This is a genomic window from uncultured Algoriphagus sp. (assembly GCF_963974365.1).
Lineage (GTDB): Bacteria > Bacteroidota > Bacteroidia > Cytophagales > Cyclobacteriaceae > Algoriphagus.
In genome coordinates, this window is record NZ_CAXBBX010000022.1 from 1 (window position 1) to 57,671 (window position 57,671).

General features: G+C 41.3%; 55 protein-coding genes and 1 riboswitch (1 of these 56 running past the window's edge). Of the genes, 29 read left to right on the plus strand and 26 right to left on the minus strand.

Going from position 1 to position 57,671, the window contains the following annotated elements; all coding sequences use genetic code 11:
* Positions 1-176: 176 nt before the first annotated feature.
* Positions 177-375: riboswitch (cobalamin riboswitch) on the plus strand.
* Positions 376-564: 189 nt separating this feature from the next.
* The gene (gene metE, locus AACZ87_RS21480; RefSeq protein WP_339870134.1) at positions 565-2,892 is read left to right on the plus strand and encodes a 5-methyltetrahydropteroyltriglutamate--homocysteine S-methyltransferase; all 2,328 of its coding nucleotides are present in this window, start codon (positions 565-567) and stop codon (positions 2,890-2,892) included.
* A gap of 44 nt (positions 2,893-2,936) precedes the next feature.
* Here the strand turns inward: metE and AACZ87_RS21485 are convergent, their stop codons facing one another.
* From AACZ87_RS21485 to AACZ87_RS21500, 4 genes are all read right to left on the minus strand, one after another.
* Entirely contained in the window at positions 2,937-3,242 is a 306-nt protein-coding gene (locus tag AACZ87_RS21485; RefSeq protein WP_339870135.1) for a type II toxin-antitoxin system RelE/ParE family toxin, read from the minus strand.
* Positions 3,239-3,457: a hypothetical protein gene (locus AACZ87_RS21490; protein ID WP_339870136.1), complete on the minus strand. Its 219-nt coding sequence runs from the start codon at positions 3,455-3,457 to the stop codon at positions 3,239-3,241. Before AACZ87_RS21490 ends, AACZ87_RS21485 begins: the two co-directional genes overlap by 4 nt.
* Before the next feature lie 109 nt (positions 3,458-3,566).
* Positions 3,567-3,911 (minus strand): n-acetylglutamate synthase, encoded by a 345-nt coding sequence (locus AACZ87_RS21495; protein ID WP_339870137.1) that lies wholly within the window; start codon positions 3,909-3,911, stop codon positions 3,567-3,569.
* Entirely contained in the window at positions 3,911-4,294 is a 384-nt protein-coding gene (locus tag AACZ87_RS21500) for an STAS/SEC14 domain-containing protein (RefSeq protein WP_339870138.1), read from the minus strand. The genes AACZ87_RS21495 and AACZ87_RS21500 overlap by 1 nt, the downstream gene beginning before the upstream one ends.
* Positions 4,295-4,406: 112 nt before the next feature.
* Between AACZ87_RS21500 and AACZ87_RS21505 the strand changes: the two genes are divergently transcribed.
* Complete coding sequence (locus tag AACZ87_RS21505) at positions 4,407-6,059, plus strand: M1 family metallopeptidase (protein WP_339870139.1); 1,653 nt, start codon at positions 4,407-4,409, stop codon at positions 6,057-6,059.
* Here the strand turns inward: AACZ87_RS21505 and AACZ87_RS21510 are convergent.
* The 13 genes from AACZ87_RS21510 to hflX all read right to left on the minus strand — a co-directional run bounded on the left by AACZ87_RS21510 (position 6,056) and on the right by hflX (position 25,778).
* Positions 6,056-6,421, minus strand: a complete 366-nt coding sequence (locus AACZ87_RS21510) for a hypothetical protein (protein WP_339870140.1) — start codon at positions 6,419-6,421, stop codon at positions 6,056-6,058. The two genes, AACZ87_RS21505 and AACZ87_RS21510, sit on opposite strands and share 4 nt — an antisense overlap.
* A 248-nt stretch (positions 6,422-6,669) precedes the next feature.
* Entirely contained in the window at positions 6,670-7,422 is a 753-nt protein-coding gene (locus AACZ87_RS21515) for a 3-oxoacyl-ACP reductase family protein (RefSeq protein WP_283413495.1), read from the minus strand.
* A gap of 16 nt (positions 7,423-7,438) precedes the next feature.
* A complete protein-coding gene (locus AACZ87_RS21520) occupies positions 7,439-8,728 on the minus strand; it encodes an MFS transporter (protein WP_339870141.1) in 1,290 nt (429 codons plus the stop codon).
* The gene (locus tag AACZ87_RS21525; RefSeq protein ID WP_283413497.1) at positions 8,728-9,084 is read right to left on the minus strand and encodes a cupin domain-containing protein; all 357 of its coding nucleotides are present in this window, start codon (positions 9,082-9,084) and stop codon (positions 8,728-8,730) included. The genes AACZ87_RS21520 and AACZ87_RS21525 overlap by 1 nt, the downstream gene beginning before the upstream one ends.
* A gap of 32 nt (positions 9,085-9,116) precedes the next feature.
* Positions 9,117-11,222 (minus strand): alginate lyase family protein, encoded by a 2,106-nt coding sequence (locus AACZ87_RS21530; RefSeq protein WP_339870142.1) that lies wholly within the window; start codon positions 11,220-11,222, stop codon positions 9,117-9,119.
* A gap of 2 nt (positions 11,223-11,224) precedes the next feature.
* Positions 11,225-13,429, minus strand: coding sequence for a polysaccharide lyase 6 family protein (locus AACZ87_RS21535; RefSeq protein ID WP_339870143.1), 2,205 nt, complete (start codon positions 13,427-13,429; stop codon positions 11,225-11,227).
* On the minus strand, positions 13,426-15,699 hold the full coding sequence (locus AACZ87_RS21540; protein ID WP_339870144.1) for a heparinase II/III family protein: 2,274 nt from the start codon (positions 15,697-15,699) through the stop codon (positions 13,426-13,428). Before AACZ87_RS21540 ends, AACZ87_RS21535 begins: the two co-directional genes overlap by 4 nt.
* A 139-nt stretch (positions 15,700-15,838) precedes the next feature.
* Complete coding sequence (locus tag AACZ87_RS21545; RefSeq protein WP_339870145.1) at positions 15,839-17,299, minus strand: RagB/SusD family nutrient uptake outer membrane protein; 1,461 nt, start codon at positions 17,297-17,299, stop codon at positions 15,839-15,841.
* An 11-nt stretch (positions 17,300-17,310) separates the two neighbouring features.
* Positions 17,311-20,460 carry a TonB-dependent receptor gene (locus AACZ87_RS21550; protein WP_339870146.1) on the minus strand — a complete coding sequence of 1,050 codons (3,150 nt, stop codon included), beginning with the start codon at positions 20,458-20,460 and terminating at the stop codon, positions 17,311-17,313.
* 200 nt (positions 20,461-20,660) lie between these two features.
* Positions 20,661-21,356: a FadR/GntR family transcriptional regulator gene (locus tag AACZ87_RS21555; protein WP_283413503.1), complete on the minus strand. Its 696-nt coding sequence runs from the start codon at positions 21,354-21,356 to the stop codon at positions 20,661-20,663.
* 175 nt (positions 21,357-21,531) lie between these two features.
* Entirely contained in the window at positions 21,532-23,199 is a 1,668-nt protein-coding gene (locus AACZ87_RS21560) for a PQQ-dependent sugar dehydrogenase (RefSeq protein WP_339870147.1), read from the minus strand.
* Between the two features lie 121 nt (positions 23,200-23,320).
* Complete coding sequence (locus tag AACZ87_RS21565; RefSeq protein WP_339870148.1) at positions 23,321-24,388, minus strand: PAS domain-containing sensor histidine kinase; 1,068 nt, start codon at positions 24,386-24,388, stop codon at positions 23,321-23,323.
* A gap of 139 nt (positions 24,389-24,527) precedes the next feature.
* Entirely contained in the window at positions 24,528-25,778 is a 1,251-nt protein-coding gene (hflX, locus tag AACZ87_RS21570) for a GTPase HflX (protein ID WP_339870149.1), read from the minus strand.
* 198 nt (positions 25,779-25,976) lie between these two features.
* On the opposite strand from hflX, the gene rfbC reads away from it, so the two are divergent.
* The 10 genes from rfbC (at position 25,977) to purU (ending at position 33,979) form a co-directional block, all read left to right on the plus strand.
* Entirely contained in the window at positions 25,977-26,528 is a 552-nt protein-coding gene (rfbC, locus tag AACZ87_RS21575; RefSeq protein WP_339870150.1) for a dTDP-4-dehydrorhamnose 3,5-epimerase, read from the plus strand.
* Positions 26,528-27,274, plus strand: a complete 747-nt coding sequence (locus AACZ87_RS21580; protein ID WP_339870151.1) for a CpsB/CapC family capsule biosynthesis tyrosine phosphatase — start codon at positions 26,528-26,530, stop codon at positions 27,272-27,274. Before rfbC ends, AACZ87_RS21580 begins: the two co-directional genes overlap by 1 nt.
* 15 nt (positions 27,275-27,289) lie before the next feature.
* Positions 27,290-28,243, plus strand: a complete 954-nt coding sequence (locus AACZ87_RS21585; protein ID WP_339870152.1) for an NAD-dependent epimerase/dehydratase family protein — start codon at positions 27,290-27,292, stop codon at positions 28,241-28,243.
* A gap of 145 nt (positions 28,244-28,388) precedes the next feature.
* Complete coding sequence (locus AACZ87_RS21590; RefSeq protein ID WP_339870153.1) at positions 28,389-29,804, plus strand: tetratricopeptide repeat protein; 1,416 nt, start codon at positions 28,389-28,391, stop codon at positions 29,802-29,804.
* A gap of 16 nt (positions 29,805-29,820) precedes the next feature.
* Positions 29,821-30,591 carry a phosphosulfolactate synthase gene (locus tag AACZ87_RS21595; RefSeq protein ID WP_283413511.1) on the plus strand — a complete coding sequence of 257 codons (771 nt, stop codon included), beginning with the start codon at positions 29,821-29,823 and terminating at the stop codon, positions 30,589-30,591.
* A gap of 59 nt (positions 30,592-30,650) precedes the next feature.
* The gene (locus tag AACZ87_RS21600) at positions 30,651-31,586 is read left to right on the plus strand and encodes a DUF368 domain-containing protein (protein ID WP_339870154.1); all 936 of its coding nucleotides are present in this window, start codon (positions 30,651-30,653) and stop codon (positions 31,584-31,586) included.
* The gene (locus tag AACZ87_RS21605) at positions 31,583-32,320 is read left to right on the plus strand and encodes a shikimate dehydrogenase (protein WP_339870155.1); all 738 of its coding nucleotides are present in this window, start codon (positions 31,583-31,585) and stop codon (positions 32,318-32,320) included. The genes AACZ87_RS21600 and AACZ87_RS21605 overlap by 4 nt, the downstream gene beginning before the upstream one ends.
* Before the next feature lie 100 nt (positions 32,321-32,420).
* Positions 32,421-32,642, plus strand: coding sequence for a hypothetical protein (locus tag AACZ87_RS21610; protein WP_339870156.1), 222 nt, complete (start codon positions 32,421-32,423; stop codon positions 32,640-32,642).
* Positions 32,623-33,036: a putative toxin-antitoxin system toxin component, PIN family gene (locus tag AACZ87_RS21615; RefSeq protein WP_339870157.1), complete on the plus strand. Its 414-nt coding sequence runs from the start codon at positions 32,623-32,625 to the stop codon at positions 33,034-33,036. Before AACZ87_RS21610 ends, AACZ87_RS21615 begins: the two co-directional genes overlap by 20 nt.
* 88 nt (positions 33,037-33,124) lie before the next feature.
* The gene (purU, locus tag AACZ87_RS21620; RefSeq protein WP_339870159.1) at positions 33,125-33,979 is read left to right on the plus strand and encodes a formyltetrahydrofolate deformylase; all 855 of its coding nucleotides are present in this window, start codon (positions 33,125-33,127) and stop codon (positions 33,977-33,979) included.
* On the opposite strand, the gene alr is transcribed toward purU, so the two are convergent.
* Complete coding sequence (alr, locus tag AACZ87_RS21625) at positions 33,976-35,130, minus strand: alanine racemase (protein WP_339870160.1); 1,155 nt, start codon at positions 35,128-35,130, stop codon at positions 33,976-33,978. The two genes, purU and alr, sit on opposite strands and share 4 nt — an antisense overlap.
* 88 nt (positions 35,131-35,218) lie before the next feature.
* Here alr and AACZ87_RS21630 point away from each other — a divergent pair, with 88 nt between their 5' ends.
* Positions 35,219-35,806 carry a DNA-3-methyladenine glycosylase I gene (locus tag AACZ87_RS21630; RefSeq protein WP_339870161.1) on the plus strand — a complete coding sequence of 196 codons (588 nt, stop codon included), beginning with the start codon at positions 35,219-35,221 and terminating at the stop codon, positions 35,804-35,806.
* Position 35,807: 1 nt separating this feature from the next.
* Here the strand turns inward: AACZ87_RS21630 and AACZ87_RS21635 are convergent, their stop codons facing one another.
* The 3 genes from AACZ87_RS21635 to AACZ87_RS21645 all read right to left on the minus strand — a co-directional run bounded on the left by AACZ87_RS21635 (position 35,808) and on the right by AACZ87_RS21645 (position 39,881).
* A complete protein-coding gene (locus AACZ87_RS21635) occupies positions 35,808-37,328 on the minus strand; it encodes a sodium:proton antiporter (protein ID WP_339870162.1) in 1,521 nt (506 codons plus the stop codon).
* A 181-nt stretch (positions 37,329-37,509) separates the two neighbouring features.
* Positions 37,510-38,736 carry a Glu/Leu/Phe/Val dehydrogenase dimerization domain-containing protein gene (locus AACZ87_RS21640; RefSeq protein WP_339870164.1) on the minus strand — a complete coding sequence of 409 codons (1,227 nt, stop codon included), beginning with the start codon at positions 38,734-38,736 and terminating at the stop codon, positions 37,510-37,512.
* A gap of 71 nt (positions 38,737-38,807) precedes the next feature.
* A complete protein-coding gene (locus AACZ87_RS21645; RefSeq protein ID WP_339870165.1) occupies positions 38,808-39,881 on the minus strand; it encodes an anhydro-N-acetylmuramic acid kinase in 1,074 nt (357 codons plus the stop codon).
* 104 nt (positions 39,882-39,985) lie between these two features.
* Here AACZ87_RS21645 and AACZ87_RS21650 point away from each other — a divergent pair, with 104 nt between their 5' ends.
* From AACZ87_RS21650 to AACZ87_RS21700, 11 genes are all read left to right on the plus strand, one after another.
* Positions 39,986-40,702, plus strand: a complete 717-nt coding sequence (locus AACZ87_RS21650; protein ID WP_339870166.1) for a type III pantothenate kinase — start codon at positions 39,986-39,988, stop codon at positions 40,700-40,702.
* Positions 40,692-41,975, plus strand: coding sequence for a hypothetical protein (locus AACZ87_RS21655; RefSeq protein ID WP_339870167.1), 1,284 nt, complete (start codon positions 40,692-40,694; stop codon positions 41,973-41,975). Before AACZ87_RS21650 ends, AACZ87_RS21655 begins: the two co-directional genes overlap by 11 nt.
* A 97-nt stretch (positions 41,976-42,072) precedes the next feature.
* Positions 42,073-43,374 carry a hypothetical protein gene (locus AACZ87_RS21660; RefSeq protein WP_339870168.1) on the plus strand — a complete coding sequence of 434 codons (1,302 nt, stop codon included), beginning with the start codon at positions 42,073-42,075 and terminating at the stop codon, positions 43,372-43,374.
* Positions 43,375-43,456: 82 nt separating this feature from the next.
* Positions 43,457-44,002 carry an LPS export ABC transporter periplasmic protein LptC gene (lptC, locus tag AACZ87_RS21665; protein ID WP_339870169.1) on the plus strand — a complete coding sequence of 182 codons (546 nt, stop codon included), beginning with the start codon at positions 43,457-43,459 and terminating at the stop codon, positions 44,000-44,002.
* A gap of 75 nt (positions 44,003-44,077) precedes the next feature.
* Complete coding sequence (locus AACZ87_RS21670; RefSeq protein ID WP_339870170.1) at positions 44,078-44,287, plus strand: hypothetical protein; 210 nt, start codon at positions 44,078-44,080, stop codon at positions 44,285-44,287.
* 2 nt (positions 44,288-44,289) lie between these two features.
* The gene (locus tag AACZ87_RS21675; RefSeq protein WP_339870171.1) at positions 44,290-45,570 is read left to right on the plus strand and encodes a hemolysin family protein; all 1,281 of its coding nucleotides are present in this window, start codon (positions 44,290-44,292) and stop codon (positions 45,568-45,570) included.
* Positions 45,571-45,654: 84 nt separating this feature from the next.
* Positions 45,655-47,766, plus strand: a complete 2,112-nt coding sequence (locus tag AACZ87_RS21680) for a SurA N-terminal domain-containing protein (RefSeq protein ID WP_339870172.1) — start codon at positions 45,655-45,657, stop codon at positions 47,764-47,766.
* A gap of 86 nt (positions 47,767-47,852) precedes the next feature.
* A complete protein-coding gene (locus AACZ87_RS21685; protein WP_339870173.1) occupies positions 47,853-48,122 on the plus strand; it encodes a DUF493 family protein in 270 nt (89 codons plus the stop codon).
* 11 nt (positions 48,123-48,133) lie between these two features.
* Positions 48,134-48,367, plus strand: a complete 234-nt coding sequence (locus AACZ87_RS21690; protein ID WP_283413529.1) for a 4a-hydroxytetrahydrobiopterin dehydratase — start codon at positions 48,134-48,136, stop codon at positions 48,365-48,367.
* Positions 48,364-49,056, plus strand: a complete 693-nt coding sequence (gene rsmI, locus AACZ87_RS21695) for a 16S rRNA (cytidine(1402)-2'-O)-methyltransferase (protein WP_339870174.1) — start codon at positions 48,364-48,366, stop codon at positions 49,054-49,056. Before AACZ87_RS21690 ends, rsmI begins: the two co-directional genes overlap by 4 nt.
* Before the next feature lie 18 nt (positions 49,057-49,074).
* Positions 49,075-49,878, plus strand: a complete 804-nt coding sequence (locus tag AACZ87_RS21700) for an inositol monophosphatase family protein (RefSeq protein WP_339870175.1) — start codon at positions 49,075-49,077, stop codon at positions 49,876-49,878.
* Here the strand turns inward: AACZ87_RS21700 and AACZ87_RS21705 are convergent, their stop codons facing one another.
* Positions 49,879-50,787 (minus strand): AEC family transporter, encoded by a 909-nt coding sequence (locus tag AACZ87_RS21705; protein ID WP_339870176.1) that lies wholly within the window; start codon positions 50,785-50,787, stop codon positions 49,879-49,881.
* Between the two features lie 104 nt (positions 50,788-50,891).
* Here AACZ87_RS21705 and AACZ87_RS21710 point away from each other — a divergent pair, with 104 nt between their 5' ends.
* Positions 50,892-51,119, plus strand: coding sequence for a hypothetical protein (locus AACZ87_RS21710; protein WP_339870177.1), 228 nt, complete (start codon positions 50,892-50,894; stop codon positions 51,117-51,119).
* Here the strand turns inward: AACZ87_RS21710 and AACZ87_RS21715 are convergent.
* Complete coding sequence (locus AACZ87_RS21715) at positions 51,116-51,490, minus strand: UDP-glucuronosyltransferase (protein WP_339870178.1); 375 nt, start codon at positions 51,488-51,490, stop codon at positions 51,116-51,118. The two genes, AACZ87_RS21710 and AACZ87_RS21715, sit on opposite strands and share 4 nt — an antisense overlap.
* Before the next feature lie 148 nt (positions 51,491-51,638).
* On the opposite strand from AACZ87_RS21715, the gene glyA reads away from it, so the two are divergent.
* The 3 genes from glyA to rpiB all read left to right on the plus strand — a co-directional run bounded on the left by glyA (position 51,639) and on the right by rpiB (position 54,407).
* Positions 51,639-52,907 carry a serine hydroxymethyltransferase gene (gene glyA, locus AACZ87_RS21720; RefSeq protein ID WP_339870180.1) on the plus strand — a complete coding sequence of 423 codons (1,269 nt, stop codon included), beginning with the start codon at positions 51,639-51,641 and terminating at the stop codon, positions 52,905-52,907.
* 15 nt (positions 52,908-52,922) lie between these two features.
* Positions 52,923-53,777 (plus strand): twin-arginine translocase subunit TatC, encoded by an 855-nt coding sequence (gene tatC, locus AACZ87_RS21725; protein ID WP_339870181.1) that lies wholly within the window; start codon positions 52,923-52,925, stop codon positions 53,775-53,777.
* A 192-nt stretch (positions 53,778-53,969) separates the two neighbouring features.
* Positions 53,970-54,407: a ribose 5-phosphate isomerase B gene (gene rpiB, locus AACZ87_RS21730; RefSeq protein ID WP_339870183.1), complete on the plus strand. Its 438-nt coding sequence runs from the start codon at positions 53,970-53,972 to the stop codon at positions 54,405-54,407.
* A gap of 95 nt (positions 54,408-54,502) precedes the next feature.
* On the opposite strand, the gene AACZ87_RS21735 is transcribed toward rpiB, so the two are convergent.
* Together AACZ87_RS21735 and AACZ87_RS21740 are read right to left on the minus strand one after the other, a co-directional pair.
* Complete coding sequence (locus AACZ87_RS21735) at positions 54,503-56,137, minus strand: S8 family serine peptidase (protein ID WP_339870184.1); 1,635 nt, start codon at positions 56,135-56,137, stop codon at positions 54,503-54,505.
* A 72-nt stretch (positions 56,138-56,209) separates the two neighbouring features.
* On the minus strand, positions 56,210-56,620 hold the full coding sequence (locus tag AACZ87_RS21740; RefSeq protein ID WP_339870185.1) for a DoxX family protein: 411 nt from the start codon (positions 56,618-56,620) through the stop codon (positions 56,210-56,212).
* Between the two features lie 118 nt (positions 56,621-56,738).
* Here AACZ87_RS21740 and AACZ87_RS21745 point away from each other — a divergent pair, with 118 nt between their 5' ends.
* Positions 56,739-57,080, plus strand: a complete 342-nt coding sequence (locus AACZ87_RS21745; protein ID WP_339870186.1) for a helix-turn-helix domain-containing protein — start codon at positions 56,739-56,741, stop codon at positions 57,078-57,080.
* A gap of 65 nt (positions 57,081-57,145) precedes the next feature.
* Here AACZ87_RS21745 and AACZ87_RS21750 read toward each other — a convergent pair whose 3' ends face one another.
* Positions 57,146-57,671 carry the final stretch of a serine hydrolase gene (locus tag AACZ87_RS21750; protein WP_339870187.1) on the minus strand. 623 nt of this gene lie beyond the right edge of the window, so 526 of the gene's 1,149 nt are visible here — the last part of the coding sequence; its start codon lies beyond the right edge, outside the window; the stop codon is at positions 57,146-57,148.

A 57,671-nucleotide genomic window follows, 5' to 3' on the forward strand; every position in this document is an offset into this window, starting at 1 on the left:
TCACAACTAACCGTCCAGAAGACAAGAAAGTGACAACCAAAATCAGGTAAGGTCAAGGTGACTTCGGTCATCGGTCTTCCGTCCAGTATATCAAAGAGAATTTGGTTGCTGGCATCATTACGGGTAATTACATAATTTTCACTACTTTCACCGCTGAAATAGTTCTTAACTTTATTTCTTTATCAACCGGAAGAGGTTTTACTTAGCTGTAGATTAATAGGGAATCGTGTGAAAATCACGAACTGTCGCGCAACTGTAAGTAACACACCAAAGATGATCATCCTCGCATGTCCACTGTCGCCCACACCACGGAGACGGGAAGGACGATGAAAGTCGTTACAAGTCAGGAGACCTGCCTATTCCGAATTGACGATGCTTCCGCGAAATGAGGCCTTTTAGTCAAGTTTGATGCGTTTTCTTAGTATGCTTTCATCTGTGTCCCTCGGCTCAGACAATTCCTGCTATGCGCGTATTTTACTTTTCCATTTGCTCTCAATTCGCCTGCATGGTGAGATCGAGCCAAAGAGCTTTTAACAAATTATTCATCATTAAAAGTTAAAAGAGATGCAAACGCATAATCTTGGCTATCCGCGAATTGGTAGCCACCGAGAACTCAAAAAAGCCTGCGAACAGTATTGGTCAGGCAAAATCACAACTTCTGATCTGCTTACAGCAGGAGAAAAAATCCGAAAAGCGAACTGGCAGTTTCAAAAGGATGCTGGAATTGACCTCTTTCCGTCAAATGATTTTTCATTTTACGATCAAGTGTTAGACATGTCTCTGATGGTCGGTGCCATCCCGGAACGCTATCATGAGGTGATACTTCAAAAAGGAGGAAATGAGCTGGACTTGTATTTTGCGATGGCGCGTGGCTACCAGCAAAATGGACTGGACATCACTGCGATGGAGATGACCAAATGGTTTGATACGAATTATCATTACATCGTTCCTGAGTTTACCATAAATCAAAAATTCAAACTGTTTTCCACCAAGGTTATCCAGGAATTCACTGAAGCAAAGCAAGTGGGAATAACGACCAAGCCTGTTTTGATCGGTCCAGTTTCCTATTTGCTTTTGGGAAAGGAAAAGGAAGAAGGTTTTGAACGGATCGACCTGATCAAAAACCTCCTTCCAGTTTATCTGGAAATACTGAAAAAACTCGATTCTCTCCATGTGGAATATGTTCAGTTTGATGAGCCTTTCTTTGCGATGGATTTAACCGAGAAAGAGAAAAATGCTTTTACATACGTCTATGGAGAGATCAAAAAAGCTTTCCCTTCTCTTAAAATCATCCTTGCTAATTACTTCGATTGCTTCGGGGAGAACTTGGAAACAGCACTTACCCTTCCCATTCACACGCTTCACTTAGACTTAGTAAGATGTCCTTCACAGCTAGATGATATTCTTGATTCGGGGAAATTGAAAGCCAATGTAAAGCTGTCCTTGGGAGTAGTAGACGGCAGAAATATCTGGAAAAATGACTTTCAACATTCACTTTCTCTTATCAATAAAGCGGTAGATAAAATTGGTAAGGATCGTGTTTGGATAGCACCATCTTGCTCATTGATACATTCACCTTGTGATTTGGATTTGGAGGAAAATACAGAATCTCTTCCTGCTGAAGTAAAGCAATGGTTAGCTTTTGCGAAGCAGAAAATCAAAGAAGTGGTAGCTCTCAAAAAACTTGTAGAAGATGGTAGCTCCAAAGAGAATTTGGATGTTTTGGCACAAAATCTACAAGAAGTGGGAGACAGGAAAAATTCCACTCTTATCCACAATGATCAGGTGAAAAACAGAGTAAATGCTATCAAATCAACGGATGATAAGCGGCAAAATGAGTTTTCTACTCGCCAGTCCATCCAAAAAAAAGCATTAAACCTCCCACTTTTTCCCACTACGACTATTGGCTCTTTTCCGCAGACCACAGAGGTAAGATCCTGGAGGGCTCGATTCAAAAAAGGGGATTTGACTAAGCAGCTGTATGAAAAGCTCTTGGAAGATGAGACTAGAGAATCCATTCTTTGGCAGGAAGAAATCGGCATGGATGTGCTCGTGCATGGGGAATTTGAGCGGAATGATATGGTCGAGTATTTTGGTGAGCAGTTGGCAGGGTTTGCTTTTACGAAATTTGGCTGGGTGCAGAGCTATGGAAGCAGATGCGTGAAGCCGCCGATTATCTATGGCGATGTGTATAGACCGGAACCGATGACGGTTCGCTGGTCAGCTTTTGCGCAGTCGCTTACCGAAAAACCTGTGAAAGGAATGCTCACTGGCCCAGTTACGATTTTGCAATGGAGTTTTGTACGAAACGATCAGCCAAGATCTCAGACTTGCACACAAATCGCGTTGGCGATACGCGATGAAGTGATCGATCTTGAGAAAGCCAGAATAGGTGTTATTCAGATTGATGAGCCTGCTATCAGAGAAGGTTTACCTCTGCGCAAAGCTGACTGGCAAAATTACTTGGAATGGGGGGTTCGGGCCTTCCGACTTTCGGCAAGTGGAGTGAAAGATGAAACCCAGATTCACACGCACATGTGCTATTCGGAATTCAATGACATCATCCAGAATATTGCGGACATGGATGCCGATGTGATTACGATCGAGTGTTCGAGATCTCAAATGGAATTGTTGGATGCCTTCGCGGAGTTTAACTATCCAAATGAAATTGGACCAGGAGTATATGACATCCATTCGCCACGAGTGCCCTCGAGAACTGAGATGATCCAACTAATGGAAAAAGCTAAAGCTGTAATCCCAGCGGCAAATCTATGGGTGAATCCTGATTGTGGCCTGAAAACCCGTCACTGGGAAGAAACCAGAAAGGCTTTGATTGAAATGGTGGCTGCTGCGAAAGAACTTCGTGAAGCTGTTTCTGAGCCCGTGAGCTAAAAAATATGCCTGGCGGGTTTTGAATCCGCTGGGCATTTTACTTTTCAGGATTTCATCTTTGATGGGTTTTGTCTTGAATCAAAAAAATCGATTACATATATCACATCCTTTTCAATCCTATAGATTACTTTGATATTCATGTGAAAAATGCGCCGATGATTTTTACCCAAGTGAGATAAGAATGGTTCCTCCTGACCCAAAAAAGGGTTTTTTACCAGATTTTCTATTTTTTTAAATAGCTCGGCAACAATTTTATCTACAATAAATTCAGGTATTTCAAGTTCAAAAAGGTAGAAATTAATTGTATTATCCAATGATTTCCATGCTCCTTCGGAAAAGCGAAGTTTCATTTACCTAGTTTGTTGGATACGCGTCTTTTTATTTCATCCATATCCATCACTCTATCATATTTTATATCCTCCTCCGATGCCTGGGCAGCAGATAGTAACCTTTCTTGATAGTCAGCTTTATTGGCTAAAAAAGTTTTGATTTCCTCTAGCCATTCTTCACTTTCCACATCAGCGATCATGGAATATATATCTAATTTCAATTTTTCCTTTTTCATAATCGTTTGATTTAAAACACTCTAATATACGATAAAACCAATTTTAGTATTGCTTCGATCTAGCAATTTCGTAACATCAAACACCCAGCATCGAACATCCAACCTGCACTCAAATCTCCTCTACTACACTTTTCCCTTTAGACCGATCACCAGAAGTCCATTCCCAGGTTTCATGGAGACGGATTTTACCATTTTCTAGGATTTCTGGTTTGGAATGGCAGATACCAGTCATCAGTTCCCCAGCGGAATTCACCTGATGATAGCGCATCGTAATATTTCCGGCTTCATCTACCAGACCAATTAGATGTCCTTTGAGGATTTTTCCGCCAGAATATTCTGCAGTCAGAATAGTACCTTCTTGGTGATAGTGGAAAACTGTCTCGGCGGAGGTTTCGCCGTTTTCTGTGTTTTGCACTGCGCGGAAAGCACGGTTATTATAATTGATCGGATTCATTACAATTGATTAAGCCATTTTTTTGCTTCCTCATCATCTGTAAATGACTTCATCGGAATCGGCGGTTTCTGGAATTTGAATAAGATACGCATGATGAATTGGGAAAGTCCAGGCTTCGAAACCATTGCCATTGAGGTGTAGATTTCAGGAAGTTTAGCCGTGGAAAATTTCCTCGTAGCCTTATCAGGAACTGGTGAATCGCAAAGATAAATCAGCAAAGGAACTGGCTTATTTCCAGTAATGCTTTTTACCAAAGCCACATTGTCGGCTATCAGCTGGACCGTGCGCTTGATGGATTTGGAATAGGAATACAGAATTTTTCCATCGAAATAATAGTCCGCAATTTCGCCTTTGATTAGTGCCGATTCGGCTGGTTTCTTCATGCGTTGACAAGATTCATTTCACTAAAATTAAGTCCTTTCGTGGAAATGTATGGCTTTTCAATAAATCCTTCCAAGTATCTTGTGAGTTCAAATCCCAAATTTTGACTTCGCCATGAGATTTATACTTCTAAGTTTTTCCCTACTTCTTTGTCTTAGTGCTCAAGCACAGATGTTTCCTCATGGAGAGGAATTTACAAGACAGGATACCCTTCGAGGTACGATCACTCCTGAGCGAGCCTGGTGGGATTTGCAATATTATCATTTGGAAGTAGCAGTAGACCCCGAGACCAAGTCGCTTTCAGGCAAAAATACTGTGCGATACAAAGTGCTGGAAGATGCAAAGCGCATGCAGATTGACTTGCAAGCGCCTATGCAACTCACCAAAGCGGTGCAAGATGGAGTAGAATTGGAAATCAAGCATGATGGAAGTGCACATTTTATTATAATGAAATCTGGCCAGCCATTAGGAGAAGAAAAGGAAGTTGTCCTTACATTTTCAGGAACTCCCGTGGAGGCAGTTCGTCCTCCTTGGGATGGAGGATTGACATGGAGCAAAGACAGCAATGGTTTGCCTTTTATTGCAAATTCCAATCAGGGACTAGGCGCGAGTATCTGGTGGCCTAACAAAGATCACGGCTATGACGAGCCAGATCAGGGAGTGTTGATGTCTGTTACTGTGCCAGAAAACCTGATGGATGTGTCCAACGGCCGTTTAATCAAAACGGATCATGACAAGCCTGCAAAGACAAAAACGTACCACTGGGAAGTGAAAAACCCGATCAATAATTACGGGATCAATATCAACGTGGGTGATTACGTCTATTTCGGAGAGAAATATGCGGGTGAAAAGGGTGAACTGGACATGGATTATTATGTGCTGCGGGAGGATTTGAAAAAGGCCAAAAAGCAATTTGAAGATGCTCCACGAATGATGGAGGCGTTTGAGTATTGGTTTGGGCCATATCCTTTTTATAAAGACAGCTATAAATTAGTTCAAGCGCCTTATTTGGGCATGGAGCACCAGAGTTCTGTGACTTATGGTAACGAGTTTGAGAATGGTTATTTGGGTCGTGATCTCAGCGGAACAGGCTGGGGATTGAAGTTTGATTTTATCATCATCCATGAGTCAGGGCACGAATGGTTTGCCAATAATATCACCTATCGGGATGTCGCGGACATGTGGATTCACGAGAGTTTTACGGCTTATTCTGAGAATCTTTTCTTGGATTATTTCTACGGAAAAGAAGCTTCCAGCGAATATGTTCTCGGAACCAGGATGGCCATCAGCAATGATATACCAATCATCGGAACTTATAATGTGAATTCCGAAGGATCTGGTGATATGTATTACAAAGGGTCCAATATGCTACATACCATCCGGCAGATTGTGAACGACGATGAGAAATGGAGATCAATTTTGAGAGGGGTGAATTCTGAGTTTTATCATAAAACTGTCTCCACTCGCCAGATCGAAAATTATATTTCCCAAAAGACTGGGATCAACCTTAAGCCAGTTTTTGATCAATATTTAAGAGATATTCGCATTCCGATTTTTAGCTATAACCTGAAAGATGGTGAGTTGCTTTACCGCTGGGAAAATGTAATCGATGGATTCGATATGCCGGTGAAAATCTATGTCGATGGAAAGGAAATGGTTTTGAAACCTACTCAGCAATGGAAATCGGAAGATGTTTCGAAGAAGAGTGCCAAAATCGTTGTGGATAAAGATTACTACGTAGGGACGATGAATATTTCGGGAAATTAATTTAAAAACGGGATCAGGACTTCCTTGGCTTTTGCTTCTGTGAAAAGCACGAGTCCAGTCATTCCTTCAGGATATTTGAAAACGATCATTTCATTGCCCAAGGCTTTCACTTCAAACCGCAGAGGAGGATCGATGTCGTCTATAAATTCCAAAATCCCTTCTGGACTTAATTTCCAATCCAGTTCATACTCATCTCCGTTTTCAGCTTTGACGGAAGTGCCATCTTTAAAGAAGGTGTAATAGCAGTTAATCTTTCGGGTTTCGTCTAGACAATACCAAGGGTTTGCAATTAACAGTTCGCGGGTAATTACCTTACCAAAAAAAATGATATCAACTGATAGCTGATTGATGAAGTCGAACATAGCAGTTGAAAATACGGAATTTTTGAATTCCTATTTCAATGGGCAACTAGAAAAAGTTATACCAGCTATAGTGCGGGTTCTGAGGGTAGATTTGGTTTGTAAATCCCCCTTGCCATCTTTAGAAAAGGAGAATTTCCAAAAATGAACCTCAATTATTAATGCTTTGGAGATATATTTTAACAAGAACATCATAAAAAAAAAGACTGGCATTGCTACCAGTCTTTTTTGGATAATGGTATTACTCATACTTAAGAGAATAGTAATCCTCCGTTTATATCGATGTTAGTTCCTGTGACGAATGAAGATTCATCAGAAGCAAGGTAGGCAACCAAGTCAGCTACTTCTTTTGCTTTTCCTTCTCTTCTTAAAGGAGTTCCACCTGCAACTTTCTCACGTACTTCGTCCTTAGTAAAGGTATCGTGGAAAGTTGTGGCAATCATTCCTGGGCAAAGAGAGTTTACTCGGATGTTTTTTGGTCCAAGTTCTTTTGCCATAGATCTAGTAAAGGTGATCACGCCACCTTTTGCAGTCGAATATGCAGATGCTCCCGGTCCGCCACCGTCACGACCTGCCTGAGAAGCGAAGTTCACGATAGAAGCACCGCTTTTCATATGAGGAACGACAGCCTTGGTCACTAGGAAATTAGAAGTAAGGTTCAATTTCAATAGGAAGCTGAAGAAATCAAGATCCATTTCTTCCAACGTCTTTCTAGCAACTAATCCACCAGCCACATTCACTAAAATATGTACTTCATCTCCATAAGCTTTTGTTGTTTCTGAAACTAGGTTAGCAACCTCAGCCTCGCTTGTCATATCACCTTGCACCAAAATCGCGTCGCCGCCGTCCGCTTTTATTTCCGCCAAAGTTTCCTCAGCCTGCTCTTTATTGTCAAAATAATTGACCACTACTTTAGCGCCTAGTGCTGCTAATTTTTTGGATACTTCCTTACCGATGTCTCTTCCACCGCCTGTTACGATTGCTACTTTTCCTGATAGGTTCATACTGTTCGAATTAAATTTATTTTGAAATGAGATTAGTTACTGGTTTGATTTTGCCTCCTAGCAGTGCAAATGATACTAAAGCTAGGGGTACTAGGGATGCTCCCAACACGAAGAAAGGAACGTAAGATGTTGCTGTGATTACTGGAACTAGCCAGATCGTAATCAATACTCCAATCACTGCAGCAGATCCGCTAACTCCAGCTAAGGAGCCTACAGATTTGCCTGAGAAATAATCACTTGGAAGTGTCTGGATATTGCCGATTGCGATTTGGAAACCGAAAAGAATCACTGCGATTAATAATACTGCGATCAATGGAGTCGCTGCATAAGCCGTCAAGATCAACGGTGGGATCATGATCAGGCATCCGAGATAAATAATCGTTTTCCTGGCTTTATTGACTGACCAGCCTTTGCGGAGCCAGACACCTACGAGCCATCCTCCGAATAAACTTCCAACTGCCGCTCCTACGTAAGGAACCCAAGCGAATAGCCCGATTTGCTTCACGTCGAAGCCAAATTGATCTGCGAGATAAATAGGAAGCCAAGACACGAATAACCACCAAACGGGATCGATAAAGAAGCGCATCAAGATGATAGCCCAGCTTTGTTTTAGTTTTAATAGTTCCCGTAGCGTAGGTACATATTCCTCCTCCTGAGCTATATCGTCAGGCTCAGGTTCTGGCTTTTGGCCTTTGATGATGTAATTCCGCTCTTCTTCTGTGATCCAAGGATGCTTGTCAGGTGAGGATTTGTACACGATTACCCAAGGAATAATCCATAGTAATCCCAACGCCGCTATGCAAACGAAGGTCATCTGCCAACCAATTGTCACGTACATCCAAGCAATAATTGGGGCTGAGATGACTGCGCCCAAAGATGCTCCTGAGTTGAAAATTCCTTGTGCTAGAGCCCTTTCTTTGACAGGAAACCATTCTGCGTTTGCCTTAGTAGCTCCTGGCCAGTTGCCTGCTTCCCCAAATCCAAGTGTGAATCTGAAGATTCCAAAGGACAAAACAGATTTGGCCACTGCATGTAATGCGATGGAAATTGACCATATAGAAATGGAGAGCAAAAAGCCAAAGCGTGTACCGATTTGATCAAAGATTTTCCCAAAGGCTGTCTGCCCTAAGGCGTAGGCGATCATGAAGAAGGAGAGAATCAATGCATAATCTTCCTTTCCCATGTTCAAATCCTCCGCCACTCCCGGCCACATGACCGCGAGCGCGTTTCTATCGATGTAATTGATGACGGTAGCTAGGCCGACAAGACACACTACCAACCATCGTAGTCCTTTTACCTTTTTCATTATTTATACTTTTCTCCTGTGAAGAAATCCTCTCTGATTGGGCTGAAGACATCTATCAAGACTCCAGCAGCTAAACACACCGCACCGTGTGGCTCGTGAGGAGGAATGTAAAAGCCATCTCCAGCCTTAAGTACTTTTTTGGCTCCACCTATATTGACTTCAAATTCCCCAGATTCTACGTAGGTAGCCTGACTATGAAAATGATCGTGAATCGGTCCTATGCTTCCTTTCTCGAAAAAAACTTTTACGATCAAAATTTTATCATCGTGTCCCATGATCTGACGCTTCACGCCTTCACCTACCACTTCCCACTTGATATCTTCCCCTTTTTGAAATATGTCACTTTGAAATTTCATGCGTTCTTTATTTAGATGTACTAGTTTGATTACTAATTGATTTCGTAGTTTTTGATCCCTGAATCTTTGGTTGTTACCACTATTGATTTTTTTCCGTCTTTTACTGTAAGTTCCAGTGCTTGGATTTGATTGGAGGCATTCATAGTCACTTCATTTTTGGAGTCAAAATCGCCATGGGTTTCCAAAGCAGAGAGGAAATAGTGATTGCCGTGACCTGTACTTCTAAGGATAATGGAGCGCTCATTTCTAAGATTGAAATCCGGATCATTTGCCCCTAATTCAGTCACGATCAATTCATCCTCTGCGCTGGTTTTGGTGCTCCAGGTGTAGAATCTGTTATCCAGCAGCCAAGTAAATTGACTGAGCTTGTCGTGAGCTTTTCCTTGAGCCATATTCCAGAGATGCTGGTAGCCATTAGCTTTTCCTAGCGGGCTCATTTGTGTACTGTTCGCCTGCAGTGGCACATTTAAGTGAATAAATTGCCCATTGAAATGAATTGGTAGATCATATTGATGTGCCTCATTAGATTCTATTTCGAAAAGATCGAGGACCACCGGATATTCAAAGGCTTCATCTTTCAGATAGATCATTGTACGAGTGAACTTTACACCTTCGTAAACTCCTTCTATTTCGGCGCTTGCGATTTGGTAATCTGGATCACTTACATCGAAAATTAATTCAGTTGGAAAAGCTTTCTCAGCTGTGGATAACTTTCCGCCGAAGTGACTTTTTTCATCAACTACCACCGTATTGTGTGCGATGGATTGCTTAGCCCATGTATTGTTTTCAGCCAAATAATGTCCACCATATTTGGCTTCAATGTTCAAAAATCTGGCTGCACCATAGTCACGAATGATTTCAGAATTATTGTCGTAATACAACCAGGTCAGTTTGTCGAAATGACCATGACCCATTCCCTGTGCTGTGTACTTGTAGATTAATGCAGAGGAATTGGTATAGGACTCTGCTCTGAAAATGGCCAAACCTCCTTCTGTTCCGTCATTCCCATCTCTCACCCGTATAGATTTGAAATCATAAGGCTTAGTCAATCCAGCTGCTACTGCTGCTGCAACGCCAAACCCACCATCGATGGGAGCAAAATTTTGCTGGTATTCTGCAATAGACAGTAGGGAGGCATCCTTGGTAATGCTGTAGGCGATATCCACTCCAAAAACCATCTCGGAGGTTTTCAGATTTTTCTCTTTTAACGCATCATTGATCGGGAAGAAATGACCCGCATAGGTCAGGTCTATGGCTGTATAAATGGCCTTAGTCAGAATAGCATTCCGGTGTTCAAAAATTTTCAGTTCTGGATTATTAGTTGCGATGGCCTGACCAAAAACCACAAAGGGTAGCAATGCATATCTTTGGTAATAAGGGCCTTCGGCGTAATAGCCGTCTGGAGAAAAGAGCTGATCCAACTGGGCAATAAAGCCACCTGATCCATCTGCAGCGGTACCTTTCAATGCCATCTGCACCCACTCATCTACTTCCAAACTATAACCAGTCATCCCTACCGCCGCTAGAGCCCAAGTACCATGATTATGGATTTTATTGAAGGTTTCCGCGCCGTCTACACTTAGAAATTCCACATAATGCTCAAATAACTCTGTTTTGAGGTAATCCCGCTCTTCAGGTGTCAAATAGGATTTGATTGCATCGAAGCCCTGAACGGTATAGACTAGCCACACGGCATCATTCAAACTTTGCCAAAACAGCTTTCCTGGAGTCTGCTCCTTTTTCTCAGGATGCAGCGGAAGCATCTTGTACATTTTAGCATAGGCGTTCAACAGGGCTTTCGAATGCTGCGCATACTTTTTCTCTCCAGTTAACTTATAAAGTACACCTGCTTGGAAAATGGAGAGTTGATTTGCTTTGTGCTGCTCGTGGGTGAAGCCGCCACCCGCATCTTTTGGGATCGGTACATTGATAGGCTCAGCCATTTCTGCTTCGACTTTGGCTTTCATTTCCTCTATCTGTTGCACAGCTTTTGGATATTTTTCTGCCAAAAATCTGTAGTCCTTCACACCTTTGGATGTAAGAAGAAGTTTGCTTTCAGCTGAAGGGATTTTTTGTTGCGCAAAGCAAAAGCTTGAGCAGAAACTTAAAGCCAGTAATAATAGTTGGGTTCGGGTCATTGTTATTTGATTGCGTGGGTGAATAAAGAAGGCATATCAAAATCGTTATCCGAAAATTTCAGCATGGGTGTCCCTACTGTTTCCACCAATTTTATTGGAGATGAGGAGGTAAAGGAATTGCCTGTGACCAGCACCCATTGTGCTCCATGTATTACTAGGGAAGCTCCGTCTTGATTTCTACTGTTTTTTCCGACCGTTGTAAGTTGGTTATTGCTTGCGATGAGGTAAGGTCCAAACGTACTTTCGTCTGTCCCACCTCTATACATATCCACTACTTTTCCTCCGATATTTGAAAAGGAATTTCCCTCCAAAATCACATATTCAGCGTTGTATTTGCCCAGATCATCTGTTTCCTTATTAAGGGTGAGTATAGATCCAGTGAAGTTTTCAAACTTGGAATCTCTGATCAGCACGGTATCAGCAAAACTGCCTTTTGAAGCTTCTAAGAAATTGAATGAATGGTTGACCGTCATGTCTACAAACTCACTCTGGCTAACTTCCAACTTGTAATTTTTCAGTGTACCAGATCTATTTAGCCTTACTACCGCGTTTCCGGCAGCATCAGCAGAATTTATTCCATTGACTTTGATGCCTTCCAATCTCAAAGCACCACCATCGTATATCTCAAATAGATGAGTTCCCTCAAAGCTGATTTCAGAGTCCGACCCACCTTTTACAGTCAATGGGAAGCTGACTTCCAGCACTTTGCTCTGTTGATAAGATCCAGCTGCTAAATCCAGTATATCGCCAGTTTCAGCATTTTCCAATGCATCGGCGATCGTATTCAATCCCGGAGATACTGGAATAGTTTTTCCAGTAGAAAAGACGATTTCTTTAGAAACCTTTGGGTACCAAGAAGTGCCAGTTTCAGACTTTTGTACCACTACCAAATCTGCTGGAGCTCCGATAGAATTGCTCGCATCAGATGTATACATCAGACCATTTTCGGCTTTTTGAAATTTTAATGACTGATTGCTCAGGCCATTTGGAATAAGCGTGGAAGAAAAATTAGAGACGTTTCCCGTAAAGGAAATTCCTGAAATGTCGTCGTAGGCTTTAAAATTATCAGTTTGATTTTCGTTGAAAATCAAGTTGTTGGTAAAATGGCTTTTCATCGGAATCGCTGACCTCTCTTCGTCACTACCTACAGCCAATTCAATGTGCGCTACATTCACAAATGTGTTATTATTGATTTGCACATTTTTCACCTGGTGATACCGATTGATACTGGAATTGGGCACCCCGTTCATCACTGTGATGCCTGCACGGAATTTATCCCCGGTGAGATCCTGCATGTAGTTGTTTTCAATCTTATGATCTGCATTGATCACGCGGATGCCACCTGTCTCTGGTTGACCGTTTCCTAGAAAGATATTTCTTTCCACGATGTTGCCATTTCCATGTCTCAGGGTCAGTGATCCTTTTGATTCGAAGAAAACATTTCCGCGGATAATGTTTCCTCCAGATTTGATGGAAATGATCTCAGTTTCCCCATTACACTTATCGAAATAGTTATTCTCAATTAGTGTGTTTGAGTTGCTCAGGGAATATTGACTTGTGCCCACACGAAGCGTCTCGCCGCCATTTGAGCCTAAGATTGGGCGTGGGCCAAAGTAATTATGGTCGATGCTGTGGTGATTTTCTTGACTGTCTTCAGAATTCAGTCGCACAGCCATCGTCACTCCTTGATTTCGCTTTCCTTCGATATGATTGTGATCAAATCTGTTGTTTTGTCCATACATCATAACCCAGGAATCTTGAGCGTTTCTGTCCGGATTGTTGTAATTATCAATCACACATTCCGTGATTCTAGAGTTGAATGCAAGATTCTTACTGTCTTTTCTGAATGAAATCACTTCTCCGGATGGAGTGTAGCCATTTCTGAAAACTAACCCTTTCACGACTAAATATTCGCCGGCTATACTCAGATTGGATTTGCCTTCCATAAATACTTCTCCGGGAGTTTCTGCTAGGAGTACGATCAGGGAATCAGCTGTTCCTTTTCCTTCAAATACTAACTCCACATCCTTCCAAACACCATTTGCGAGAAATAAGGTATCTCCGGGCTTAAGAGATTTTACAGCAGAATCATACTCGGTTTTATTTTTCACTACTGAGTGGCTCTGCTTGCTTTGACATCCCATTGGAAGCAGGCAAAGCAGGGCCCAGCTGAGGTAATAATTCAAATTATTTATTGACTTAGTCATTGAGTTGGGTTTAGTGTCAAGGTTTCTAGCGCAGAGATTGTGAAATCCTGGCCGTTACTTCTTAAGGTTATTTCCTTTTCTCCGAAGGATTTGATTTCCAACTTCCCATCCATCGTGCTGATCAAAACGTCAGCTGGGATTGCGGATAAAAAGGTTTGGCTTCCTAGCGTCATCTCGGTCATGCCAACCAAGAAGGTCATTTCATCTTTTTTGAAAATGTATTCTGCTACGTAAGAATCTGCCATTACCTGGCTGCTGCCTTTATTGATTTGCCATTCACCCACGGTCATGGTTCCATCAGATTTAGGTAAAGAAGTGCGGTCTTCGTATTTTCCATAAGGCTTTATGATGGTGGTGAAGCGATGTTTGTTAGCACTTATTGATTGGAAAGTGATTCGGTTCTTGCCTTTATTACCACTTATTTTTGCATTTGAAATTTGGTCCCCAAGCTGGATGATGTCCAGTCCTGAAGCGTTAGCTAGATTAGCTCTTGCTATCATCGGAGTCTCTTCCAAGGAGTAGTTTCCTTGAAAATTCTGATAGAATTCATGCGCTCTTTCTCCTTCAAACTCATCAAGGATCAGAAAGAAATCTCCAGAGAAATAATAGATCGTACGTCCATAATTCACCCCTATGGTTTGGTATCCATCGTGTGATCCGCGGAAAGCCTGAATCTCACCTTTTGGCTCCCATTGGCTGACCAAAGCTTTCGGTAAAGTCTGAAACTTACCAAAACCACTTCCTCCTTGATTTCCAGTCCAGTCTTGGCCTTGTGGGATTGAGTCCACCAATGCGACATTTTTCACCCAGGAATTTTTGAAAAACTGGAATTCGGGCAATGGATAGCGAACTTGGTAATTTGGCATCAGCATCTCGCCATTGGCAAAAAGTTGAAAACCTAAAACGTCGCCGTGCTGGTGATCTGGCTTTTCCTTTGAAACTCCTGTACTGATGAGCATGTAGAGGTCATTTTCTTTCCAGCCCTCTCGGAATACATAATATCCAGTAGATTCCAGTGCAGTGGATTTGACGGTGGGTTTCTTAGATTTTTTTCCTTGAAGATTCTCCAAGTCGGCTTTTCCCAGCAACCAATAGTATTCCTCGGACGGGTGATTTGCGGCTAAGTATCCGTATTCTGGCTCAGGAAAAAGCGCGTAGCCCAGTGCCATGATTTCACCCAGATTATTCTGAGTAGCCATCGGTTGATCAGTGTCGTCCTGTATGACTGGGGCATTTTTATTGGGTAGAGCTATAGCTAGCGTCGCCGAAAACATTGCTTTCAGTTTGCCTGACCAAGCTTCAGGAATAGGACTTCCTGTAATTTGAGCCAGTTTATATACGCGGAAATAATTGTCTATATCTCCCACGTGATAGTGGAAGGAGCGCTCAAATTGAAACCCGTCAGCATTGACTTCCTTTTCTAGGTGCTCGCCTAGGATAGCTATCGCAAAGTCATAGTATTTTTTATTCGTATCAAATTCCGGATACATCATTGAGATTACTGCCAATGCTACCATTCCTTTGGTCTGGTGATTCCCGTAATTGAAGGATTGGTTGGTGTGGTAAAGGACCTCTGCATGATGTAAGAACATACGCATGGCTAGTACCTGGTCTTCGGCCGAGTATTTCTCCGAAGCCAGAAATAAATGATGTGCCAGCACCCAGTTTTCTATTCTATTTCCCCCACGGAAAGCCTCGTAGGCTCCATTTCCATCTTCGATCAATTCTATAGTTCCAGCTTGATAGGCAGAACCTAGGCTTTTCACATGCTCAGTGAAATATGGTAAGTATTCTGCTTTGTCTGAAAGAAAAAAGCTAAATGCTAAATCGCCTGCTTTGTGCTGACGAAATAAATGTCTGATGGCATAGGCATCCATTTGTTTGCCTGCCTTGTTTACAAAAGGTAATCTCCACGAAGTAGAAGCCGAAAAATCACTTGTATGATCTTGCGCGTATTTAAGGTGACTTTTGGCTGCAGAAGGATATATTTCATTGTACTCAGTCATGCGCTGAGGTACATTTTGCCAGTTAAAAAAGAATCTTTCTGCTGCTTTGACTTTGAAATAGGAAGCCAGTTGTTTTATAGCTTCAGTACGACTTCCATCGGTGTAAAGGCTCTTTATTTCTGCAAATCCCGAAATAGAGTCGGGTAATGTTTCAAAAAATGACTCCTCAGAAGGCATAGGATATTCCTTAGTTTCATTCTGAGACATGGCTTTTACAGCTATGAATAAGAAGAGAAAGAAGAGGTAATTCCTAAGATGGTTCATTTGATTTTGGACGGATTGTCCTTGGTTTTCTTTAATGAAAAGACAAAGCGGTGGCTAGTCTTAAGCATATGCTTAAGAAGGATGGCCGATCTGGAAACCCCCATGGTAAACCAGACCGACCGGATCTATCTACATAGGTTTAGTTGCCCTGATTAAATATGTCTACTTCACGCTGAGGTAGTGGAAGCAGTAATTTGTCAGATTGTACTGGACTGATTCCGAAGGTATATTCAGAGTAGAATACTTCGGTTTCATATTGTGTATTTAGCGTTTCCTCGACCATATTATATAATACTAGATCAAACCATCGCTGATTTTCAAAGGCAAATTCCAAGCGACGCTCCAAAAGCAATTTTTCCGTAAAGGCTTGTTTGGAATCTACTTCGGAAATGTCATAACCGTCCAATCCAGCTCTCATACGAACTGTGTTAAGGTAGTCTAGGCCCAAAGATGTATTGCCTGTTTCGTTCAAAGCTTCTGCATACATCAAGAGAATATCTGCAAATCGAATGATTGGAATGTCATTTTCGGCATCGTCGCTGATGCTCACATCATAGAAGAATTTGGATACATATGGATCTGGGACGAAAGCACCACCAGCTCCATTATAGCCTGGTAGGAAAGTGGTATTCAATCTTAGGTCATTTTCGGAGAATTGACTGATCAAGTCATCAGAAGGTCTATTGAAATGATCACCGTCACCGTTGATGACGTAGGACCCACTGTTTTGCGGAGCAAAGTAATTTGCAAATGGCCCACCAATTCCTAGTCCACCAGACTTGAATCTCACTGCGAAAATAATCTCAGCATTCAATTCATTGCTTGTAGAAAATACGCTCGCATACCCATTTTCTCCTACTAATAGACGGGCAGGACTGTTGTCAATGATGTCTTTCAAGATAGGTGCTGCCTCAGCGAATTTCTTTTGAGTACGATATACTTTTGCCAAAAGTGCCTTTGCTGCCCATGAAGTAGCTCGTCCAGCATATTCTGGACCATAAGATGGAGGAAGCATGCTAGCAGCAGCATTCAAGTCACTGATGATGAACTCATACAATTCGTCAGAACTGGAGACGGTCATTTCTTTCGCATCTTGAGCAGATATCCTTGTGTCCACCAGAAATGCTTCTCCAAAGAGTCTTACTAGGTTGAAGTAATGATATGCTCTGATGAATTTGCTTTCTGCCAGTAATTGTTCCTGCAATTCAGGGCTTTCTACATTATCCAGTTTGTCCAAAATAGTGTTCACTCTGGAAATATTCTGATAGGTATCAGCCCAGTAATTGTAGATGTACAAGTGCTCTGAGGTGAACGTCATCAAATCCAATTCACGAAGTGGAATGTAGATGTTTGATGATGTTTGAGAATTGTGAACTCTGGAATTATCAGACCTCAATTCGGTCAATGCCCATTCATTCGTCAAAGGAGCCTGCATACCGTTATAGGCTGCAACCATCGCAGTAGTGAAATCAGAATCTGTCTGATAGAATGAACCCTCTCCGATCTCGGAGATCGGCTGTAGATCTAGCGATAGATCACAACCAGTAAGCATTCCTACTGAAAGGAGAAATGCACATATATTTTTAGAAATATCTTTCATGTTTTTTGGGTTTAAAAGCTAAGATCTACACCTAAAACAAATGCTCTTGGTACTGGGAAAGCACCTCTCTGGTAGCCAGTCACAAGTGGAGATTCGTATGCTCCACTGGTAGATCTCGCTTCTGGATTGATACCTCTGTAGTCTTTAGAGAAGAAATAGAGTGCATTTTGAGCAGATCCATAGATCCTTACATTATTCAATTTGATCTTTTCCGTAAGCGACTGAGGCAAGGTGTATCCTAATACGATGTCACGAACTGAGACATAAGATCCGTCTTCGATCATAAAATCTGTGAACTGCCATCCCATACCATTGGTGCTGTATGGAGTCATGCCATCTCCAGGATGCTCAGGTGAAATCCATCTGTTTTCCACATAATCTCTATTTCCTCTTTTGACCTCATTGTAATGACCATCGCCGTTGAATACGTCGATTCCTTGTACACCTTGAATCAAAATGCTCAAGTCAAAGTTGCCGATATTAAAAGAGTTGGTGATACCCCAAGTGAAGTCTGGGAATGGATTGCCAAGAACTACCCGGTCCTCATCGTCGATCACACCATCTTCATTTGCGTCAAGCAATCTCAAACCTCCTGGTCTGTCCAGACTGTTGCTTGCATTAGAATCAATTTCTTCCTGCGTATTCCAAACACCGATTTGCTTGTACCCAAAGAACTGGATGTACGGCTGACCCACTTGCGCCAAGTAAACCTCGTTTCTCTCACCATAGCTAAGAAGTCTATCTTCACCACTGAATTCGATCAACTTGTTTTTAACTCGGGAGAAGTTGATGGATGTTTGCCATTGGAATTTTGTTTTGTTGATATTGTTAAGGTTAAGTTCCAATTCGAAACCGTTGTTTTCAATTTTTCCAATGTTATTCCAAAACTCAGTATAGCCTGTGAAAGCCAATGTTGGTTGCTTTAACAATAGCTGATCAGTTATAGAATTATAGAATTCTGCTGATAGATTAAATCTGTTTCCAAGGAAGCCCAGATCGACACCAAAATTGTAAGAGAATGTTCTCTCCCAGGTAATAGCTTTGTTTGCCAACGTAGAGCCTGACTGTGCAAGACCGGCATTCAATATTCCCGTGCCAGATCCGAAACTGTAATTTTCAGGATAAAGTCTATTGACTGAAGCATAGTTTTCAATATCATTATTACCAGTGACGCCATAGCTACCTCTGATTTTCAACATGTCAAGAAAAGTGTTTGATTTCAAGAAATTCTCTTCAGTCACTACCCATCCTGCAGACACTGAAGGGAAATATCCCCATCTATTTTCAGGTCCAAAAACTGAGCTACCATCAGCTCTCGCACTGGCAGAGAATAGGTATTTGTTTTTGTAAGCATAAGTTACTCTTGCCAAGTAGGACAATAAGATACTTTCGTCTTTCAAAGTGTATGTGTTGCCCAAATCCAAAACCGTAGCGCCATTTAGCGTAGGCACATAATCTGTTGGAAAATTCGTTCCTACTATGCTTGAATAGGTGTTGGAAACTTTTTGAATGGTGAAACCACCCAATGCTGAGAAGTCATGATCACCCCATGTTTTTGAATAGTTTAGTGTGTTTTCTGAAAGAAGATCTATCCTTAATCTGTTCTCGTACACACCCTGATTAGGATCACCAGCTCTGTTCGTTCCTTCATTTTTATATTCTTCTTGCTCAGTGTAGGTTACATAAGCGCCTTGAGATGCTTTGAAGTAAAAGTTTTCATTGAAATCAACTTGGACATAAGTAGAACCTAAAATTCTGTACGAGTCCTTAGTTCTGGTATCGTTATCACTAATGAACTTTGGGTTATTATTGGAAGTATTCCAAGGTCTAGCTACCACTGATTCCTCTGTGCCATCTGGCAAGGTGTACGTGTAAGTTAGGTTGTTGAAATGTCTTCCATGTGCCCATTCTCCCTCTGGAATACCAGTAAGCGCAGAAGTCTCAGCAGTATGTTTCACAGGCATGAAAGAGGGTGTTCTGAAGTAATCGGTGAAGTTAGATGCAGGAAGAATATTCTTGGTGTATGAAGGATTAATGTTTACACCGACTTTCACCACTTTATTCAATTTCGCATCCATTTTCATTCGGAGGTTGAAACGTTGAAAATCGTTGTTAATTAACATCCCTTTTTCGTCATTGTATCCGCCAGAGATCAGGTAAGTCAACTCTTTTTTACCGCCTGATACTCCAAGCTGATAGCTACTAACTCTACCTTCACGAAGTCCTTCTTCCTGCCAGTCAGCATTGTTTCCAAGTGACCAAGCCGCTTTTTCGTGAATTGTCGGGCCTACGCCGCCTAAGGCTTCCTCAGCCCAAAGCATCTCTACATATTCTGTAGAGGTAAGCATGTCGTGTACTTTGTATGGATTTTTGATACCAGAGAAGACTTTAAAGTTGAAAGAAGGCTTATCTACCACGCCACTTTTAGTGGTGACGATGATCACACCATTTGCTCCTCTTGATCCATAGATCGCTGCGGATGCTGCATCTTTCAATACCTCAATAGATTCGATGTCATTAGGATTGATGAATGAAAGACCATCAGTAGTAGGGTAGCCATCGACTACTACAAGTGGTTCATTACTTGCTCCGATAGAAGCATTGCCACGAATTCTGATCGAAGGAGATACACCAGCTTCAGAGGTTACATTCTGAATTTGTACACCTGCTATTTTTCCTTGGAGAGCCTGATCTGCTTGCTGGATAGGAAGATCTCCTAGCGTTTTATTCTGTAATTTGGATACTGCACCAGTTAGGTGAGACTTCTTTTGCGTGCCATAACCTACTACAACAATTTCTTCTAGTTGTTTCAAGTCTTCTGAAAGCGTAATCGCAAGTTGACTTTGATTTCCGACTAGGACTTCCGAAGTAGTATATCCTATGAATGAAAAGATTAATGTGTCGGTTGGTTTTGCAGTAATTCGGAAATTTCCGTCAGAATCTGATACTGTTGCAGTGGTTGTTCCTTTTACCAGGATATTCACTCCTGGAATATAAAGACCTTGGTCATCGATGATTTGACCGGTAACTGTGGAGGCCGATTCACTTTGGAAGGCCAAGACATGGGCAGTATTGCTCAGAAGTAGGCAAATACATATTGATACTATTCTTAGATAAATCACCTGCCCATTCCAAATTTTATTAGGTAATGGTTGTCTCATTTTTGGGTTTTGTTTAGAAAATTTCTTTGTAGGAGACCAGGGATAGTAAGTGATTTAATAGATAGCTATTTTTGTGTAAATTTGGCTATCCATTAGGGAGACTACGGTTAGGACCTCGACAATCTTTATACAGTAGTACTTAATATTCCTGATGTGAAATTTGGTGGATTCTGTCCACCATTTTTTTTACCATAGGCTACTCATTTTTTATTTATGATTTCAGATAGGTGGTTTTTCATGGCGAATTCTGCCATTGTTGTGTCTTGATTAATGATATGGGTAAGGATTTCTTTATGCTCCTGCAAAGCCCCAAATGGCTTGCCTCCACCACAGACATTATGCTTAGTGAAATGTGTCAGAATATCAGGAGTGACGATAAGCATCAGCGATTTGAGCACATTGTTTTTACTGGCTTCAGCGATTTTGATGTGAAAAAGTAAATCCTCATCTATAGCCTGTGCTCCTGATTTTACTTTGGCTTCGTAGAGATCTAATGCTTCCTGTAGCGCTTCAATATCTTCCTCAGTCCGTCGCTCTGCTGCGAGCCTCACTGTTTGAGATTCAAGAATCAATCGGGTCTCTATCAAGGAATGAAAATCACTTCCTTCCATTTTCAGGACATCAGAGATCAATCCTTCTAAGGCTGTGATTCCCAGACCTGCGATGATAGTTCCGCTTTGCGGGTGGGTTTTGACTATGCCGTAAAACTCAAGTTTCTTAATAGCCTCTCTGACGTAAGTTCTGCTGATGCCAAGTTTTTCGGAAAGTTTGCGCTCAGGAGGAAGCTTGTCACCCGCGTTAAGCTCGCCTGAAATAATCAAATCTCTTATTTGACTGATAATAATATCTACAGGATGATCAAGCTTGATTGTTTTAAAATTACTTAAGGTTTCCATGGGCTTAAATTGGTTGACCAATAATTGGTTGACCAATTTTAAACAAAAAAATCTGTGTTCCAAAAAAATGTTAAACTTTTTTTACAAACTCATTCTGAGCGAGATAGAGATTTCTCTAAATTAAAAAATTTGGCTTTGCTGTTTGTTGAGTATCAATCTGTACTTACAATTCCTGTTAAGGCAGGATTTTATAAATTTTGCCTTCTGTTTTACTCATAATATAAATGTTGTTATCAGCATCCTGCCCGAATTTTAGATCTACTCTGTCATTTTGGACTAATTCTAAAAGGGTCATTTCTTTTCCTTCGAAAACCACTCCCCAGCTTTGTACGTTCATTTTGCCCAGATCCTTGAGGTCTGTGAAAAAGAGTCTTCCTGAAAGGATATCACCGAAAATAAACTTCCCTTTCAGTTCTCCATAGGGCATTTCATATCCTGCGAATATAGCCGCCAGTTCGTCATGATCGAGCTGGACTTCCGGATAAGTCACTCCAAAATTCCCGTCATCTTCATTCAACGCAAAAATCTCATTAAACTTACCATAAGGATTAATGATAAATCGACCTTCCCGAATCGGCCAACCATAAAATTTGCCTGGTTCTATTCTATTTAACTCTTCCACTGAATGTTGACCTATATCTGTGGCAAACATATTTCCATCAGCATCCCAGAACACACGATTGGGATTTCGGAATCCATAAGCATACACTTCTCCAGCTTTTCCCTCTTCTTCTGCAAAAGGATTGCCTGGCGGAATTCCATATTTACCATTTGGGCTGTTATTACCTTGTGGATCAATTCTTAGAATACTACTATAAACTAGAGCGCCCCTGCTATCGGAGAAATAGGCTGCCCGCTGTTCAGTCAGTCCTCCATCCCCAAAGCCAATATATAGCAATCCATAATCCTCATCGCCTTTTTTTGCGTGGGGATTGAATGTCAGTTCCTGCATCCCATGAGCCTGTGTAGGGATATCAATCCGAAGCAATTCCCTGTCAGTTCCTTTAAATACGGCAGCTGTCGGATCCTCAGCTTTCCACTCCGTTACTACCCACTGCATGAAAACTCGAATGGTGTCAGAATAACCATAATCGGCAATTTGTGATCCACCCGCATCTGTATGTGCAGTATAGAAAATCCCATTTTGATCAAATTCCGGGTGGAAAGTAAAACTTGCCAAGCCAGTAGCCCATCCAGGTTTGCTCACGAGGTCAGATTTATACTCAGTGATTGGAAGGTAGAGGTTTGGCTTTCCATCGATCAACTCATATAATCCGACCCGTTGATCGTTGATAAATAAGCGTCCAGAATTTCGCTCAGGCTCCATTTTGGTCATTTTGGCCAAAGGTGCTTTTGAATCTGAAGCAGGAAGCTGCGCAAAATATTCTATCTCTAGTCGAACACCTGAATCAGGAATGCTATCAGAAATAGGATCTTTCAAGCCAACCATCGGAACGGTGTCAGGAAGTGCTGCAAATGTGTGGAGGTAACTTAAAACTGCGTCAAGCTCCTTCTCGGTGAAACTTTCAAAAGGAGGCATAATTGCCTTATACTGCTCTAGCATGGTCACCCCACGCGGATCGCCAGAACGGATTACTTCCGAAGGATTTTTAATGAAATTTCTTATCCACTCGGTTTCTATGGTATGTGTTAAACCACTTAAATTCGGTCCTATACCATTTTGGTCAAAACTATGACAAGTGCTGCAATTTGCTTCAAAGAGTGATTTGCCAACTTTCACCTGTTCGGAATCTGTGCTGATGGAGCTACCAAACTCGCTTTTCTGAGAACAAGAGAAAAATGCCAGACTGAATAAAAGAAGGAGGAATATCGGTTTTTTCATTAGTGCTAAGTTGTGGGTTTTGCATAACTGCACCAAATAAAAAAGTATAATTGGTCAATCTATCCTGTAATGTCTTTGGTATGGAGATATTTTGCAGAATAAGTACTAGATGAGGTTTATTTTAAGCATTTAGTGAAATCCGAAAGGTAGTGCCTTCTGCAGGCGCGCTTTCTACTTCTATTGTACCTCCCAAACCAGTAACATGATTGTACACTAAGTAGAGGCCTATTCCTGTACTATCTTTTTTTGAATGAAAAGACTGCTGAAAGCCAAATAGTTTATTTCCTACTTTTTCCAAATCAAAACCCAGCCCATTGTCAGTAAAGGACAGTTCAATTTTATCTTCTACCTGTTTAGCGGAAATCGAAATTATTGGTGCTAGTCCCGGTTTTTTATATTTGATGGAATTGGTAATTAGATTTAAAAATACACTTTCCAGGTAGTTTGGGTTTGACTTAATTATTGGGACTTCTTTGAAATCTGTTTTTATCGTAGCAGCGGAATTTTTCAGAAGCGTACCAATTGATTTGGTTACGTTTTTCACGATTTTTTTGAGGTCTACCTCATGCATCGGAATAAAAAGCGATTGTTTGTCTCTAAGTTCCTTGGAATAGAAATTAAGCTTTTCTCTTAGATCTTCACAACACATTTTGAATGCATCCATCAGCTCTAACGTATCCGAATCTGTGATTTTTGAAAAATCTATCAATTCATAAATTGAAAGAAGATTATTCACTGGTGACCGAAGATCATGAGAGGTCATGTGGCCGATATGACGAAGGTCTTTGTTAATTTCCGTAAGGTTGGTGAGTAGCGTATTTCTATCTGCTTCCAACTCTTTTTTTTGCGTAATCACTTTTGCGATGGCAAAGACCAATTGGGAATCTTCTACTGGGTGCGAAGTCCAGGAAAGCCAAACTGTTTCGCCTGATTTGGAAACGTACCTGTTTTCAAAATTGGATAGAGGAGTTGATTTTAATAATTCTCTTCTTACTCCTGCGGTTAATTCTTTGTCATCATGAAAAATGAAATGTGAAATTGGAGTGGTATACAATTCCTCATAGGAATAACCTAAAACCTCTTGGACTGCTGGGTTTACTTTTTTAAAGTATCCATCAAAGCCTGCAATGCAAACTAAGTCTGATGTTAAATTAAAAAAAATATCATACTGTGAACTAGCTGAATCCATGAAAATGAGCGTGGGTGACCTCAGAATTGCGCTGAATCGTTAGGCGAGGATAATCAAAAAACCATTAAAATGAAAAAAAACTCAGCTTATAACCTAAAAAAAGTTGGCTATCAATAATTTGATAGCCACTGAACTTCCTTTAACCTTCCAATGTGAAAGTCTCATCTTCTAAGTAATTAGGATATATTTTTCTATGTTGCTTTTTCACCTCTGTGATTAGTGCTTGACGAAATTCATTTACATTTTCTCCGCTGGCAGCGCACATAAACACAGGTGGAATTCCAGTTTTCTTTCCATAAGCTTCAGCCAAAGCATCAAAATCTACAAAACTTGCTTCTTCCAGCTCCAGTTCAGTCATTTTCATGCTTTCTTCCTCACTAGGCATGGTTTCTACCAAATCGATTTTATTGAAAACCAGTAATATTGGCTTGTCTCCTGCTTTGATCTCGCTCAATGTCTGAGTAACTACGGCTATGTGATCTTCGAAATGAGGGTGGGAAATATCCACCACATGTACGAGTAAATCTGCCTCTCTAATCTCATCCAAGGTTGACTTAAACGCTGCGATCAGGTGAGTTGGTAGTTTCCGAATGAATCCCACCGTATCAGAAAGCAAAAAAGGCACGTTCTCCAGAACTACTTTTCTTACCGTGGAGTCTACAGTTGCGAAAAGCTTATTCTCAGCCAGGATATTTGTCTTGGTGATCAGGTTCATCAAGGTGCTCTTACCCACATTCGTATAGCCTACCACTGCCACCCGGACGATTCCTTTTCTTCCTTTTCGCTGGGTTTCTCCCTGTTTTTCTATCTCGCGAAGTTTTTCTTTGAGGAGTGTTATTCTTCCCCGGATATCACGCTTATCTGTTTCGATTTCCTTTTCACCTGCTCCACCTCGCGTGGTTGTCCCACCTCGCTGTCGCTCCAAGTGAGTCCACATGTTAGTCAATCGAGGAAGTAAATATTGGAAGCGTGCTAGTTCTACTTGGGTTTTGGCCTGGGCAGTTTGGGCTCTTTGGAGGAAAATATCCAGAATAAGTAGTGATCTATCGTAGATGGTTACCTTCAATTCATTCTCCAAATTTCGCATTTGTGAAGGGGAAAGATCATCATCGAAAATGACCATATCCACTTCGAAATGCTTGATATAAGCTTGAATCTCCTCGAGTTTACCTGAGCCTACGAATGTCTTGATATCCGGCTTTTCCATTTTTTGGGTAAAGCGATATACCGTCCTTGGCCCCAGTGTTTCAGTCAGAAATGCTAATTCATCCAAGTATTCCTCAGTTTGTATTTCAGTTTGGTACTGGCGAACAACACTGACCAAAATAGCAGTTTCCTCTTTTGGTGCTGTTTCGTGAAGTTTTTGAAGTTTGCGGGAATGTTTACTCATAAGTTGAATTCTATCTCAAAACAATGCAAAAGGCTAAAATTTAGTTTCCTAATTTCTTAGAAATGGCTTTTTCGAGGAATGTTTTGTCGAATTGTTGAACATGATGGCGCAAAGTTCGACATATTTCCTTAGAATTGATTAGGATAGTGTTCAGTCTGTTGGTTATTTTGCCATTTAATGCCGTAATCAAATCTACTAATGGCCCAAATTATAAAAGCGCCCATTTCTGGTGTTTTAGAGATATTTCCGAAAATTTTTGAAGATCAAAGAGGTTATTTCTTTGAGTCCTATCGAGCTGATTGGTTGACCTCCGCAGGTGTGGATCATGGCTGGGTGCAGGACAATCAAAGTTTCTCCCAAAAAGGGACCGTTCGTGGACTTCATTTTCAGCGAGGTGAATTTGCTCAGGCGAAGTTGGTACGTGTAATCCAAGGGAAAGTCTTGGATGTGGTGGTAGATTTGAGAAAAGGTTCACCCTCCTTTGGAGAACTTTATTCCACTATTCTGGATTCGGGTAGAAATAACTTAATGTATGTTCCTCCAGGTTTTGCGCATGGGTTTTCCGTGTTAGAGGATTCTATTTTCGCCTACAAATGTTCCAATTATTACAATAAACAGAGTGAAGGTGGGATTCTATGGAATGATCCTGCTTTGGAGATTGACTGGAAAGTAGAAGCGCCAATTACCTCTGAGAAAGATGCCGATTGGCCTACTTTGGAAAAATTTAGGACTAGTGAAGGAGGTTTATAATGGGGATTTTAGATCTTTTTAAAAGAAAGCCAGAAGTACAGGAAGACTTTGATTTGAGTTGGTTGGAAGTGGATATGCACTCCCACTTGATTCCTGGAATCGACGATGGATCAAAGACCATGGAGGAATCACTTCATTTGATCAAGAGACTTTCAGATTACGGTTTGCGTAAAATTATCACCACGCCACACATCATGTCGGAGTATTACCGCAATACTCCTGAGATCATTAATATGGGCCTGGAGGATCTGCGAAAGGCTGTGAAAAGAGAAGGGATTTCCATAGAAATAGAGGCCGCGGCCGAATACTATATGGATGAGATTTTCTTGGAAAAAATCAAAGACGGGGAGGAAGTATTAACATTTGGAGATAATTATATCTTGGTAGAGACAGGGTTTATCAACAAGCCCCAAATGCTACTTGACATTATCTTTCAATTGGAAATGGCAGGGTATCGTCCGATTCTTGCTCACCCGGAACGCTATCAATACTTAATAGGTGACAAGGGGCTACTCCAGGATTTGACCGATCGACGGATACTTTTCCAAGTCAACTTATTGTCTTTAACTGGCTTTTATTCTAAACCAGTGAAAGATTTTGGGGAGATGTTGGTAGAAGCCGGTCTGGTACGATTTTTTGGAACTGATTGCCACAACCCGCGCTATTTGGATATGATGGAGAGTTTGCCAAAGTCAAAATTGTACCCCAAAATCAAACAACTTGAGCTGCTTAACACTTCTCTTTGATTGGGAGCGAACTCGATGAAAATTCTTATTACAGGTATTACAGGTCTATTTGGGAGCTATTTGGCTAGGGAGTTTTCTGCGCTGGGGGAGATTCATGGATTTCGCAGAGCGAACTCATCTCTTCGACTGCTAGAGGGAATTACATTTCCGATTACTTGGCATGAAGGCGAGCTTTTTGACATGGATTCATTGGAATCTGCTATGGAAGGAATAGATCTAATCATCCATGCTGCAGGAAAAGTGTCTTTTGATGCGAATGATGGGGATAGTTTGGATCACATCAATGTAGGAGGCACTACCAATCTTGTAAATGCGATGCTTAACGTAGGTGCAAAAAAGCTTGTTCACATAAGCTCTGTTGCGGCGATCGGCAGAAGTCCTGAATTAGCTATTTTGGATGAAAAATATAAATGGGTGGAGTCTCCTTTGAATACGGATTATGGAATTTCTAAATACCTAGCGGAGTTGGAAGCGTGGAGAGGAGAGCAAGAAGGGATTGACCTGATCGTGGTAAATCCTTCTATCTTATTAGGGAAAGTTACTGATGAGCGAAGCTCATCTGATATTTATCAGTACGTAATGGAAGGTAATTCCTATTACCCGAAAGGAGATTTGAATTACATTGATGTGCGGGATGCTGCAAGCCAAGTCCGACAATTGGTAGAAAAAGATGCCTGGGGAGAACGTTTTATTTTAAATAAGGAGCGAATTTCTTACAAAGAATTTTTCGAGAGAATGGCAGCAGCATTTGGAAAAAAAGCTCCAAACAAATCCGTGAGCCCTTTGATGCTTCACGTTGCAGTGTTTTTCAATACAATTTTCAGGAGGATAGGAATGAGCAAAAGCCCTTTGAATAAGAAAACAGCAATGATTTCTCAACAAAAAGTTTTTTTCGATAACTCGAAAGTGAACAAGCTGCTTAAACCGAACTATTTTACCTTGGATGAAACCTTAGATTGGTCAAAGTAAACTTATTTTTGATTGCTTTCGTTTCTTCTCCAAGCCTCCTGAAGAGACACAATTAGATCTCTGATTGAGGAAAATAAAAATTAACAAATCGAGTCTTTGAGAGACCAATTTTATTGGTAACTTAAATAAACCATAACGCATCCTAATGACCGGAGACCACGATCACGATTGGGAAAATGACAAGAAGCTGGTAGAGCGATTTGAAAATTCCCTACAATCCAATCTGGACCTTTATTTTGAAGAGGAAGAATTGGAGGATATCATCCGATTTTATTTCGATCAGCAGAAATTTCTGAAGGCATTGCGCGCTTCTGAATTTTCTTTGGAACGATTTCCTTTTTCTGTAGAAATAAAACTTCTAAAAGCTCAGTGCTTGATTTTCAATGATGAATTGGAAGAAGGTCTGGACATCTTGGAAAACATCAATAACATTTCTCCGAACAACGAAGAGATTATTCTGGCTTTGGCAAATGCCCATATTCTTGCTGGAACGCCTAAGGAAGGAATCGAAATATTGGAAAATTTCTTGCCTTTGGCAGAGGATAAGGCTGAGGTATTTTATTCCTTAGGCAATCTGTATCGCGTCCAGAATAACAACGAGAAGGCTAGCTATTACTTCAAAGAAGCTGTAAAAAACCGTATCAATCACGAAGATGCGCTTTTTCAGTTGGCAATGATCACTGAAGAAGAGGGATCCTTTGATGAGATTTTGGATTTCTATCAGGAATTCATTGATCAGGATCCATACTCTGCTGGAGCTTGGTACAACTTAGGCGTGGTTTACAACCGTCTTGGCCGATTTGAAGAAGCGATCAAAGCCTATGATTATGCCATTTTGATCGATGATGCGTTTGCATCGGCTTACTTTAATCTTGGCAATGCGCTGATGAATACGCAGCAGTATGAGCTAGCCTTGGAAGCTTATCAAAATACGATTAATTGTGAAGGGGCCAATGCTGAAAACTGCTGCTACATGGGTGCTGCCTATGAAAAGCTCGAAAAAATAGACGAGGCGTTTAAGTACTTTAAGAAGTCCGCGAAATTCGACGAAGAGTATGACGATGCTTGGTTCGGACTAGGAATGTGCATGCTGAAGAAGGAAAAATTCTTTGAAGCGATACATTATTTCAAAAAAGCATTAAATCTTACAAAAGAAAATTCTAATTATTGGGTAGGTCTTGCCGATGCTGAATTTAATTTGGGGAACATGCAGGCAAGCTCTGAAGCATACGAAGAAGCGATCAATTTGGAACCTGGGATTCTGGAAACCTATGTGAATCTGGCACTTATCTATTTTGAGCAAAACCGTTTTGAGGAAGCTATTGACGTGACGCGCGAGGGGATTGAAGAAATGCCAGAAGAGGCTGAGCTTTATTACCGCCTAGTCGTGTACCTAATCAAAATGGGCAATTACAAAGAGGCGTTTTCATTTTTGGAAAATGGGTTAACTTTGAACTTCGAAAAGCATACGATCATGTATGATTTGATGCCGGAGCTGAAACAGCAGAAGGCCTTATACAAGATTATTGCCCAATATCGAGAAGAAAATCTCGAGTCTTAACATTAAAACCTCGCTAATGAATTATGAGCTGAATAATATCCCCGTTCGGACTGAAAAGCCACGAACCAAAGGATTTACCATGGCCATGGACAAAGGCCTAAGCCTACGCGCCACAGAAGATTTTGTTGAAAGTTGTTCCGATTTCGTTGATATCGTGAAGCTGGGTTGGGCGACATCTTATGTGACCAAAAACCTCAATGAAAAACTTGCCATCTATAAAGAAGCAGGAATTCCTGTTTATTTAGGAGGAACACTTTTCGAAGCTTTTATTGTAAGAGGACAATTTGATGATTACAGAAAAGTTTTGGATAAATATGATCTCTCGTTCGCTGAGGTATCAGATGGATCAATTTCTTTAAATCATGATAAGAAGTGTGAATACATAGCTACACTAGCCAAGCAAGTTACGGTACTATCCGAAGTTGGATCCAAAGATGCCGCCAAGATTATTCCTCCATATAAGTGGATTGAGCAGATGCAAACAGAATTGGATGCCGGTGCTTGGAAAGTAATCGGTGAAGCTAGAGAAGGCGGAAACGTAGGTCTTTTCAGAGATTCTGGAGAAGTAAGACAAGGATTAGTGGAAGAAATTCTAACTCAAATCCCTGAAGAAAGAATCATCTGGGAAGCTCCTATCAAATCTCAGCAGGTTTGGTTTATCAAGCTGATCGGTGCCAATGTAAACCTTGGAAATATCAGCCCTTCGGAAGTGATTCCGTTGGAGACTATCCGATTGGGATTGAGAGGTGATACTTTCGATCACTTTCTCGGAGAAATCAAATTGTAATACTACTCAACTCATTACAGGCTGATTGGAATATTCCGATCAGCCTTTATTTTTGACCAATGGATTCTATTAGAAAATACATACTCACTTACCTGAAAGGAATGGGTATGGGAGCTGCAGACATAGTACCGGGTGTTTCCGGTGGATCAATTGCATTGATCACAGGCATCTATGAAGAGTTACTGGACAGTATCAATTCCTTCAATGGCGATAGCCTGAAGTTGCTGCTCAAGTTCGAGTTCAAAGCATTCTTTCAAGCAGTGAATGGAGCCTTTTTACTTAGTCTTTTCCTTGGGATCATGACGAGTATTTTTTCCCTTTCGAAATTAATTACCTATTTAATGGCTGAGCATCCTATTCCTCTCTGGTCATTTTTCTGTGGGTTGATATTAGTGAGTGCGTTTTTGATTTTGAAGGACATCAAGAAATGGAGCTTGGGTGTAGTGATCGCCTTGGTGATTGGTACAGTAGCAGCCTATTTCATTACAGAATTACCTCCTACTAGTAGCCCAGACGCGCTTTGGTTTACATTTGTAGCTGGGGCCATTGCAATTTGCGCGATGATTCTTCCTGGAATTAGTGGAAGTTTTATTTTATTAATTCTGGGAAAATATGAGTCAGTTCTTCATGCAGTTTCAGAGCGAGATTTTGTTACTCTAGCTGTTTTTGCTTTGGGATGTATTGTTGGTTTATTGTCTTTCAGTCGTGTTATTTCTTGGTTGCTCAAGCATTATTATTCCATTACCATAGGATTGCTTTCAGGCTTCATGCTAGGGTCTATCAACAAACTTTGGCCTTGGAAAATTGTCACAGCTTACCGCACATCTTCCAGTGGAGAGGAAAAACCTTTTCTGACGAAAAACCTGTTTCCTAGTGAGTATCTAGACCAAACAGGTTTTGAGCCAAAGTTGATGATCGCATTAGCGGCCTTTGCTTTCGGAATCATTTTAGTACTGGGAATTGAGCGCCTAGCGGCATATTTGAAGAAATCATGAGGAAATTCGGTTTGATAGGTCATCCACTTACACACTCTTTTTCAAAGAAATATTTTACTGAGAAATTTGAGAAGGAAGGAATTACAGACTGTTCCTATGAATTATACGACATACCGAATGCGCGTGACCTCGAGGATATTCTAAGTGAAAATCCAGATATCGAAGGCATCAATGTCACTATTCCGCACAAGGAGGATGTGATTGCCTTGATGGATGATCTGGAAGAAGCCTGTGAGGAGATCGGCGCGGTAAATTGCATTCATATTCAGGATGGAATTCGCACAGGTTATAATACAGATTATATTGGATTCAAAAATTCGCTTTCACCTTGGCTTGGTGGAGTTAAACTCAAGGCCTTGATTTTGGGAACAGGCGGAGCATCAAAAGCAATCAAGCAGGCGTTGATAGATTTGGATATTGATTTTCTGAATGTATCCCGCTCAGAAGATGAAGATCAAATTACTTACGGTGACCTAGCTTCCAACCCTGAGATCATGAAGACTCATCACCTAATCGTAAATACTACCCCTCTCGGTACTTTTCCTAATGAGGAAGGGATGCCTGCTATTCCGTTGGATCAGTTTTCTCCTTCACATTTTGTGTATGATTTGGTCTATAATCCTCCGGTGACTACGTTGATGAAAGCTTGTTTGGATGCTGGAGGCAAAGCTAAGAATGGCCACGAAATGCTAATTTTGCAGGCTGAAGCCTCTTGGGAGATCTGGAGTTCGTAAAAGCTGGAAGACCGATGAGTGGAGACCGATGTAGCGTCAATTGAAGTCGTGAATATTCCTGAATTAAGAATTGGTCACAATTTTGTAAATTTGATACACTATGACTTATCAAGTAGAAATTTTGAATCCAAAGGGCGAAAAACTGTTAAGAGATCTTGCTGAAAAGAATCTTATTTCCATTGCTGACTCTTCAAATGACCCCTTTATGGCTTCCGTGGATAGACTTAGAAAAAAAGCCGCATCTAATCCGCCGACTTTAGATGAGATAACTAGGGAAGTTGAGGCTGTGAGAACTAAACGCTATGCCAAAGGGAAAGCATAGAGTTATTTTTGATACCAATATTTGGGTGAGTTTTCTTTTAACCAAGGATTTTTCCGAAGTTGATCAACTGATTAAAGATGACAAACTCACTTTGCTTTTTAACCAAGAACTTTTGGATGAATTCTTAGAAGTAGCCCAAAGACCTAAATTCAAAAAATACTTTTCAAAAACAGATCTTCAGAGTCTTATTTCAAAAATCAGTACAAAAGCTGAATTTGTTTTGGTTACAACCTCTATTGAATTGTGTCGCGACCCTAAAGATAATTTTCTTTTATCCTTGGCAAAGGACGGGAGAGCATCACACTTAATAACAGGGGATAAGGATTTATTGGTTTTAGAAAAACTGAATCAAACAGAAATCTTAACTAGTAGCGAGTATTTTGCTCAAAAATGATCATATAAGTTTCATTCAATGATTAATTATGGCGTTTGCCACAATTAAAGACTCTTTGATTTTTTGCAGACAAACAAACTATTCAACCATGAAAAAAGCCATCCTAATCATCCAGTGTTCCGATCAAAAAGGAATCGTAGCCGAAGTTTCCAAGTTTTTGTACACCTACAATGGAAATATACTTGAGGTAGATCAGCACGTGGATGAGAATCTGGGTATGTTTTTCATGCGTGCTGCTTGGGAATTAGATTCTTTCTCGTTGGGTAAAGATGAGATTTCTGAATGTTTTAAAGCTGAAGTTGGAGAGCGATTTCAGATGGAATTCAAGCTTCATTTCAATTTCCCTAAGCCAAGAATGGCGATTTTCGTTAGCAAGCTTTCTCATTGCTTGTTTGATATTTTGGGAAGACACTATGCAGGACAGCTTGAGGTTGATATTCCTTTGGTCGTTTCCAATCATCCTAATTTGAAGCAAGTTGTGGAGGCCTTCGGGATTCCATTTCACCACATTCCTATTACTTCCGAGACCAAAGCTGCCGCTGAGGCCAATCAGTTGGAATTGATGAAGGCAAATCAAATTGACTTCGTGGTGTTAGCAAGGTACATGCAGATTTTATCTCCTGAGTTTATCAAGCACTTTCCCAATCGCATTATTAATATTCATCATTCATTTTTGCCAGCATTCGTCGGAGCAAAACCTTACCATGCTGCCTATGAGCGGGGGGTGAAAATCATTGGAGCTACAGCACATTACGTGACTGAAGAATTAGATGCTGGCCCTATCATAGAGCAGGAAGTTGCACGTGTGAGGCATCACAATACCGTGGCGGAACTCGTGCAGATCGGTCAGGACGTGGAGAAAGTGGTACTTTCCAAGGCGATCAAATATCACGTAGACCGTAAGGTGATGCCGATCAATAACAAGACCGTTATATTTTATTAAGGAATTATTTTTCTTGGAATTTCTTTCGGCAATCTGGTAAGCATTTCATAATTCACTTGTTGCGTAGATTCTGAAAAAGAGGCAACTGTTATTTCCTTTCCGCCTTGCTTTCCTATCAAGATCACCTCATCTCCGACTTTTAGATCTTTAAGTTTGCTTACATTCACGGCGATAGCATTCATGGTGACGGTGCCCACCACCTGGCAATATTGTCCTTTGATCAGCACCATCCCTTGATTGCTCAGCAGACGGCTATATCCGTGTCCATAGCCCACGGGCACGATTGCCATCCGTATATTTTCTAGCGCCATGTAGCTGTTTCCATAGCCTACAAACTCGCCGGTTTTCACTGACTTCAGGCTCATGATAGTACTTTTCCAAGTGATCAGCCTTCTCAAAGGATTCTTATTTCCTTTAGGAAGTGAGTTTAGCTTCGCAAAAAAAGTCTCTTTGGTAGGCCAAAATCCATATCCAGCTATTCCTATTCTTACCATGTCCATGATAGTTTCAGGGAAAATCAGTGTAGCTGCAGAACAGGCTGTGTGGTAGGTTTTGAATGTGATTCCTTGTTCATTGAAAAAGTCCTTGAATTCATGATATCGGGTAATTTGATTTTTTACCCTGACGAAATTGCTCACTGACTCAGCACCCGCATAATGTGTACAAAGACCTTCCATTGAAATCAGTTCATAATTTTCTTGAAGAATGCCTGCGAGCTTCTCACGATGAACCCAATCAAAACCTGTTCTATGAAATCCAGTCTCTATTTCAATATGTACTTTCGCAGCGATGCCAGTTTGCTTCGAAATAGCGATAGCTTTCTGGAGTCTTTCAAAATCAAAAACGTAAAAGCTGATTCCTTTTCGGATCAATTCTTCCAACTCCTCTAAGTGGAGCATCCCTAAAATCATTATTTCCGACCCTTTTTTTGATTTTTCCCATACTTCCCAAGCTTCATCCGAACTGAACGTACTGAAATGGCGGATTCCGGCTTTTTCTGCGATTTCTACCATTTGGGAAATCCCGTGCCCGTAGGCATTTCCTTTAACTACGGCAGATATGATAGGCTCAGGGCCGATTTCTGAGCGAATGTATCTGATGTTTTGTCTGTAAGCTTTTGCACTGATTTCAAGGGTGGATGTTGCAATCATTTTATTCTGTCAATTGAAGTCAGAAATTAAGTCACTCTGCCTCCTAATCCCAACTCTTGATTAATTTTATTCACCTAAATTGACACAAATGAAAAAGACCTTTCAAGTTTCCGATCAAAAATCCCGCTGTCCTTGGTGTCTGGGTTTCGAAGAATATGTAGCCTATCACGATACCGAATGGGGTGTTCCGGTTTGGGATGATCAGATTCACTTCGAGTTTTTAATTCTTGAATCAGCCCAGGCAGGATTGAGTTGGGCCACGATTTTGAAAAAGAGAGAGGGGTATCGCAAAGCTTTTGCAGACTTTGATTACAAAGTCGTGGCGGAATTTCCAGAGAGTTATGTGCAGGAATTGCTACAAGATCCTGGCATAATCAGAAATGTGCTGAAAATCCGTGCTGCGATCAACAACGCTAAACGCTTCATGGAAGTGCAGCAGGAATTTGGTTCTTTTTCCAAGTACATTTGGGGGTTTGTCGGAGGAAAGCCGATTAAAAATCGCTTATCCTCTATGTCTGAAGCACAAGCCACCACCAAAGAATCTGATTTGCTAGCCAAAGATCTGAAGAAGCGTGGGTTTAAATTCCTGGGAAGCACTACTGTCTACGCACACATGCAGGCCACGGGTCTATTCAATGATCACTTGGAGTCTTGCTTCCGATTTGAAGAGGTTTGAATTATACAAAAGCAAAGAATACCAACCACACTAGGAATAGTAATGGCAGTAAGATCGGCAGAGAGAATCGTATGATGTAGCCGAAGAATGATGGCATTTTAACACCATTTTGCTCTGCAATGGACTTCACCATAAAGTTAGGTCCATTTCCAATATAGGTCATAGCTCCGAAGAATACTGAAGCAATTGCGATTGCCATTAATTCAAAGGCAGAATCATGATAACCATCCGCCGCAAACTGGCGCACTTCTTCGATATTGCTAATCGATGCGCCTTTGGAAGCCATCGCTGCTGCAAGGAAGTTGAGGTAGGTAGGGGCATTGTCTAGGAAACCGGAAAGTATACCCGTTCCCCAATACAATGTATTATGTGTGATCATTGCTGCACCCTCTGGAGATTTTGCAAAGGCGCCTACGAGCTCTAAGGCTGGCATCATAGTACCAAATATTCCTACGAAGATAAATGCTACTTCTCTAATAGGCTCGAAGTTAAATTCATTGCCTTTGATGGCTCTCTGGTCAGCAAATCGGTAAGACAAGAAAGCTACCGAAAGCATAATGATCTCACGGATATAGGAGAATTTCTGTCCATCATAAACGATAGCTGGAACTCCTTCGATAACGTTTGGATCGAGGAATACTGAGCAAATTATGATGAATAACCAGCCAAAATTCTTCATTCCAATTAAGGAAAGTTTATTGGTATAAGTGGTTTCTTCTAGCTCAGAATCATCGTTTGCTCTACCGAGTTTTTTATCTATAAAGTAGAATGCTGCTGCTAGTGCTGCTAACGCAAATATCCACGCTGGCCAGTTATGCTCTAAAGTCCAGAAGAATGGAATACCTTTCAAGAAACCCAAGAACAATGGAGGATCGCCGATCGGTGTCAATGACCCACCGATATTACTTACCATAAAAATGAAGAATATGATATGGTAGGCCTGAATATTTCCCTTATTAAGTCTGATAAATGGTCTGATCAAAAGCATGGAAGCCCCTGTTGTTCCGATCAGATTGGAGATCAGCGCTCCGATTACCAGTAAAGTTACGTTTGCAAAAGGGGTAGCCTTTTTATCTATCTCAATCAATATCCCTCCTGAAGCGATATACAAAGAGGCTAAAAGGGCTATAAATTGAATGTATTCTGCCATCGCGTGAACGGGGGCATGTACATTGCCTAGAATAAATAAATAGTAGAAGACGACTAGCAATGCTAGCCCGATGGCAATTTTAGGATAATTTTTGTGCCAAAAATGCTCATAAAACAGAGGGCCTGTGGCAATCATCAATAGCAAAGCCACAAATGGGATGACTAACCATAGCGGTGCAGTGTGATGATCTTCGGCCTCTGCTTCTATCGCATTTTCTCCATGCGTGGTGGCCTGGTCAGCATTACCATGGTCTGCTTGAGCTAAGTATACTTGCTCAGTATCATTATTTTGTGCGACTGCATATTGGGCATTTAGTCCGCCAAAAAATAATATTCCGAAAAGTAAGGAGAAACTTAAGATAAAACTCTTCATTAGGCTTATAGGGTATACTGGGTGTTCTTTTCGGTTAATTTAAGCAAATTATTGGTTGCTGGTAATCAGATTGGGCTTCTGCTAAACTACAGATTTTGCCCGATACAGCACAATCAATATTTGCCATACTGATGGAATTAATCAAAAATTAACTCCATCAGCGCAAAGGCAATGTATACTTTTACACGAGTTGTGCTAAAGCTATACTAAAGGAGGTTTCAGCTAGTTTAACTTTTTGGCTATTGGCGGCATGTACATTTTTCAATGCATTTTCGATAGTCTCACTGACGTCTGAAAATATTGCCATATCGGTAACTTCAGCATTGTCACTCATTAGGTAGGCGAAAACTCGCGCCATACCGCAATTGGCAATGAAATCAGGAATCACCGATATCTGCTGATCAGTCCAGACTCCAATTGGTCCAAAGAAAATCTCCGGATCAGCAAAAGGTACATTGGCTCCACATGAAATCACCTCCAGACCGGCTTTGACCATCCGCTCTGCCTGATCCTTTTGGATCAATCTGGATGAAGCCGCAGGGATGAATATTTCACTTTCCAAATCCCATATTTTTTCATTGATTTCTTGGAAAGAAAGTTGATTTTCTGCTACGAGTTTGTTTCCATTTCTATTCAGAAAAAGCTCACGTACTTCATCGAGAGAATATCCTTCCTTATTGATTACACCTCCATCTCTGTCAATAATACCAACAATTTTCACCCCTTCTACAGCGAGAAAGCAGGCCGCGGCTGCTCCCACATTTCCCCATCCTTGGATCACTGCTCGTTTACCTTTGATATTTCCACCCCAGATCTTATAATAGTGCCTTACAGCTTCCGCTACGCCAAATCCAGTAATCATATCAGCTACGGTGTATTTTTTCGGGCCGTTTGGGGTGTAAAGAGGATCTTCCAGTACTTTGGAAACACCTTGTCTGAGTTGTCCTATTTTGCGGATTTTCTCCGGCTCAGTGGCATGAAAGTGACCATTTACCACTCCTTCTTGTGGGTGCCAAAGGCCATAGGATTCGGTGATTGGGATTACTTCATGGATTTCATCCACGTTCAGATCTCCTCCAGTTCCGTAGTAGCTTTTTAATAAAGGCATCACCGCTTTGTACCATCGGCGGAGCACCTCGTCCTTACGTGGATCATTTGGATCGAAGTTGATTCCGGACTTTGCACCGCCTATCGCCGGACCAGATACCGTGAATTTCACTTCCATGGTTTTGGCCAAAGACTCTACCTCTCGCTTGTCCAGTCCTTTTCTCATGCGAGTGCCCCCGCCTGCAGCTCCTCCTCTTAGGGAATTTATTACTACCCAGCCTTCAGCTTCTGATTCGCTATCACTCCATTCAAAAGTGATTTCCGGCTGCTTGTTTTCAAATTTTTTAAGTAATTCCTGCATCTAATTTGGGTTTATAACTGGGCAAAAATAGAAAAATAAACCAGTCTTGTCATAGGAAGTCTGACGGATGGTTAGCCATAAATTACTCCGCCACTTGAGTCTAAATCTGCCCCTGTGACTGAAGCGAGGCAATTGTTTTCCTTGCGAAGACGCAATACACCTAGAAAACCAAAGACCAAGGCTTCCTTAAACTCAATCAGCTCAGGGGTAGCTTCAGTATGAAACCAGCTGTTATTCAGCTGACTATCCAATCGCTCGATGAAATAGGAATTGTAAGCTCCGCCACCAGTGATTAGCACAGATGGCTGAGCTGTAGGTTGATGGCGTTTGATAACTTTGGCAATTTGAAAAGCATAATGCTCTACTAGAGTAGCAAGAAGGTCCTTTTCAGAAAGGCCACTTTCAGACAATAATGGGATGAAATCATCTTCCAAATCCTCTCTGCCAAGTGATTTTGCATTATTTCTTGAGTAGTATGTTAAGGCATTGAGTGCATTGAAGAGCTTTTCATTTAGCATACCTTCTTTTGCCCAATCGCCATCTTTATCATATTCTGCCCCCAGTTCATTTGCCTGGGCATTCATAAGTAGATTAAACGGACAGGTGTCAAAGGCGATTCTCTTTCCTGCGGACTCCATGCTGATATTAGCTATACCTCCAAGGTTGATACAGAAATCGATGTTGGGGAAAAGCAATCTGTCTCCAATCGGGACCAATGGTGCTCCCTGTCCGCCAAGTTGGATATCTTTCATCCGGAAATCATTGATCACGCGCTGTCCCGAAGCATGATGTAGCGCCCAACCATTTCCAATCTGAAGGCTCAGCCCCTTAGCGGGTTGATGAAAAACGGTATGGCCATGAGAGCATATTGCCAAGGGTTTGATTTGCTTTTCGGTGCAATACTCCTTCACTTTCTCACCCATCCACTTCCCAAAACTCACATCAAGAAGCGCCAAGTCCATCGCTGATAGCTTGTGGCAATTCATCAGCTTAGATCCTAGGTCGATAGGAAAAGGAATCGTAATTGCGTCTAAAATCTCGTAAGACCACTGATCTTGAAGTTCATAACTGCAATAGGCTATGTCTAGCCCATCACCTGAAGTGCCAGACATCAGACCGATCATGGTGTAGTTGGTAGGGCTCATGGGTTAAAGTATGTTAAGTGAGGACTGCGTCAAAGATAATTTAACAAGGATAAAATGCCCTGCTTTTTTTGAATGGCTATTTTGCAATCAATTAATTAAACTGGATGAGGAATCTGATCATAGATATTGGCAATACAAGAATCAAGACCGCTCTATTTGAAGGAGAAAAGCTACTTGAGGAGAATGTGTATGAAACGCTTGAAGTTGCTTTAGTATACTGGAAGTCAATTTCTTTTGAGCGATGCCTAGTCAGTTCAGTGAGATGGAGTCATACCGAGCTAAGTTCGATTTTGCCTTTCAATTTTATATTTCTCAATTCGGAGACTAAAGTACCTGTCAAAAATGCTTACGGAACTCCAGCTACCTTGGGTTTGGATCGCATAGCTGGGGCCATAGGTGCGTGGGCTATGAGCGGAAAGGGACCAATTCTCGCAATAGACTTGGGAACTTGTATTACTTTTGACCTGATCGACGGGAATAACTCGTATCTAGGTGGGGCTATCAGTCCCGGTCTTATGATGCGGGCAAAAGCCATGCATGAGCACACAGCGAGATTGCCTCTTGTCGATCCCAAAGTGAAGCCAAACCAACTGATTGGTGATAATACGATCACCTGTATGCAAATCGGAATTTGGTATGGAATACAGTTCGAATTGCTCGGACAAATTGAAGCTTACACCAAAAAATATCCAGAAATCGAGGTCTTTGTTAGCGGTGGTGACGCACAATCTTTTGATTCATTGGCAAAAGACCTCATATTTGTAGTCCCAAATTTGGTCCTGTTCGGATTAAATTCTATTCTAAACCACAATGTTGAGTAAAATCAAATTGCAATTGCTGGGTGTACTTTGCACCCTTTTCTTATTTACCGAAGCTCAGGCCCAGTCCAGTGCTTCTACCTATAGTGCACTCGGCATAGGCGAATTTAATTATTCAGGCCTGACCAATAATCAAGCAATGGGAGGACTTGGCATCAGCTTCGGTTCTGCCTGGAATCCAAATGTGGTCAATCCAGCACTTAGTACTAAAAACACGATTTTTAATTTCGAAGCAGCTCTGAATTATAAAAAGATCGCAGCTGACAATGGTTCAGAGTCATCAGATGTAGATGGTGGAGGCTTGTCTTATATTGCATTTTCTCTTCCTGTGAAAGTAAACAAAGCTACTGTCGGACTAGGCTTGAATCAAATTACCAGTGTGAACTATCGCTTGCGAATAGATAGTCCAGTAAGTAATGCTGACATCACAGCATTAAATGCTATCCGAGGTGACGGTGGGATATCTGAAGCATACTTGAGTTATGGGATGGTTGTTGCCAAAAATCTTAGCCTAGGTATCCAAGGTTCTTACCTATTTGGGTCAACAATTCGCACGAATCAGCTGGCACTTTTTGATGAAGATGGTGGCCAAGTCGGGATCACTACAGAATATTATGAAAGATTAACAGTTAGTGATGTTGGCTTCAAAGCAGGTGCTTATTACTTCCTTCCGCTGTCGGAGAAAAGCAAGTTACACTTTGGTGCCATTTATCAGCATTTAGGTAATGTTAATGGAAAAGCTTTTGCCAAGCTGGGATCAATTGGCCAAGCTAGCAATCCTGATTCAGACGGAGACCTTATCTCAAATGATGAACCAGGAAGCATTTATATCCCTAATCGCTACGGATTCGGGGTTTCTTACGAGAAAAACAACAAATTTGTGATCGGTCTGGAAGGCCAATACCAAGACTTCAAAAAGTTCAGATCTCTGCTTGATGATCCGCTACGATTGAAGGAAACTATCAAAGTTGGTTTGGGTTTCCAGATTATACCAGATTATCTTGCTATCGACAACGGGTTGAAGAGAGGTTCTTATCGAGTTGGTTTGGAATTCCAACAGACTCCATATTACCTGAACGAGACAAATATTAATGACCTTGGCATTAACTTTGGAGCTTCACTACCTGTAAACCAACTTTCGTTAGTGAATTTCGCAGTGAAAGTCGGACAGAGAGGAACCACTGACAATGGCCTCATCCGAGAGAGTTATGTTAACTTCACCTTAGGGTTGTCACTGAATGATAATAGTTGGTTCTACAAACGAGTTTTTGAATAATAATTAACCAAACCTTACGATCAAAATGGTTAAATCTTAAAATCACTCTAGGATTTAGACATGAGATTAAATTGTGCCGAATTAAACCATTATGAAAATGAAAATTAAATCTACACTACTAGGGCTAGCAGCCCTGCTTCTCGCCGGAATGGTCCAAGCTCAGGATGGATGGAACTTTCCATCTGACCCAGCTCAAGAAGCAAAAGCAAGAGAATTAAATGCAGCTTATACTGACTTGATGAATTCCGATCAGAATGTTGAAGCCACGCGCCCATTACACTGGTTGCTAGTGAACGTACCTGATCTTAATCCTTCTATTTACCAGAATGGTGTAAAAGTATATGATGGAGCATCCAAAGCAACTACTGACGAAGCTCAGAAAAGAGTTTATCAGGATTCTGTTATTGCTATCTATAACAAGAGAGGTGAAATCTATGGTGACGAGAAAGATTGGATAGAAAATAAAGCATACTACGGTTATCAGTATTACAAAGGCGATAAAGACATGTTAGCTGGACCTATTGCTGATTTTGAAAAGGCAATGGAACTTAACGGTACGATCAACTACCAGCTAACTGCAGCATATTTCGATCTTGTATATAGAAACTATGCATATCACCAAGCATATACTGGCGAAGAGATATTAGAAATTCATGATAAGCTAAACAAAATGCTTGATGAAGCGGCAGCTGAAGGTAAAGATGTAACTAGCCAGAAAGGTACACTTGAGCAGTTGTTAGTAGCTATGGAGTTGATCGATTGTGATTTCATTGAAAATACAATGGGACCAAAATTGGCAGCTGATCCAACTAATGAAGTTTTAGCAAATCAGATCTTTAACTACTCTGTTCAATACAAGTGTTTCTCTTCAAATGCATTCTTACAAGCATTAGAGATCAAGCATGCGAAAGAGCCTTCTTTCTCTACTTCTCAGGTGATTGCTATGAGATACATGCAGGAAGATGATGCAGCTAAGGCAGAGGAAATGTGGAATCAAGCATTGACTCTTGCTGAGAATGATGCACAGAAATCTGATGCACAGATGGAACTTGCGAAGATTTATGCGAAGCAAGGTAAAAAATCTGCAGCTAGAAGCGCAGCTAAAGAAGCAGCTAACTTAGATTCTTCCAAGACTTCGGACGTCTATTCCATGATCGCAGGTATGTACATGAACTCCTTCAACGATTGTAAAGGTGGTACTAGTCGTGTGAAAGATTATGCTATCTACATCGCTGCTTACAATGCTTACCAGAAAGCTGGTGATTCTTCTGGAATGAGTCAGGCAAGAGCTAGATTCCCTTCCAAAGAGGAATTGTTTACTGAAGGTATGCAAGCAGGACAAACAGTTTCTGTAGGATGCTGGGTTGGTGAAACTGTAACTTTGGCTACAAGAGATTAATCATACTACTGATAGTAAAAGGCAGTCTTCGGGCTGCCTTTTTTCATTTATAGCCGTAAACAATTTTAAAGTATCTTTGAGCGTGAATAATAGGTTACTGACATTTGTATTTTTAGGTGTGTTAGGATTGATCAGCTCCTGCAGAGAGGATGTGGATTCATCTGCCCTGGAGGTTTACGATGGGCCAATGAATATGGCTATCAATATACATTTAGTAAAAAGTGACTCGGCTATTATCAGGTCGGACATCAAAGCTCCGAAGCAACTGGAATTTGCAAATGGTAACCTTGAGTTTCCAGAAGGAATTGAAATTGAGATTTACGAAAAAGATGGCAGCTTAAGTACTACAATCAGGGCTGATAGAGGCTATTATTTAAAGCAACAAAACACCTTCAAGGGTGAAGGCGACGTACAGGTAAACAACCTGATCAAAGATCAACAGCTCCAGTCAGAAGAACTTTTTTGGGATCAGATCAAAAAAATAATTTATACTAAAAAGTTTGTAAGAATACAGAATGGAGGCGACTTTTCTTATGGGTCAGAGTTTGAAGCAAATGAAACGTTCACTACCTACAAACTGAAAAACATGAGGGACTCCGAAATAGAGTTGAAAGATGATGGAATTTAAAAGAGGTAGCTTGGTTAAATCTTGGGGAAAAAGGAAAGAAGCTTTGATACTTTTGATCGCTAGTTAAAATTTGGAATGAAATTACTTGACGCACTTTTACTTTCACTTTCTCTTGCATTGATGATTGTAGGCATTCATCAGACTGTCACTCAGGGAGTACAGGCTTCCTATGCTATTTTCATGTTTGCTGTAGCCTTGTTATTTTGGTTTCAATATCGCAAAATGCAAAAGCCCGAAGAACCACCCACTCCTAAGAAAAAGACCAAACACCGCAAAAAGCGCTAAGCATGGAAATTAGTTATTATTTGATTTATGTGATTATCACGCTTGCGATGTCTGCCTTTTTTTCAGGAATGGAAATCGCATTTATTTCAGCGAATAAGCTTCAGATAGAACTTCAAAATAAGCAAGGAGATCTCACGGGTAAGATCTTGAGCGTATTTGTACAGCGTCCTGGGCAGTTCATCGGAACTACCCTGATGGGCAACACCATCATGTTGGTGCTCTATGGTATTTTCATGGCTTACTTGATGGAAGATCCGCTGAAAAATTTGTTAGATGGCTATGCTAATGATGCCATTATACTTATGCTACAGACAGTGATCTCTACCATAGTTGTCCTGATCACTGCTGAGTTTTTGCCAAAAAGTCTCTTCATGCTGAATCCAAACAGCATGTTGAATTTCTTTGCTCTGCCTTTTTGGATTATTTATACGCTTTTTTATCCAGTAGTATGGGCTGTGGTAGGCCTTTCGAGGTTTTTTATTACCAAAATTCTCCGCCTGGAATACAGTGAGGATAAGCCAGTATTTACGGTGACGGATCTCAATAGCTTTGTCCAAAATCACATTCATAAAGGAAAGGAAGAAGGGCATGTGGAGATCGATACTAAGATTTTTGATAATGCGGTGGAATTTAAAACCGTTCGCGTGCGAGAATGTATGGTGCCACGTACAGATATAGTCTCTGTGGAAGTGGATGATACAATCGAGGAATTGAAGCAGGTATTTGAGGAAAGTGGACATTCTAAGGTGATCGTCTATCGGGAATCTATCGATGATGTGATTGGCTATTGTCACCAATTGGAGCTTTTCAAAAAGCCAAAAACCATAGAAGAAATTCTTACTCCGATCATTATTGCCCCTGAATCTGCTTTGGCAAATGAGCTACTCATTCAGTTTATTCAAGAGCGAAAAAGTCTCGCTTTGGTAGTAGATGAGTTTGGGGGCACTTCCGGGATAGTTTCTATGGAAGATATTATTGAGGAGATTTTTGGAGAAATCGAAGATGAGTATGACTCAGATGATTTGATCGAGCAGAAAATTTCCGAGCAGGAATTTTTGCTGAGCGCACGTCATGAGATTGATTACCTCAATGATAAATACGACTGGAAATTGCCGATTGGAGACTTTGAGACGCTATCAGGATTGATTTTATCGCTAACCGAGAACCTGCCGAAGAAGGGGGAATCGGTTACTTTTGAAGAGTATACGTTTACAATTGTGACCAAGCAAGAGCATAGAATTGAGACGGTTCGCTTGAAAATCAATACCTCAGGAATTTTCTAGTTAAGCGTTTGATTCAGAATATATTTTGAATTTCGTTAGTAATGCTCTTATTTTGCGACTCTCTAAAAAAGCGTAGTAACAATAATGGCGTTAATTAAACAAATTAGACAACGAACTGGTCTGATGATCGGCGTAATTGCCGGCGGATTGATTTTATTCCTCTTAGGAGGAGATTTATTAAGCCCAAATTCCTCCCTTCTAGGCGCAAGCCAGAACATCGTAGGTGAGATTGCTGGTGAAGATATTACTTACGAAGAGTATATCAAACGTGTGGAAGAATTCAAACTTGCCAATCAGCAGAGAACCGGAAGAGTTCCTTCTGAAGTAGAAATGTACTCTATCAGAGAGCAAGCTTGGCAGGCAATGATTGTGGAGCGTGTATTCCGTGAGGAGTATGAGAAGTTAGGATTGACTATTTCTGATGCTGAGCTGGTTGATATGGTTCAAGGCAAAAATATTGTTCCTGAATTGCGTCAGCAGTTGGTGAACCCACAGACTGGTCAGTTTGACAAGAGTCAGTTGGTAGCATTTCTTCAGTCCTTAGAAACAGCAGATCCTGCGCAGCAGGCATATTGGAATCAACAAGAGCAACTTTTTGCAGACTCTAGATTGAGAATCAAATATGATAATATGCTGGCTACTTCTGAATTTGCTACGCAAGCTGAGGCCAAAGAGGAATACAAAGCAGCAAATACTATCGCTGATGCTTCTATTCTTTTTGTCCCTTTCTATGCTGTAGCTGATGATGAGGTAACTTTCTCAGACAGCGATCTTCAAACGTATCTGACAAAAAACATAAGCAAATTCAAATCTGGTAACTCTGCTAGCATTGAGTACGTGACTTTCAGCATTCAGCCAAGCGGAATAGATTCAGCAGAAGTTATTTCTCAGATCCAAGCTTTGACTGAGGAATTGAAAACTGCGGAGAACGATTCGCTTTTTGCATTGAGAAATTCAGATGGACAAGCTCCTTTCGTGACAGTAAGACCTGGCGATGTGCTTCCTGCTAATTTGACCAATAACGTAACAGACATCGAAGCTGGCCAAACGTATGGACCTTTCATTACGGCTAACTCTACTTACGTATCCTATAAGATCTCTGATCAATTCGAAGGAACGCCAAGATTAAGAGCTTCACATATTCTATTCAGTACAGAAGGAATGGATGATGCAGCCAAAGCTGCTGTAAAGGCTCAGGCTGAAACAGTGCTAGCTGAAGTCAAAGCTGACGGAAACTTCGAAGTTGCAGCTAGGCAATATGGTCAGGATGGTACAGCTCAGACAGGTGGAGATTTAGGATGGTTTGCCAAAGCTGATTTCGTTACTGAATTCGCAGATGCTGCCTACGCTGCAAAAGCTCCAGGTATCCTAGCTAATTTGGTGGAAACAGAATATGGTTACCACATCATCAAGGTGACTGAAATGCCTAAGACTACTTATACTAAAGTGGCTACTGTAGAATTGGAATTAGTAGCTAGCGATGCTACTAGAAACGAAGCTTTCAGAAATGCTGATTCTTTTGCAGCGAATGCTGGAAACAGAAACGAGTTTACTGAGAATGCTACAACTGATAATTATAGAATTCTACAAGCAAACAATATAGATGCTGGTGCTAGAAACATCAATAACTTGCAAAATGCAAGAGAAGTGATTCGTTGGGCATTTGCAGACGAGACTTCTACCGGTGAAGTATCCCCAGTTTATGAATTAGACAATGCTTATGTCGTAGCGTCCTTAGTAAGCAAGAGAGACGAAGGCGATGTGGAATTGGCAGATGTAAGAGCACAAGTGGAAGCTCAGGTGAAAAATGAGAAGAAAGCTGAGATTATCAAATCTAAACTAGCTGGTAAGGCTTCTTTGGAAGATATGAAAGCAGTTTATCCAGACGCTGCATCTGTTAATGAAATTCCTGATTTGAAGCTTAGTGCTAATGTAATTCCAGGTGTTGGATTCGCACCACGCGCTATCGGAGCTTTATTCGGACTGAATCAAGGCGAGCTTACGCAGCCTATCCGCGAGGATGTTGGAGTGATCGTAGGTAAATTGAATGCGTTGACACCAGCTGCTGAAATTGGAGACTATTCTGGCTACCAAGGTCAATTGACTCAAAATGCTTCCCAAAGAACTACCTATTCGGTAATGATGGCCTTGCAAGACCTAGCGGGCGTCAAGGATTATCGATATAAATTCTTTTAATAGAAAGAATCTTCATTCGGAACCCATGCCTCACAGCATGGGTTCTTTGTTTATATTCGAATCGTAATCTGGCAACACATCCTAACATGGAAAAAAAGGAATTCGACAAAGAAAACTTTAAGGAAAAATTAGAAGCTAGTGGAGAATTTCCTCAGCTTTATATGTTTAAATTTATAGTTCCTAATGGAAAGGAAAACGAGATAGCTGCTTTATTTCCGAAACATGAACTTACCACCAAGGTGAGTTCAGGAGGAAAATACGTTAGCACCACCGCTCAAGCTATGATGCAAAATGCGGATCAGATCATCAATATCTATGAGAAGGCTGCCCAAATAGAAGGATTAATCTCACTTTAAACTCATGACTTATGTGGAAAGAAGAAGATAACAAGCTTAAAAAAACATTCAAATTCAAAGATTTCCAGGAAGCTTTTGGCTTTATGACCCGCGTGGCATTTTTGGCTGAGGCTTCGCAGCACCATCCAAACTGGAGCAATGTTTACAATACAGTAGAAATCGAACTGACTACGCACGATTCAGGAAATAAAGTGACCAAGAAGGATCATGACCTGGCAAAAGCCATTGATGGGCTAAATGCATGAGTGAAAATTCCCCAAACCTATATTTAGTACCTACGCCAATTGGTAACCTGAAAGATATCACCCTTCGGGCAATTGAGGTATTGAAAACGGCCGATGTGATCCTGGCAGAAGATACACGTACCAGCGGCCAATTGCTAAAGCATCTGGAAATCTCACGTCCACTTCAGAGTTACCATATTTTCAACGAACACAAGACCGTCGAGAAGCTCGTAGAACGCATGAATCGCGGTGAGGTCTTCGCTTTGATCAGTGATGCCGGAACTCCTGCTATTTCGGATCCAGGATTTCTTTTAGTCAGAGAAGTACTCGCTGCAGGGTTGGATGTGCAGTGCCTTCCTGGTGCTACAGCATTCGTACCAGCTTTGGTAAATAGTGGATTGCCAAATGACCGTTTTGTATTCGAGGGTTTTTTACCTCACAAAAAAGGGAGAAAAACCAGAATTGATGGACTAATTGAAGAAGTGAGAACCATCATCTTTTATGAGTCCCCCCATCGCCTCCTTAAAACGCTAGGGCAGCTTGCTAAGGCTTTTGGAGCCGAGAGGCAGGCTTGCGTATCCCGTGAGCTCACTAAGCTGCACGAGGAGAATGTTAGAGGCACCTTAGCCGAGTTAATTGAATATTACGAGACCAACACCTTAAAAGGCGAAATCGTCCTTACAGTGGCAGGTAAGAATCCCAAATCCTGATTTAGAAAATCAACTTTTATGATCTCAATAGAAAAACTCACCCTACTTCTTGAGAAAACCCAAGAAGTAGCCAAAGAAGCCGGCGCTTTTATCCGTAGGGAAAGACGCCATTTCAATCCAGAACGCGTGGAGCACAAAGGTGTCAATGACCTTGTTTCCTATGTAGACAAGGAAGCAGAAAAAATCATTGTGAATAAGCTTTCTCAAATTTTTCCTGAGGCAGGTTTTATAACTGAGGAAGGAACCAATACCACGCAAGCAGAGGAGTTTAACTGGGTGATAGATCCGCTTGACGGCACCACTAATTTCATTCACGGCGTCCCTATTTATTCGGTAAGTATTGCATTGATGGAGCGGAACGAGGTGGTTTTAGGAGTAGTCTATGAAGTTAATCTTCACGAGTGCTTCTATGCTATGAAGGGTGGGGGAGCATTCTGCAATGATACCCGGATTAAAGTAAGCGGAGCAAAGACGCTTTCCGAATCGCTGATAGCTACTGGATTTCCCTACAGTAATTTCGATTTGATCGATAAATACCTTGCGGCATTGAAATCAATCATGAAGTCTTCACATGGTGCTCGTAGATTTGGAAGTGCGGCGGTAGATCTTTGTTATGTCGCTGCTGGGCGTGTGGAAGGATTTTTTGAGTATAATCTGAATTCCTATGATGTCGCTGCGGGGACTTTGATCGTGGAAGAAGCAGGTGGAAAAGTAACTGATTTCTCCGGAGGAAGGAATTTTGTGTTTGGCAGAGAGATTTTGTCTACGAATGAAAAAATCCATGAGGAGATTTTAGCCAATTTGAAGACTGCTTGGAGCTAATCAGCTAAGGAAATAATACCAAACCATAATTGTAACCAGAGAGATTGGGATTCCCAATCCAGCTAGAAGTGTGGCCAATTTTGGCCTGAGGTCATATTGTATCGCCACGATAGATCCTGTGATCATAGGAGCCATGCCACTTTCCAATACCGTGACTTTCAGTTCAAGGCTGTTTTCTGAAAGAATATTTCGGTATACCAGCCAAACAATTAAAGGAGCCAGCAAAAGCCTGTAGCCCATTCCAAACCAATAATATTTGGAACTCAGAGAATCAAAGTCTAGGGAGAACTTGAGTCCGATAGCAAAAATAGCCATTGGAGCCATTGTTTTGCCTATGAAGGAAACGATGGGTATGAGGAATTCTGGAGTCTTCCAGCCTAGTATGCTCATCGCTATGGTGAGTAAAAGGAAACCGAATGGTGGGAATTTGATGATTTTCAGCGGGATTTCGCTTAGATTACCTTCTTTGTGGGAATAAATCGAGCCTACTAATATCGACAAGGAAGAAACCAGCAAAAAGGATCCGCCCTGATCTATAAGGAGTGCAATTGGTAAGGCTTCTTTCCCATACAGTCCCTCCACTACAGGAAACCCTAAGAAGGAGGTGTTGGCTAAGCCAGCCACTATCACTAGACAACCCGTTAATTGGTTATCCCATTTTAAGAGTTTTCCCAGTGTCCCAAATATCAGCCAAGAAAGTAAGAATGTGAACCAGGCTGAGGAGATAGGAATGAGTAGGTTCCAGCCGGGATTTATTTGCGGAATATATAAAAGTGCAAGAGCGGGGAGGACAATGTTGAGAAGATAAGCATTGACCCATTTCGTGATTTTTTCTTGAGGAAGGCTAGGTTGTTTCTGAAGGAAAAGACCTAGAAGAAGACATAAAAATGCAATAATAGCTCCTGTCATGCTGTTTTTCGATGGATGGTATTTTTTGTTAACATAAAATTAATTTGCTAAAATTGTACTTTGCTGATTATCAGCATACTTTTGATGCAAATAACCGAGAGTCTATGACTAAACTTATACCGATTTTTATCAATGGAGGAAAATGGATTCAACTTTCGCAGCTCTCAAAGGAGCAATCATTGAAGTTGAAATCATGGCTTCCAGTTAGCTGCCTGAAGAAAATCATGTTTCAAGGAAGCGAATTTACTGAATGTCTGGATTTTGAAACCTACGAATATTGGTTTCGCACACAACAAGTCTCAGAACAAAAGCAAGCCTTGTTGGATTTTTAATCCAATCCGTAATTTTTTCTTTTTTCCTCAAAATACTTTCTCAATTCTGGGTAGAAGTCACTTTCGACTTCGGGAATTCCGTCTAAGATCAATTCCATATTTCCCTCCATCCCATCTGTATTCACCTGCATCCCTTCGACTAGATAGACCATGTCTTCCATGGACAAAGGTTCAAAACTTGATGATGGATAAAGCATGTAGTCATTTCCATAGAAATCAACTGCCTCAAACTGAATCTTCAGCTCCAGAAAGTGTGCATAAATGCTAATTTGTTCTCCCCATTGGCTCTCAGGGTAGTTCAATTTCACCAATAAAACAGAGGTAGTTTCTTCAGTAAAGTAGCTTTCAGGCTGAAATTTGAAATCAATCATCAGCCAAAAATAGCAATTCCTTAGAATTGAGAATCCCAATCCCATTTTCGGATTGGATAATCGGGACTTTCGGACTATTTTTGGGCACATTTGCAGGTAGGCCTTTTTGGCTACCTTTCCATTAAAATTTGCTTTCAAACCCCTGATTATGAAAAGAGATTCGCTTGTTTTCGACCTAATCAACGAAGAAGAGGACAGACAAAAGAGAGGCATCGAACTGATTGCTTCCGAAAACTTCACCAGCAAACAAGTGATGGAAGCTGCGGGAAGTGTGCTGACAAACAAATATGCTGAAGGTCTTCCGGGCAAGCGCTATTATGGCGGTTGCGAAGTTGTAGATAAAATCGAGCAATTGGCGATAGACCGCGCAAAGGAGCTTTTCGGAGCTACTTGGGTCAATGTACAACCGCATTCAGGTGCGCAGGCAAATGCCGCTGTTTTATTGGCATGTTTGAATGCAGGGGATCCAATATTAGGCTTTGACCTATCGCATGGAGGTCACCTGACTCATGGTTCTCCGGTGAATTTTTCTGGTAAATTATATGAGCCACACTTCTATGGAGTAGAAGAGGAGACAGGTAGAATCGACTACGAAAAGCTTCATGAGAAAGCTTTGGAAGTTTCTCCAAAGGTGATCATCTGTGGTGCTTCAGCTTATTCCAGAGATTGGGATTATGCACGACTGAGAGAAACTGCGGACGAAGTTGGAGCAATTCTTTTGGCTGATATCTCCCATCCATCGGGATTAATCGCAAAAGGACTTTTAAATGACCCGTTGGATCATTGTCATATCGTGACCACGACTACTCACAAGACTCTTAGAGGTCCAAGAGGTGGTATGATTATGATGCGTGAGGATTTCGACAATCCTTGGGGATTGACCACTCCAAAAGGAGAGATCAAAAAGATGTCTTCTTTGCTGGATATGGGCGTGTTCCCAGGAACTCAAGGAGGTCCATTGGAGCATATTATCGCGGCAAAAGCAATTGCTTTCGAAGAATGTCTTTCTGACGAATACATGCATTATGTACTTCAGGTGAAAAAGAACGCATCCGTAATGGCTGATCAGTTCGTAAGTCTTGGATATCAAATTATCTCTGGCGGAACAGACAATCACATGATGCTTATCGATCTTAGAAATAAAGAGCTTACCGGTAAAATCGCTGAGCAAACACTTGGCAAAGTGGATATCACCATCAATAAAAATATGGTTCCATTTGATACCAAATCTCCGTTTGTTACCTCAGGAATGAGAATTGGAACAGCAGCGATTACCACAAGAGGCTTGAAAGAAGATGACATGGTGAAGATTGTGAACTTGATCGACAGAGCATTGATAAATCATGAGAATGAAGCCGAATTGGCAAACATCCGTAGCGAAGTGAATGCTTGGATGAATCAGTTTCCATTATACTAGAATTATAGACCACCCGTGGCGTTAGATCAATACCAAGAAGAAGAGGAAGAAGAAGGAATGTCCTTTTTGGACCATTTAGAAGCGTTGCGCTGGCATCTGCTTCGCTCTGTAGCAGCGATTCTAATTTTGTCTGTAGCAGCCTTTCTGGCCAAAAGCTTTGTTTTCGGAGTTGTAATCCTTGGTCCTTCCAAGGTAGACTTTGTCACCTACAGATGGCTGTGTGAACTCAGTGATTACGTTGGATTGCCTGCACTCTGCATAGACGAATTGCCGTTTACGATCCAGAGTAGGCAGATGACTGGGCAGTTTACCATGCACATGACTTCGAGTTTTGTGGTGGGTTTCATTGCTTCTTTTCCATTTGTATTCTGGGAAGTATGGAGATTTATCAGTCCGGGATTGTATGATCAGGAGAAAAATGCCGCAAGAGGCGCTGTCTTCTTTGTGAGTTTATTGTTCTTCATGGGAGCAGGATTCGGTTATTTTATCCTTTCGCCGCTTTCGATCAATTTCCTTTCAAACTATCAGTTGGATCCTTCCATTCTGAATGAATTTGATATCACTTCCTATATCTCCACATTGACTATGTTGGTATTGGCTTCGGCCATCATGTTCCAACTTCCAGTGGTGGTATATTTCTTGGCCATGTCTGGCTTGGTGACTTCAGGGATGCTGAGATCTTATAGAAGGCATGCGATCGTCGTGATTTTGGTATTGTCAGCGATTATTACACCGCCTGATGTGATTAGCCAGATTCTGATTGCCATGCCGATACTAGTTTTATATGAAGCTGGTATCCAGATCGCGAAAAGACTGGAAAGAAAAAGAGCTGCGAAAAAAGCGAAGGAAGATATAGATGATGCTCTTTAAATCCAGACGTTAGACATAAGTATTAAGTAGCTAGACTTAAGTATTAAGATGCAAGATTTTAGAATCTAGAGTCAAGATATCGGGATCGAATCCTTAGGATAAAAGAGTTATAGATTAGAATATAGAATTTAAAGATAAGATGGAAGGCCTTTCTAATGTCTTCTGTCTCACGTCTTATATCTAAAATTAATTATGGCAAAGAAAATAGCAATAGGAGGAGATCACGCAGGCTTTGAATACAAAGCGAAAATGGTCAGTAAACTGGAATCACTTGGCTATGAAGTAAAGGATTTTGGTCCTTTCACTGATGCTTCAGTGGATTACCCAGACTATGTGCACCCTTTGAGTTCTGCGATTGAAGCAGGTGAGTTTGATTTGGGTATTGTGATCTGTGGATCTGGAAATGGCGTAGCGATTACAGCCAACAAGCACCAAGGTATTCGTGCTGCACTTTGCTGGAATGAGGAATTGGCTGCACTTTCCCGTCAGCATAACAATGCGAATGTGATCGCCCTTCCTGCCCGATTTATTTCTTATGAATTGGCTGAAAAGCTAGCTGAGACGTTCCTTACAACAGACTTCGAAGGTGGAAGACATCAGAATCGAGTGAGTAAGATAGCGTGTAGTTAAAAAATGTAAGGTGCCGGATGTCCGGTGTTAGATGTTAAAGCCCAAACTTGAAAATTCAGGTTTGGGCTTTTTTTTTTTAGGTTTAGGGGAAGCTTTTACAAGTTTACCGTTCCGTTTGCAACTTGGCTAGCCAGGATCAAGGCATTGTATAAGTTGGCGATTTTGCCAGATTTAGAGATTTCTGAGAAGTTCTTTTCTGCCCCTTCTGGCCCACCCACTTGAACTTTTAGATTGGGTGAAATGCCTGAGTCTAATATCACTTTCTTGACCTGTGCTGCCGTAAGGCTAGGGAAATAGGATCTAATCATCGCAGCCAAACCTGTCACAGCCGGAGCTGCCATGGAGGTTCCGTCTTGGAATTCATAGCTATCATCAGGCATTGTGGAGTAAATCTGACCCCCAGGAGCGAAGATGTCCACATACTCTTTTCCATAGTTAGAAAAGACCGCAACCAGATCCGCCCCATAAACTGGCGTCAATGCACCCACCGTCAGGTAGTTGTCTTCTATTTCTTGGGATTTAGTGGCAGGGTGATCATTTGGGAAATTGGGATTCTCCGGAGAGTCCAAGTCAATCCCATCATTTCCTGCCGCATGTACGAAAAGCACATCCTTGGAAGCTGCATATTTCAAAGCATCATACACCCATTCTGAGTTGGGAGAAAAGCCCTTCCCAAAACTTGCATTGATCACTTTGGCTCCATTATCTGCGGCATATCGAATGGCCTGGGCAATATCTTTGTCGTATTCGTCACCGTTTGGAACCGCCCGAACCGACATGATCTGCACATTTTTGGCGACGCCATCCACTCCCTTTTTATTATTTCTGGTAGCAGCAATAATTCCTGCCACATGAGAACCATGACTTTCTTGAGGATCTATGGCTGCTGGATTTCCGTTACCATAGCGATTATCATTAAAGTCATATGGGTTGTCTCCAACTGGCGCACGGCCATCGAAATCCACATTCAAATTGTATTTGAGTTGCTCGCTATAATATTTGACTCCTTCCTGTAGATCTGCTATTGCTTCAGGTACAGCCTGTCCCATGCTGTAAACCTGCATGAGAATGCCTGCTGTACGTTGCTCCTGCTCATTTTTAGGTTGGTAATTTTGCAAATCCGTAAGCGTGTAAACTTTCTTTCCCAAAGCTTCTTGCATGGATTGATCTGCTTTGCTGATTAGCTGCTCGATTTGCTTGAGTTGAGGAAGGGCAGATTCTGCTTCATTCAGCTTCTCATCTACTAGTGACTTGGCTTCTTGCTGGTAGGCAGCATCTCCGATTTTCAATCGTAAAATTCTAGCCATTTCCATTTGCTCGTTATAAGATTCACCCAAGAAATTATACCCATGAATGTCATCTATATAGCCATTGCTATCATTGTCGATGCCGTCACCTGGCGTTTCATTTGGGTTTGTCCAAAGGACATCCTTGATGTCTTCATGGTCCAGATCGATGCCCGAATCTATCACCGCAACGATGACTACTTCGCCTTTTTTCTTTTTCAGAAGCTCTGAATAGGCACGGTCTACGCTCATTCCTGGGATGGTGTCCTTTTGTAAATCTAGATGCCCCCAGTGTTTAGCTTCTTTATCTGTCAATTCAGCTACTTTGGGACTGTTGCTTGGATAACTGATTGGAGGGGCGGTGATTAATGTAGAGGTACTACATCCCGTGACCAGCAGGCCAATTCCTAGCCCTGCTAACAGTTTGAAATTGGATTTATTCATAGGTAAATGTAACGCCAGCCTTTAAAAAATAGGGGAATATTGGCTGTTAAAAAAGGTGAAGTAGGGGGTGTTTTACTTGAATGGACGATTTGCAAGTTCAATTGGATACTTCTTCCCTCTGCCCCATACTACAAAGGCCGCACAAATAAAAATGAAGACATTAAATCCGATCTGGTCTCCTTCTCCTCTCAACACATGAAATAGGATGGCAGAAAGCATCAATACCATGCTGCCAAATGCCGCATAAACAGTAAGCTTCGGAAGAATACGAAGCAAAGATGGTAAGGTCAAACCCAACCCAGCGAGCATATCCACAACTCCTGATATCCATACCAATTCAGTGTTTTCCTGGATCCAAAGCCAAGGCAAATCTTCCGGGAGAAATAACTTCATGAAGCCTGCATATAGAAATGTGAGGGAAAGTAAAATCTGCACGACCCAAACGGAAATGTTCAGTGCTTTGGATCTTTTTTGGATAGCCATAATCTGTAAATCGGTTTGTTTTCTTGGCACAAGATTAAATAAATTCGCTTTCCAAATACTATTACTATCCTCGCGGATAGCGCTATCTCTTGGGATAGTATCGCATAAAAATGAAGCTATGATATCACAAGGAGGTTGTCCTAAAACCATGCTTTCCATCAAAGACGCCTTGGAGGCAGTAGAAGGAAAATGGAAACTATTGATCTTATTTTCCTTGGCTGGAGGGCCAAAGCGCTTTAAGGAAATCAGTAGGGAAGTGGGTGGAATCACGGATAAAACCCTGTCCAAGGAATTGAAAAGTCTAGAAATTAATCAGCTAGTGAAAAGGGAAGTTTTTGATTCCTTTCCTCCAAAAGTTCAGTATTCCATCACTCCGCACGGGCTTTCCCTTGAAAAAGTACTGGACGAGCTACATTTTTGGGGTTTGCTGCATAGAAATAAGATTATGGCAGATAAATGAGAGCTTTATTTGAATTACAAATTCATAAAATGATTATCCGCAACGATGTCAGTCACCTTAGATTCTTACTCTTTCACGGTGAACGAAGAATATACTTTTTTGAGCAAAGCACTTGCATCGTTTTCAATATCCCATTGATTGTAATTACCGGCTGTCGTAATTAGCAGCATTTTATGTTGAAGGTCGAAAAAAATGCGCTGGTCTCCATTCCCAACTGCCACGGGCACATGCAAAGTCTTTCCGTCGATTAGGTAATCAAAAATCCAAAACTGATACCCGTAACCTTGTCCATCTGGACGCATAATATGTGCCTCAAAAGACTCTTTCACCCATTCTTTAGGGATTATTTGTTGGCCATCCCAGATTCCATCCTGCAGATAAAGCATCCCGAATTTTAGCATAGCACTGGGTGTTAAACGTAATCCAGATGCAGCAGCAGGGGAATTAGTCGCAGGTGAAATGGTCCATTCAGAGTTTGGAATTCCAATCGGCTGAAATAGAAATTCCTTAGCAAATTCATGCACATTTTTGCCTGAAGCACGATGGATGATTTCTGCGAGAAGCTCCGTAGTTCCCCCATTGTATTTCCAA

Bases quoted from the DNA above. Each gene is read 5' to 3' on its own strand.
- metE (WP_339870134.1), top strand. From the start codon at position 565: ATGCAAACGCATAATCTTGGCTATCCGCGAATTGGTAGCCACCGAGAA.
- AACZ87_RS21485 (WP_339870135.1), bottom strand. From the start codon at position 3,242: ATGAAACTTCGCTTTTCCGAAGGAGCATGGAAATCATTGGATAATACA.
- AACZ87_RS21490 (WP_339870136.1), bottom strand. From the start codon at position 3,457: ATGAAAAAGGAAAAATTGAAATTAGATATATATTCCATGATCGCTGAT.
- AACZ87_RS21495 (WP_339870137.1), bottom strand. From the start codon at position 3,911: ATGAATCCGATCAATTATAATAACCGTGCTTTCCGCGCAGTGCAAAAC.
- AACZ87_RS21500 (WP_339870138.1), bottom strand. From the start codon at position 4,294: ATGAAGAAACCAGCCGAATCGGCACTAATCAAAGGCGAAATTGCGGAC.
- AACZ87_RS21505 (WP_339870139.1), top strand. From the start codon at position 4,407: ATGAGATTTATACTTCTAAGTTTTTCCCTACTTCTTTGTCTTAGTGCT.
- AACZ87_RS21510 (WP_339870140.1), bottom strand. From the start codon at position 6,421: ATGTTCGACTTCATCAATCAGCTATCAGTTGATATCATTTTTTTTGGT.
- AACZ87_RS21515 (WP_283413495.1), bottom strand. From the start codon at position 7,422: ATGAACCTATCAGGAAAAGTAGCAATCGTAACAGGCGGTGGAAGAGAC.
- AACZ87_RS21520 (WP_339870141.1), bottom strand. From the start codon at position 8,728: ATGAAAAAGGTAAAAGGACTACGATGGTTGGTAGTGTGTCTTGTCGGC.
- AACZ87_RS21525 (WP_283413497.1), bottom strand. From the start codon at position 9,084: ATGAAATTTCAAAGTGACATATTTCAAAAAGGGGAAGATATCAAGTGG.
- AACZ87_RS21530 (WP_339870142.1), bottom strand. From the start codon at position 11,222: ATGACCCGAACCCAACTATTATTACTGGCTTTAAGTTTCTGCTCAAGC.
- AACZ87_RS21535 (WP_339870143.1), bottom strand. From the start codon at position 13,429: ATGACTAAGTCAATAAATAATTTGAATTATTACCTCAGCTGGGCCCTG.
- AACZ87_RS21540 (WP_339870144.1), bottom strand. From the start codon at position 15,699: ATGAACCATCTTAGGAATTACCTCTTCTTTCTCTTCTTATTCATAGCT.
- AACZ87_RS21545 (WP_339870145.1), bottom strand. From the start codon at position 17,299: ATGAAAGATATTTCTAAAAATATATGTGCATTTCTCCTTTCAGTAGGA.
- AACZ87_RS21550 (WP_339870146.1), bottom strand. From the start codon at position 20,460: ATGAGACAACCATTACCTAATAAAATTTGGAATGGGCAGGTGATTTAT.
- AACZ87_RS21555 (WP_283413503.1), bottom strand. From the start codon at position 21,356: ATGGAAACCTTAAGTAATTTTAAAACAATCAAGCTTGATCATCCTGTA.
- AACZ87_RS21560 (WP_339870147.1), bottom strand. From the start codon at position 23,199: ATGAAAAAACCGATATTCCTCCTTCTTTTATTCAGTCTGGCATTTTTC.
- AACZ87_RS21565 (WP_339870148.1), bottom strand. From the start codon at position 24,388: ATGGATTCAGCTAGTTCACAGTATGATATTTTTTTTAATTTAACATCA.
- hflX (WP_339870149.1), bottom strand. From the start codon at position 25,778: ATGAGTAAACATTCCCGCAAACTTCAAAAACTTCACGAAACAGCACCA.
- rfbC (WP_339870150.1), top strand. From the start codon at position 25,977: ATGGCCCAAATTATAAAAGCGCCCATTTCTGGTGTTTTAGAGATATTT.
- AACZ87_RS21580 (WP_339870151.1), top strand. From the start codon at position 26,528: ATGGGGATTTTAGATCTTTTTAAAAGAAAGCCAGAAGTACAGGAAGAC.
- AACZ87_RS21585 (WP_339870152.1), top strand. From the start codon at position 27,290: ATGAAAATTCTTATTACAGGTATTACAGGTCTATTTGGGAGCTATTTG.
- AACZ87_RS21590 (WP_339870153.1), top strand. From the start codon at position 28,389: ATGACCGGAGACCACGATCACGATTGGGAAAATGACAAGAAGCTGGTA.
- AACZ87_RS21595 (WP_283413511.1), top strand. From the start codon at position 29,821: ATGAATTATGAGCTGAATAATATCCCCGTTCGGACTGAAAAGCCACGA.
- AACZ87_RS21600 (WP_339870154.1), top strand. From the start codon at position 30,651: ATGGATTCTATTAGAAAATACATACTCACTTACCTGAAAGGAATGGGT.
- AACZ87_RS21605 (WP_339870155.1), top strand. From the start codon at position 31,583: ATGAGGAAATTCGGTTTGATAGGTCATCCACTTACACACTCTTTTTCA.
- AACZ87_RS21610 (WP_339870156.1), top strand. From the start codon at position 32,421: ATGACTTATCAAGTAGAAATTTTGAATCCAAAGGGCGAAAAACTGTTA.
- AACZ87_RS21615 (WP_339870157.1), top strand. From the start codon at position 32,623: ATGCCAAAGGGAAAGCATAGAGTTATTTTTGATACCAATATTTGGGTG.
- purU (WP_339870159.1), top strand. From the start codon at position 33,125: ATGAAAAAAGCCATCCTAATCATCCAGTGTTCCGATCAAAAAGGAATC.
- alr (WP_339870160.1), bottom strand. From the start codon at position 35,130: ATGATTGCAACATCCACCCTTGAAATCAGTGCAAAAGCTTACAGACAA.
- AACZ87_RS21630 (WP_339870161.1), top strand. From the start codon at position 35,219: ATGAAAAAGACCTTTCAAGTTTCCGATCAAAAATCCCGCTGTCCTTGG.
- AACZ87_RS21635 (WP_339870162.1), bottom strand. From the start codon at position 37,328: ATGAAGAGTTTTATCTTAAGTTTCTCCTTACTTTTCGGAATATTATTT.
- AACZ87_RS21640 (WP_339870164.1), bottom strand. From the start codon at position 38,736: ATGCAGGAATTACTTAAAAAATTTGAAAACAAGCAGCCGGAAATCACT.
- AACZ87_RS21645 (WP_339870165.1), bottom strand. From the start codon at position 39,881: ATGAGCCCTACCAACTACACCATGATCGGTCTGATGTCTGGCACTTCA.
- AACZ87_RS21650 (WP_339870166.1), top strand. From the start codon at position 39,986: ATGAGGAATCTGATCATAGATATTGGCAATACAAGAATCAAGACCGCT.
- AACZ87_RS21655 (WP_339870167.1), top strand. From the start codon at position 40,692: ATGTTGAGTAAAATCAAATTGCAATTGCTGGGTGTACTTTGCACCCTT.
- AACZ87_RS21660 (WP_339870168.1), top strand. From the start codon at position 42,073: ATGAAAATTAAATCTACACTACTAGGGCTAGCAGCCCTGCTTCTCGCC.
- AACZ87_RS21670 (WP_339870170.1), top strand. From the start codon at position 44,078: ATGAAATTACTTGACGCACTTTTACTTTCACTTTCTCTTGCATTGATG.
- AACZ87_RS21675 (WP_339870171.1), top strand. From the start codon at position 44,290: ATGGAAATTAGTTATTATTTGATTTATGTGATTATCACGCTTGCGATG.
- AACZ87_RS21680 (WP_339870172.1), top strand. From the start codon at position 45,655: ATGGCGTTAATTAAACAAATTAGACAACGAACTGGTCTGATGATCGGC.
- AACZ87_RS21685 (WP_339870173.1), top strand. From the start codon at position 47,853: ATGGAAAAAAAGGAATTCGACAAAGAAAACTTTAAGGAAAAATTAGAA.
- AACZ87_RS21690 (WP_283413529.1), top strand. From the start codon at position 48,134: ATGTGGAAAGAAGAAGATAACAAGCTTAAAAAAACATTCAAATTCAAA.
- rsmI (WP_339870174.1), top strand. From the start codon at position 48,364: ATGAGTGAAAATTCCCCAAACCTATATTTAGTACCTACGCCAATTGGT.
- AACZ87_RS21700 (WP_339870175.1), top strand. From the start codon at position 49,075: ATGATCTCAATAGAAAAACTCACCCTACTTCTTGAGAAAACCCAAGAA.
- AACZ87_RS21705 (WP_339870176.1), bottom strand. From the start codon at position 50,787: ATGACAGGAGCTATTATTGCATTTTTATGTCTTCTTCTAGGTCTTTTC.
- AACZ87_RS21710 (WP_339870177.1), top strand. From the start codon at position 50,892: ATGACTAAACTTATACCGATTTTTATCAATGGAGGAAAATGGATTCAA.
- AACZ87_RS21715 (WP_339870178.1), bottom strand. From the start codon at position 51,490: ATGATTGATTTCAAATTTCAGCCTGAAAGCTACTTTACTGAAGAAACT.
- glyA (WP_339870180.1), top strand. From the start codon at position 51,639: ATGAAAAGAGATTCGCTTGTTTTCGACCTAATCAACGAAGAAGAGGAC.
- rpiB (WP_339870183.1), top strand. From the start codon at position 53,970: ATGGCAAAGAAAATAGCAATAGGAGGAGATCACGCAGGCTTTGAATAC.
- AACZ87_RS21735 (WP_339870184.1), bottom strand. From the start codon at position 56,137: ATGAATAAATCCAATTTCAAACTGTTAGCAGGGCTAGGAATTGGCCTG.
- AACZ87_RS21740 (WP_339870185.1), bottom strand. From the start codon at position 56,620: ATGGCTATCCAAAAAAGATCCAAAGCACTGAACATTTCCGTTTGGGTC.
- AACZ87_RS21745 (WP_339870186.1), top strand. From the start codon at position 56,739: ATGATATCACAAGGAGGTTGTCCTAAAACCATGCTTTCCATCAAAGAC.